Origin of the sequence: Candidatus Kosakonia sp. 282A-S69 (assembly GCF_029433855.1) — a bacterium.
Taxonomy (GTDB): domain Bacteria; phylum Pseudomonadota; class Gammaproteobacteria; order Enterobacterales; family Enterobacteriaceae; genus Kosakonia; species Kosakonia cowanii_A.
In genome coordinates this window covers 2,323,013-2,380,683 of the sequence record NZ_JAROAU010000003.1, presented here as the reverse complement: position 1 = coordinate 2,380,683, position 57,671 = coordinate 2,323,013, and the positions used below count along the sequence as shown (strand labels likewise).

44 protein-coding genes (2 of these 44 running past the window's edge) are annotated in these 57,671 nt (G+C 55.8%); 24 read left to right on the top strand and 20 right to left on the bottom strand.

What is annotated here, in order from left to right:
• Positions 1-315, bottom strand: the beginning of a protein-coding gene (artP, locus tag PU683_RS16950; protein ID WP_023481454.1) for an arginine ABC transporter ATP-binding protein ArtP. 414 nt of this gene lie to the left of the window's left edge; the window shows 315 of its 729 coding nt (coding positions 1-315); the start codon lies at positions 313-315; its stop codon lies off the left edge, out of view.
• 209 nt (positions 316-524) lie between these two features.
• Positions 525-1,040, bottom strand: a complete 516-nt coding sequence (locus PU683_RS16945) for a lipoprotein (RefSeq protein WP_277173508.1) — start codon at positions 1,038-1,040, stop codon at positions 525-527.
• Positions 1,041-1,140: 100 nt separating this feature from the next.
• Between PU683_RS16945 and PU683_RS16940 the strand changes: the two genes are divergently transcribed.
• Complete coding sequence (locus PU683_RS16940; RefSeq protein ID WP_277173506.1) at positions 1,141-1,986, top strand: N-acetylmuramoyl-L-alanine amidase; 846 nt, start codon at positions 1,141-1,143, stop codon at positions 1,984-1,986.
• Positions 1,987-2,021: 35 nt separating this feature from the next.
• Positions 2,022-2,582 carry a WG repeat-containing protein gene (locus PU683_RS16935; RefSeq protein WP_277173504.1) on the top strand — a complete coding sequence of 187 codons (561 nt, stop codon included), beginning with the start codon at positions 2,022-2,024 and terminating at the stop codon, positions 2,580-2,582.
• Between the two features lie 5 nt (positions 2,583-2,587).
• Here the strand turns inward: PU683_RS16935 and PU683_RS16930 are convergent, their stop codons facing one another.
• The 4 genes from PU683_RS16930 to poxB all read right to left on the bottom strand — a co-directional run bounded on the left by PU683_RS16930 (position 2,588) and on the right by poxB (position 7,892).
• Positions 2,588-3,601 (bottom strand): NAD-dependent epimerase/dehydratase family protein, encoded by a 1,014-nt coding sequence (locus PU683_RS16930; protein ID WP_277173502.1) that lies wholly within the window; start codon positions 3,599-3,601, stop codon positions 2,588-2,590.
• 89 nt (positions 3,602-3,690) lie between these two features.
• Complete coding sequence (locus PU683_RS16925) at positions 3,691-5,127, bottom strand: DUF2867 domain-containing protein (RefSeq protein ID WP_277173500.1); 1,437 nt, start codon at positions 5,125-5,127, stop codon at positions 3,691-3,693.
• Positions 5,128-5,136: 9 nt separating this feature from the next.
• Positions 5,137-6,135: a low-specificity L-threonine aldolase gene (gene ltaE, locus PU683_RS16920; protein WP_277173498.1), complete on the bottom strand. Its 999-nt coding sequence runs from the start codon at positions 6,133-6,135 to the stop codon at positions 5,137-5,139.
• Between the two features lie 38 nt (positions 6,136-6,173).
• Positions 6,174-7,892, bottom strand: coding sequence for a ubiquinone-dependent pyruvate dehydrogenase (gene poxB / locus PU683_RS16915; RefSeq protein ID WP_277173496.1), 1,719 nt, complete (start codon positions 7,890-7,892; stop codon positions 6,174-6,176).
• Between the two features lie 150 nt (positions 7,893-8,042).
• Between poxB and PU683_RS16910 the strand changes: the two genes are divergently transcribed.
• Positions 8,043-8,471, top strand: a complete 429-nt coding sequence (locus tag PU683_RS16910) for a DoxX family protein (protein ID WP_277173494.1) — start codon at positions 8,043-8,045, stop codon at positions 8,469-8,471.
• Positions 8,472-8,753: 282 nt separating this feature from the next.
• Here PU683_RS16910 and hcr read toward each other — a convergent pair whose 3' ends face one another.
• The 3 genes from hcr to PU683_RS16895 form a co-directional block, all read right to left on the bottom strand.
• The gene (gene hcr / locus PU683_RS16905) at positions 8,754-9,722 is read right to left on the bottom strand and encodes an NADH oxidoreductase (protein WP_277173492.1); all 969 of its coding nucleotides are present in this window, start codon (positions 9,720-9,722) and stop codon (positions 8,754-8,756) included.
• Positions 9,723-9,732: 10 nt separating this feature from the next.
• Positions 9,733-11,385 carry a hydroxylamine reductase gene (gene hcp, locus PU683_RS16900; RefSeq protein ID WP_277173490.1) on the bottom strand — a complete coding sequence of 551 codons (1,653 nt, stop codon included), beginning with the start codon at positions 11,383-11,385 and terminating at the stop codon, positions 9,733-9,735.
• A gap of 144 nt (positions 11,386-11,529) precedes the next feature.
• Positions 11,530-12,429: a LysO family transporter gene (locus PU683_RS16895; RefSeq protein ID WP_277173488.1), complete on the bottom strand. Its 900-nt coding sequence runs from the start codon at positions 12,427-12,429 to the stop codon at positions 11,530-11,532.
• Between the two features lie 171 nt (positions 12,430-12,600).
• Here PU683_RS16895 and PU683_RS16890 point away from each other — a divergent pair, with 171 nt between their 5' ends.
• Positions 12,601-14,259: an ATP-dependent endonuclease gene (locus tag PU683_RS16890; RefSeq protein WP_277173486.1), complete on the top strand. Its 1,659-nt coding sequence runs from the start codon at positions 12,601-12,603 to the stop codon at positions 14,257-14,259.
• Here PU683_RS16890 and PU683_RS16885 read toward each other — a convergent pair.
• Positions 14,256-15,212 carry a VirK/YbjX family protein gene (locus PU683_RS16885; RefSeq protein ID WP_277173484.1) on the bottom strand — a complete coding sequence of 319 codons (957 nt, stop codon included), beginning with the start codon at positions 15,210-15,212 and terminating at the stop codon, positions 14,256-14,258. The two genes, PU683_RS16890 and PU683_RS16885, sit on opposite strands and share 4 nt — an antisense overlap.
• A 159-nt stretch (positions 15,213-15,371) precedes the next feature.
• On the opposite strand from PU683_RS16885, the gene macA reads away from it, so the two are divergent.
• On the top strand, positions 15,372-16,487 hold the full coding sequence (gene macA / locus PU683_RS16880; protein WP_277173482.1) for a macrolide transporter subunit MacA: 1,116 nt from the start codon (positions 15,372-15,374) through the stop codon (positions 16,485-16,487).
• On the top strand, positions 16,484-18,430 hold the full coding sequence (gene macB, locus PU683_RS16875; protein ID WP_277173480.1) for a macrolide ABC transporter ATP-binding protein/permease MacB: 1,947 nt from the start codon (positions 16,484-16,486) through the stop codon (positions 18,428-18,430). The genes macA and macB overlap by 4 nt, the downstream gene beginning before the upstream one ends.
• 63 nt (positions 18,431-18,493) lie before the next feature.
• Here macB and cspD read toward each other — a convergent pair whose 3' ends face one another.
• Positions 18,494-18,715 (bottom strand): cold shock-like protein CspD, encoded by a 222-nt coding sequence (cspD, locus tag PU683_RS16870; RefSeq protein ID WP_277173478.1) that lies wholly within the window; start codon positions 18,713-18,715, stop codon positions 18,494-18,496.
• 470 nt (positions 18,716-19,185) lie between these two features.
• Between cspD and PU683_RS16865 the strand changes: the two genes are divergently transcribed.
• The 3 genes from PU683_RS16865 (at position 19,186) to clpA (ending at position 23,416) form a co-directional block, all read left to right on the top strand.
• Entirely contained in the window at positions 19,186-20,442 is a 1,257-nt protein-coding gene (locus PU683_RS16865; protein WP_431190949.1) for an esterase/lipase family protein, read from the top strand.
• A 333-nt stretch (positions 20,443-20,775) separates the two neighbouring features.
• A complete protein-coding gene (gene clpS / locus PU683_RS16860; protein ID WP_023481436.1) occupies positions 20,776-21,096 on the top strand; it encodes an ATP-dependent Clp protease adapter ClpS in 321 nt (106 codons plus the stop codon).
• A gap of 31 nt (positions 21,097-21,127) precedes the next feature.
• Complete coding sequence (gene clpA / locus PU683_RS16855; protein WP_277173473.1) at positions 21,128-23,416, top strand: ATP-dependent Clp protease ATP-binding subunit ClpA; 2,289 nt, start codon at positions 21,128-21,130, stop codon at positions 23,414-23,416.
• Positions 23,417-24,030: 614 nt separating this feature from the next.
• On the opposite strand, the gene infA is transcribed toward clpA, so the two are convergent.
• The 5 genes from infA to trxB all read right to left on the bottom strand — a co-directional run bounded on the left by infA (position 24,031) and on the right by trxB (position 29,912).
• The gene (gene infA, locus PU683_RS16850; RefSeq protein ID WP_001040187.1) at positions 24,031-24,249 is read right to left on the bottom strand and encodes a translation initiation factor IF-1; all 219 of its coding nucleotides are present in this window, start codon (positions 24,247-24,249) and stop codon (positions 24,031-24,033) included.
• A 289-nt stretch (positions 24,250-24,538) separates the two neighbouring features.
• Positions 24,539-25,240 (bottom strand): leucyl/phenylalanyl-tRNA--protein transferase, encoded by a 702-nt coding sequence (aat, locus tag PU683_RS16840; protein ID WP_277173471.1) that lies wholly within the window; start codon positions 25,238-25,240, stop codon positions 24,539-24,541.
• Positions 25,241-25,342: 102 nt separating this feature from the next.
• On the bottom strand, positions 25,343-27,064 hold the full coding sequence (gene cydC, locus PU683_RS16835) for a heme ABC transporter ATP-binding protein/permease CydC (RefSeq protein WP_277173469.1): 1,722 nt from the start codon (positions 27,062-27,064) through the stop codon (positions 25,343-25,345).
• Complete coding sequence (gene cydD / locus PU683_RS16830; protein WP_277173467.1) at positions 27,065-28,831, bottom strand: heme ABC transporter permease/ATP-binding protein CydD; 1,767 nt, start codon at positions 28,829-28,831, stop codon at positions 27,065-27,067.
• Positions 28,832-28,946: 115 nt separating this feature from the next.
• Entirely contained in the window at positions 28,947-29,912 is a 966-nt protein-coding gene (gene trxB / locus PU683_RS16825) for a thioredoxin-disulfide reductase (protein WP_277173465.1), read from the bottom strand.
• Positions 29,913-30,463: 551 nt separating this feature from the next.
• Between trxB and lrp the strand changes: the two genes are divergently transcribed.
• The 6 genes from lrp to PU683_RS16795 all read left to right on the top strand — a co-directional run bounded on the left by lrp (position 30,464) and on the right by PU683_RS16795 (position 39,950).
• The gene (gene lrp, locus PU683_RS16820) at positions 30,464-30,958 is read left to right on the top strand and encodes a leucine-responsive transcriptional regulator Lrp (protein WP_000228469.1); all 495 of its coding nucleotides are present in this window, start codon (positions 30,464-30,466) and stop codon (positions 30,956-30,958) included.
• 120 nt (positions 30,959-31,078) lie between these two features.
• Positions 31,079-35,035: a DNA translocase FtsK gene (gene ftsK, locus PU683_RS16815; protein WP_277173463.1), complete on the top strand. Its 3,957-nt coding sequence runs from the start codon at positions 31,079-31,081 to the stop codon at positions 35,033-35,035.
• A gap of 117 nt (positions 35,036-35,152) precedes the next feature.
• Positions 35,153-35,764: an outer membrane lipoprotein periplasmic chaperone LolA gene (gene lolA / locus PU683_RS16810; protein ID WP_277173461.1), complete on the top strand. Its 612-nt coding sequence runs from the start codon at positions 35,153-35,155 to the stop codon at positions 35,762-35,764.
• Between the two features lie 9 nt (positions 35,765-35,773).
• Positions 35,774-37,117, top strand: a complete 1,344-nt coding sequence (locus PU683_RS16805; RefSeq protein WP_277173459.1) for a replication-associated recombination protein A — start codon at positions 35,774-35,776, stop codon at positions 37,115-37,117.
• A 92-nt stretch (positions 37,118-37,209) separates the two neighbouring features.
• On the top strand, positions 37,210-38,502 hold the full coding sequence (gene serS / locus PU683_RS16800; RefSeq protein WP_277173457.1) for a serine--tRNA ligase: 1,293 nt from the start codon (positions 37,210-37,212) through the stop codon (positions 38,500-38,502).
• A 299-nt stretch (positions 38,503-38,801) separates the two neighbouring features.
• Positions 38,802-39,950, top strand: a complete 1,149-nt coding sequence (locus PU683_RS16795) for an MFS transporter (protein ID WP_277173455.1) — start codon at positions 38,802-38,804, stop codon at positions 39,948-39,950.
• A 71-nt stretch (positions 39,951-40,021) separates the two neighbouring features.
• Here the strand turns inward: PU683_RS16795 and pflA are convergent, their stop codons facing one another.
• The 4 genes from pflA to ycaO all read right to left on the bottom strand — a co-directional run bounded on the left by pflA (position 40,022) and on the right by ycaO (position 46,311).
• Entirely contained in the window at positions 40,022-40,762 is a 741-nt protein-coding gene (pflA, locus tag PU683_RS16790; protein WP_277173453.1) for a pyruvate formate lyase 1-activating protein, read from the bottom strand.
• 192 nt (positions 40,763-40,954) lie between these two features.
• Positions 40,955-43,237, bottom strand: a complete 2,283-nt coding sequence (gene pflB, locus PU683_RS16785) for a formate C-acetyltransferase (RefSeq protein ID WP_277173451.1) — start codon at positions 43,235-43,237, stop codon at positions 40,955-40,957.
• Positions 43,238-43,287: 50 nt separating this feature from the next.
• Complete coding sequence (focA, locus tag PU683_RS16780) at positions 43,288-44,145, bottom strand: formate transporter FocA (protein ID WP_277173449.1); 858 nt, start codon at positions 44,143-44,145, stop codon at positions 43,288-43,290.
• Between the two features lie 405 nt (positions 44,146-44,550).
• Positions 44,551-46,311 (bottom strand): 30S ribosomal protein S12 methylthiotransferase accessory factor YcaO, encoded by a 1,761-nt coding sequence (gene ycaO / locus PU683_RS16775; RefSeq protein WP_023481644.1) that lies wholly within the window; start codon positions 46,309-46,311, stop codon positions 44,551-44,553.
• A 136-nt stretch (positions 46,312-46,447) separates the two neighbouring features.
• On the opposite strand from ycaO, the gene PU683_RS16770 reads away from it, so the two are divergent.
• The 9 genes from PU683_RS16770 to msbA form a co-directional block, all read left to right on the top strand.
• Positions 46,448-47,140, top strand: coding sequence for a DUF421 domain-containing protein (locus PU683_RS16770; RefSeq protein WP_054803088.1), 693 nt, complete (start codon positions 46,448-46,450; stop codon positions 47,138-47,140).
• Between the two features lie 162 nt (positions 47,141-47,302).
• A complete protein-coding gene (serC, locus tag PU683_RS16765; protein WP_277173445.1) occupies positions 47,303-48,388 on the top strand; it encodes a 3-phosphoserine/phosphohydroxythreonine transaminase in 1,086 nt (361 codons plus the stop codon).
• Positions 48,389-48,455: 67 nt separating this feature from the next.
• Positions 48,456-49,739 (top strand): 3-phosphoshikimate 1-carboxyvinyltransferase, encoded by a 1,284-nt coding sequence (gene aroA, locus PU683_RS16760; protein WP_277173443.1) that lies wholly within the window; start codon positions 48,456-48,458, stop codon positions 49,737-49,739.
• Positions 49,740-49,873: 134 nt separating this feature from the next.
• Entirely contained in the window at positions 49,874-50,641 is a 768-nt protein-coding gene (loiP, locus tag PU683_RS16755; protein ID WP_023481474.1) for a metalloprotease LoiP, read from the top strand.
• Positions 50,642-50,804: 163 nt separating this feature from the next.
• Complete coding sequence (gene cmk / locus PU683_RS16750; protein WP_277173440.1) at positions 50,805-51,488, top strand: (d)CMP kinase; 684 nt, start codon at positions 50,805-50,807, stop codon at positions 51,486-51,488.
• Positions 51,489-51,604: 116 nt separating this feature from the next.
• Positions 51,605-53,278 carry a 30S ribosomal protein S1 gene (rpsA, locus tag PU683_RS16745; RefSeq protein ID WP_017456188.1) on the top strand — a complete coding sequence of 558 codons (1,674 nt, stop codon included), beginning with the start codon at positions 51,605-51,607 and terminating at the stop codon, positions 53,276-53,278.
• Between the two features lie 180 nt (positions 53,279-53,458).
• Positions 53,459-53,743, top strand: a complete 285-nt coding sequence (gene ihfB, locus PU683_RS16740) for an integration host factor subunit beta (protein ID WP_007374142.1) — start codon at positions 53,459-53,461, stop codon at positions 53,741-53,743.
• A 218-nt stretch (positions 53,744-53,961) separates the two neighbouring features.
• Positions 53,962-56,226, top strand: coding sequence for a ComEC family protein (locus PU683_RS16735; RefSeq protein WP_277173437.1), 2,265 nt, complete (start codon positions 53,962-53,964; stop codon positions 56,224-56,226).
• 36 nt (positions 56,227-56,262) lie between these two features.
• Positions 56,263-57,671: the 5' portion of a lipid A ABC transporter ATP-binding protein/permease MsbA gene (gene msbA / locus PU683_RS16730; RefSeq protein WP_277173435.1), read on the top strand. Its footprint extends 340 nt past the window's final position; only the first 1,409 of its 1,749 coding nucleotides appear in the window; it begins with the start codon at positions 56,263-56,265; its stop codon lies off the right edge, out of view.

Sequence of the window (57,671 nt, the reverse complement as noted above, 5' to 3'; positions counted from 1 at the left end):
TTCAATCAAATTCTGCTGCACGGTGAGATGCGGCCAAAGATTATATTGCTGAAATACCATGCCCACATTCTGGCGCAATTCGCGAATCGCTTTATCAGAAGGGGTTTTGGCGAAATCGAAATGATTGCCTGCGATGGTCAGCTGACCAGAGCGCGGCATTTCGAGCAGATTCAGCACGCGCAACAGCGAGCTTTTCCCTGCGCCGCTTGGACCGAGCAGCACCAGCGTTTCACCCTGCGGGCACTCCAGTGTGATATCGAACAGCGCCTGATGTGCGCCGTAGAAGCAATTGATGCTGTTTAATTTAATACTCATCGAAGCAGTCTGATAGCAATTGAGGCCGCAAATAGTAACGTTGACAGAATAGTTATGCAATATTTGTGCGTTAAAACTTAAAAATAAACCAAGTTACTACATAAAATTAGCACATAACACTGGTCGGCGTGGGAACCAGGCATAAATGTCGGCATTCCTCACAGAATGCCAGACATTTTACGGGGGTTATCGATAGGTTTACTCAATACTTAGCGGTGCTCGACCGACTGGCGCAGCGTACCGGCTGGGGCATGTACCGTACCGCCGAGATAGCGCACATCATCGACTGCCCAGCACTGACCTTCGCGGATCATTAGCACCTCATCCTGCCAGTGCTGATCGCCTTTGGTTAACGTCACGCGCAGCGGAATATTGCGCGCGTCACTGTTCGGGATGGTTGAGGCACTGGCGACATCGGCTTTCTCGGGTGCCAGATTGCGGCTGGAGAAGGGGTCGCCCTTCAGCAGCACGTTATTACGCGCGTCGCGGCTGGCGGCGGTGAGCATTTTGCTCAGATCATCGCTCAGGTATGGGCGCAGCGAAGACCAGTTAGCGCCCGGATGCTCAATGCGGTAGTCATAGAATTGCTGTGCCACACTGTCCGGGCCGCCTTCAACGCAGGCGCCGACGCGGGCGCCGGTATCTTTAAAAGCTGGCTCAACGGTGGTACAAGCGCTTAACAGCAGCGCGCACGGCATAACAAGAGTCAAAGCTGAATAGCGCATAATGATTTCCTTATTTCTGTTCAGAAGTCGCAACCTTTCAAGAATAGTGTATTGCTCCCATAATGTGTCTGGTAACGCATTGATGGTTAAAAGGAGAAGCATGAAAACGTGGGGAATAGTGCTACTGGCGCTGATACTGGCAGGGTGTGCCAGCGATAAAAAAGATGACAACAAAGGCGTGATTGAGAAACCTGGCTATCAACTGGTGACCCGTTATCAGGCGCAAGCGGCTTATCCCCGTATCAAGGTGCTGGTGATCCATTATACGGCAGATGATTTTGATGTCTCCTTGACCACACTGCTCGGCAAAGATGTCAGTTCGCACTACTTAATCCCGGCCAACCCGCCGCGGGAAAAGGGCAAACCGCGCATCTGGCAGCTGGTGCCGGAGCAGAAACTGGCGTGGCATGCAGGAGCCAGCTTCTGGCGCGGAGCGACGCGCATCAATGACACCTCTATTGGCATTGAGCTGGAAAACCGCGGCTGGCAGAAGACCGCGGGGGGGAAAACCTTCGTTCCTTTTGCGCAGGCACAAATCAATGCGTTGATTCCGCTGGTAAAAGATATTGTCGCGCGTTACAACATTCCGCCGCAGAATGTGGTGGCGCATGCGGATATCGCGCCGCAGCGCAAAGACGATCCTGGCCCGCAGTTTCCCTGGCAGGTGTTAGCCGCGCAGGGGATTGGCGCCTGGCCCGATCCGGCGCGCGTCGCGTTTTACCTCAATGGCCGCGCGGAGTATACGCGGGTCAGCAACGCGGCACTGCTTGATCTGCTGGCGCGTTATGGTTATGACGTCAAATCGTATATGACACCGCTGCAACAAAAGCGGGTCATCATGGCATTTCAGATGCATTTTCGCCCGGCGAAGTGGGACGGCGTAGCTGACGCCGAAAGCTTAGCGATCGCCGAGGCTTTACTGGAAAAATATGGTCAGGCAGAGTGATCCCTGCCGACTGACTGATGACGAGGTCAATGGAGATGGATTTACGCATCCTTACTGGCGCGCTGCTGATGGCGGCTTTTGCCGCTCACAGTGCGCCGACACCGCCCTTTAGCTGCGCTTACTGGGATAAAAAAACGGACAACGTCGAGACCCTTGCCAACTGCGCGACGCTGCAAGAGGGCAAACTGGTGTTTCTGCCGGAGTTGTTCGAGAAGAGTCAGGATGTGGATGGCATGTCGTGGGTTGGCTTATATGACTACACCCGCGAAGCCGGGCTGCCGGATGCCGATTACTATGTACGCGCACCGGATCGCTATCTGCCGGTGGTGCATTTCGATAACGGGCCGGACTGGTTTGTCGAAGGGCTGGTACGCGCCCGGCAGAATGGCAAAGTGGGCTACTGGGACGATTCGTTCCGCAACCATATTGCGCCACAGTTTGATTACGCCTGGCAGTTTCAGGAGGGTAAAGCGCTGGTCTGTAACGGCTGCAAACCGCAGCGCGAGGGTGAGCATACGGCGCTGGGTGGCGGCGAGTGGTTTTACATCAATAAAAACGGCCAGCGGGTTTCCGAGATCAGATCCGGGCCGTTTTGAGTCGCTTAGCGGTGCAGTTTGCCGTGATCTTTTAGCCAGAACGCCGTGCGTCTGATGCCCTCATCGAGCGTCACAATCGGCGTATAGCCCAGCTCCTGCTGCGCGCGTTTGATATCCAGCGTGAAATCAAAATTGAGCTTCGAGACGCCGTAGTGTGTAAAGGCGGGCTCTTTCGCACGCTTGTCGCCGAAGCGCTCCATGCTGCGCGCCACCATATCCAGCATGGTGTAGGGCACGGAGCGAATACGGCAATCGATGCCCAGTTCCTCAATCAGCGTCTGCACAATGGTGCGCAGTGAGCGCGGTTCGCCGTTGGTGATATTAAAGGCGCGCCCGGAGGGAAGGGCGTCGCACTCAGGCTGGCTCGCCAGCCACATCGCATGCACCGCATTTTCGTAATAGGTCATATCCACCAGCGCATCGCCGCCGCGCGGCAGCAGAACGCTGCGGTAGTGCTGCATCATCTGCGCCAGCCGCGGGATAAAGACCTTATCGTGCGGGCCAAACAGGCTCTGCGGGCGCAAAATGGTAAAGCGGGTTTGCGGGTTTGCCTGCGCCAGCAGATCGATAACCTGCTCACCGGCGGCTTTACTGCGGGCAAACTCGTTGGCGAAGCGCCGCGGTCGAAACGCTTCGTCAATGTCGCGGTGGTGGTGAAAATCGAAATAGAGCGACGGCGAGGAGATATGGATAAAGTTACGCACGCCCCAGGCGACCGCCCATTCACCAAGACGGCGCGTGGCGCGCACGTTAGCGAGATCAAACGCTTCCTGGGTGCCCCATGGCGAGGTAAAACTCGAGCAGTGCCACAATGTGTCGATACCCGCAAGCATCACTTTCGCCTGCGAAGAGACCAGCTGGGTTAAATCCGCCGGTACAAACTCAGCGCCCATCTTGCAGAGCAGCTTGCCCATTGCTTCGTTGCGGCCCGTCGCCCGGACTGCAATGCCTTTTTGCCGCAGATATTCGACCGCGTTTCGGCCTAAACCGCTGGTTGCGCCCGTGACCAGAACCTTCATAGCAATCCACTGTGTTAAGCGTTTATCGCGCGCATTCTTTCGTGAATCACGCCCTGATGCAATGGGATTGTTGAAAGAAAGGGATGGGCTCAGACTTTTTCACTGCCTTTTTCCGCAAGCCTGGCGATACGTTGCGCCATACCGCGAAAAATAAACAGATGCGCCGGAAACATCATCAGCCAGTAAAAAAGCCCCGGCATACCGTGCGGATGCCACCAGGCGCGCACATCCACCACGCGGCACTCACCCTTATCCGTTACCGTAAAGGTTAAACGCCCGAGCCCCGGCGCTTTCATGCCAAACAGCAGGGCAAGCTGCCGTTCCGGCTCAACGATAATCACCTTCCAGCTGTCTACCGCATCGCCGACCTGCAAATAGTCGCGTTGCGGTCGCCCGTGCGCCAGCTTATGGCCGATAAGCCTGTCGAGCGCGGCGCGGACCTGCCAGAGCAGATTGCCAAAAAAGTAGCGCTCTTTGCCGCCAATAGCGTTGATCACCTGCCATAACGCCTGCGTGCTGGCTGGCGTGGTGACGCTAAAACCGGCCTGCTTCGGGTAGTAGCCATATTGCGGACGCCAGCGGGAGAAAGCCTGCGGGTCGTAGCCCCAGTCGCTGGAGTTAACCAGCTTCTCCTCCTCTTTAAGGGTGCGGCGCACCGCCTCATCAAAGGGGATCAGCGTTTGCGGAATTAATGCGCGCAGGGCGCGGTCATCCGCCAGCAGATCGTGTTTCAGCCCCTGGATCAATGCTTTCGCGATGGAGGGCGGCACGGAGGTGATAAGGTGTAAAAACCATGCCGAGATAAGCCGCGTCGGCAGCGGCAGCGGGATGAGCGGCCGCTTGACGCCGCTCACCGCCATAAAGCGGATAAACTGCTGCTGATAAGTGAGCACCTGCGGCCCGGCGGCTTCAAACACCCGGTGCGTATCGGCCGGATGGTTGAGCAGCTCAAGCAGGTAATGCAGCAGATTCTCCAGCGCGATGGGGGTGGTGCGCGAGCGCACCCAGCGCGGCGGGGTCAGCACCGGCAGGTTAAAGACCATGTCGCGCATCACCTCAAACGCTGCCGAACCGGCACCGACAATAATCCCGGCGCGCAGCTCGGTCACCGGCACGCCCGCGGCACGCAGCAGATCGCCGGTATACTGGCGCGCCAGCAGGTGATCGGAGTCGCTTCTCTCATTCGCCTGCAAAGAGCTGAGATAGATCACCTGTTTCACGCCGGCGCTCTGTAGCGCGTCGCGCACATTCAGGGCGATCTGCCGCTCATGGGCGACAAAATCGCCGCTCTCGCCCATGCTGTGCACCAGATAGTAGAGGGTATCGACATCCGCCAGCAGCGCGGGCAGTGCCTGCGGCCAGAAGAGATCGATCTCATGCAGCGAGACATTCGCCAGCGCCAGCTTTTGCAGCCGCCCTAAGCGCCGCGCTACGGCTTTCACCTGATGACCCTGCTCGCTGAGGGCTTGCACCAACTGCTGTCCGATATAGCCGCTGGCACCCAGCACCGCTATCCGCTGCGCCACATCTGCTCCTTAGCGCTGCAAAAATGCCTGCCAGTGGCGAACCACCTCGCCAAGCTGCTGGCGGCTGACATCCAGATGCGTGACCAGCCGCACCACGCTGCCTGCGGTGATCGTCACCCCGCGCTCGCGCATAAACGCGCCCAGCGCCTGGGCGTTATCCCCCACGCGGATAAACACCATATTGGTATCGTGGCGCATTACGTCGACGCCCAGTTCGCGCAGCTGTGTCGCCAGCCAGGCGGCGTTGTCATGATCCTCTTTCAGCCGCTCAACGTTGTTTTTCAGCGCATAGAGCCCGGCTGCGGCAAGAAAACCCGCCTGGCGCATGCCGCCGCCGGTCATCTTGCGCCAGCGGTTAGCGCGGGCGATATAGGCGCTATCCCCGACCAGCAGCGAGCCGACCGGCGAGCCGAGACCTTTGGAGAGACAGATGGTGAAGGAGTCGCAATATTGCGCGATCGCTTTTAAGTCGCAGCCATACTCCACCAGCGCGTTAAAGATGCGCGCGCCGTCGACGTGCAGCGCCAGCCCGCGCTCGCGGGTAAATTCCCAGGCCTGTTGCAGGTAGTCGCGCGGCAGCACTTTGCCATTGTGGGTATTTTCAAGGCTCAGCAGTTTAGTGCGGGCGAAGTGAATATCATCGGCTTTGATCTTAGCCGCGACCTTATCCAGCGGCAGCGTGCCGTCGGCGGCTGCATCAATTGGCTGGGGCTGAATACTGCCGAGCACCGCCGCACCGCCTGCTTCATAGAGGTAGTTGTGCGCGCCCTGGCCGACAATGTACTCTTCGCCGCGCTCACAATGGCTGAGCAGGGCGACCAGGTTAGCTTGTGTTCCGGTGGGTAAAAAGAGGGCGGCCTCTTTGCCGCTCAGTTCAGCGGCCCAGGCCTGAAGTTCGTTAACGGTCGGGTCATCGCCATAGACATCATCCCCGACCGGGGCGGCCATCATTGCCTCCAGCATGGCGCGTCCAGGTCGGGTCACGGTGTCACTGCGTAAATCAATCACGGCATTTCCTTATCTTGCGATGGGTAATGCCCTCTGTTTTACCTGAGCCAGTTGGTTTTCGCCAGTTCAACCACCTCGTCGCCGCGCCCGTTAATGATCGCGCGCAGCATATAGAGGCTGAACCCTTTCGCCTGCTCAAGTTTAATTTGCGGCGGCATCGCCAGCTCCTCTTTGGCGACGGTGACATCAATCAGCACCGGGCCATCAATGGCGAAGGCACGCTGTAGCGCCTCGTCAACGTCGGAGGATTTCTCTACGCGAATGCCGGTGATGCCGCACGCTTCGGCGATGCGGGCAAAGTTTGTTGCCTGCAATTCGGTGCCATCGGTCAGATAACCGCCCGCTTTCATCTCCATCGCCACAAAGCCGAGCACGCTGTTGTTAAAGACGACAATCTTTAGCGGCAGTTTCATCTGCGCCACCGAGAGAAAATCGCCCATCAGCATGCTAAAGCCGCCATCGCCGCACATCGCAACCACCTGGCGCTGCGGAAAGGTGGCCTGAGCGCCAATCGCCTGCGGCATGGCGTTAGCCATTGAGCCGTGGTTAAAGGAGCCAACCAACCGGCGTTTGCCGTTCATCTTCAGATAGCGCGCCGCCCAGACGGTCGGCGTGCCGACATCGCAGGTGAAGATGGCGTCATCATCGGCGAAATCACTGATGCGCTGGGCCAGATATTGCGGGTGGATCGCCTTGTCGCTCGGCTTTGCCAGGTCGTCCAGCCCTTTGCGGGCATCGCGGTAGTTCGCCAGCGCTTTATCGAGGAAGGCGCGATCCGTTTTCTGCTCCAGCAGCGGCACCAGCGCCGCCAGCGTTGCTTTGATATCGCCGACCAGCGCCATATCCACTTTGCTGTGCGCGCCGAGGCTCGCCGGGTTGATATCAATCTGGATGATCTTCGCGTCATTCGGGTAGAAGGCGCGGTAGGGGAACTGGGTGCCGAGCAGCACCAGCGTGTCGGCATTCATCATGGCGTGGAAGCCGGAAGAGAAGCCAATCAGCCCGGTCATGCCAACATCGAAGGGGTTGTCATACTCAACGTGCTCTTTGCCGCGCAGGGCGTGAACAATCGGCGCATTCAGCTTGCCGGCGAAGGCCAGCAGCTCTTTATGCGCACCGGCGCAGCCACTGCCGCACATCAGTGCCACGTTGCTGGAGTAGCGCAGCAGCTGCGCCAGCTTTTGCAGCTCCTCCTCGGCGGGAACCACCACCGGTTGTGGCGCACGATACCAGTGGCTGCTGGCGTTTTCCGGTGCCGCCTGCAGGGCGACATCGCCGGGCAGCACCACGACGGAGACGCCACGGTTAAGGATCGCTTTGCGCATCGCAATCGCCAGCACCTGCGGGATCTGCTCCGGGTTAGAGACCAGCTCGCAGTAGTGGCTGCATTCGCGGAAGAGCTCCTGCGGGTGGGTCTCCTGAAAATAGCCGCTGCCAATTTCGCTCGACGGAATATGCGCGGCGATGGCCAGCACCGGGACGCGGTTACGGTGGCAATCAAACAGGCCGTTGATTAAGTGCAGGTTACCCGGCCCGCAGGAGCCTGCGCACACCGCCAGCTCGCCCGATACCTGCGCTTCGGCACCGGCTGCAAAAGCGGCGACCTCTTCATGGCGGGTGGGCATCCAGTCGATGGTGCCCATGCGATTCAGGCTGTCACTCAGCCCGTTGAGGGAGTCGCCGGTGACGCCCCAAATCCGTTTTACGCCAGCCTGTTCGAGGGTTTTGGCGATATACGCGGCCACTGTCTGTTTCATGTTGAGGCTCCTTTTTGTGATCACGCTTACAAGCTTAGACAATCGACGCTAACGAGGCGGGAATATTATATCCATGAGTAAAACAGAGGTTTATTTTGACGATGAAGAGGCTGGCCTGATGATAGTTCACAAAAAAAGGAATAATTTCATATGGTTAAATCATTGTTAAATTCAGTTAATAAGATGTTTGCGCATGAAGATTTGGGGCGCTTGCTGCTGCGTCTGGCGGTGGGCGGACTGATGCTGTTTCACGGCGTGCATAAGTTGATTGGCGGGATTGATGGCATCGCCGGGATGCTGGCGGCAAAAGGATTGCCGGGATTTATCGCCTACGGCGTGCTGGTGGGAGAAGTGCTCTGCCCGGTGTTAATTATCCTTGGTATTTTTACCCGTCCGGCGGCGCTGGTGCTGGCGTTTACGATGGTTGTCGCCTGGCTGATGGTGGGCATCGGCGAAACCGGTTCGCTGGACGTCACGGGCGCGTGGGCGATTGAGAGTATCGTCTACTTCTTCCTCGGCGCGCTGGCGGTGGCGTTGATGGGCGCAGGGCGTTATTCGGTGGCACCCGCGTGGAAATAACGGTGATGTAAAAAATGCCGGATGGCGGCTGCCGCCCTGTCCGGCCTACAGGTTCAGAGCATGTTCTGCATTGCCGGATGGCGGCTGCCGCCTTATCCGGCCTACAGGCTCAGAGCATGTTCTGCATTGCCGGATGGCGGCTGCCGTCTTATCCGGCCTACAGGTTCAGAACATGTTCTGCATTGCCGGATGGCGGCTAACGACTTATCCGGCCTACAAAGGCATATCACCTTTGTTGTAGGCCGGATAAGCGCAGCGCCATCCGGCATGTTGATTTGCACCTTACGCTAAAATCAAATCCCCCTGCGGGTGACAGGAGCAGGCGAGCACGAACCCCTCGGCAATCTCCTGCTCGGTCAGCGTCATGGTGCTGCTGACCGAATACTCCCCGGAAATCACCTGCGTTTTGCAACAGCCGCAGACACCTGCGCGACAGGCGGCGTTGACCGGCATGTTATTGCTCTCCAGCGCCTCCAGCAGCGTGCTGCCCACCGGCGCATAGAAGGTTTTCACCGGCGACAGTTTGCTGAATTTCAGCCCGCTGGTGGCGGCTTCGGCAACCGGCGTAAAGAACTGCTCTTTAAAGAAGCGGGTGACGCCCAGGGCTTTGACCTCCTGCTCAACCCACGCCATATAGGGCGCCGGGCCGCAGGTCATTACCGTGCGTGCAGTGAGATCCGGCACGGCGCTCAACAGCTCACGGCTTAAACGCCCCGGCACAAAGCCATCGGTAGCGTTATGTTCTGCCACCAGCGTTACCGGGTAATGTTGCCACTCGTCGGCAAAGATCACATCCTGCGGTGAGCGCACGCTGAAGATCACCCGCACATCTGCCTGCGGGCGGTACTTCGCCAGCCAGCGGCGCATAGAGATAATCGGCGTCACGCCGCAGCCGGCCGCCAGCAGCAACAGCTTATCGTTCGGTTCGTTATCGCAGGTAAATTCCCCCTGCGCGTCCGAGAGCCAGAGATAATCGCCGCGCTTAACCTCGCGCGTCAGCCACTGCGAGCCGGTACCCTCATCAATACGGCGAATGGTCAGCGTAATGTATTCGCTGACGCCCGGCGTCGAGGATAGCGTATAGGCACGCAGCGTGTCCGCGCTATTGCCAATGCTTACCAGCGCATACTGCCCGGCGCGGTAGGGGTAGTAATCATGGCACAGCAGCGAAAGCGTCCAGACATCCGGCGTCTCCTGGTGGAGATGGTGCACCTGCATCCGCCACGGGCATTGAGGGGTTGGCATGCTCATTTTTCGCTCCTTATGCGCTCAGTAACTGCTGCATATCCTGCTCAACGGTGGTCACCTGGCGCAGGCCGAACTTCTCGTTCAGCACCGCCAGCAGATCCGGCGTCAGGAAGCCTGGCGCGGTAGGGCCGGTGACGATGTTTTTCACACCCAGCGAGAGCAGGGTCAGCAAAATGACAATCGCTTTCTGTTCAAACCAGGAGAGCACCAGCGAGAGCGGCAGATCGTTAACACCGCAGCCGAGCTTATCGGCCAGCGTTACCGCCAGAATAATCGCCGAGTAGGCGTCATTACACTGCCCGGCATCAACCAGACGCGGCAGGCCTTCGATGTTGCCAAAGTCGAGCTTGTTAAAACGGTATTTGCCGCAGGCCAGCGTCAGGATCAGGCAGTCGTCCGGCACCTGGGTCGCAAAATCGGTAAAGTAGCTGCGCTCTCCGCGTGCGCCATCGCAGCCGCCGACCAGGAAGACGTGGCGCAATTTTTCGCGGCTCACCAGATCGATTAGCGTATCGACTGCGCCGAGCAGCGTCTGGCGACCAAAACCGACGGTGATCAGATGCTCGATTTCGCTGAACGGGAAGCCGGACATCTGCTGCGCCTGGCGGATCACCGGGGCAAAGTCATCGCCTTCAAGGTGGTTAACGCCCGGCCAGCCGACAATGCTGCGCGTCCAGATTCGGTCATCATAAGAGCCGACGGTCGGGTCGATAATGCAGTTGGAGGTCATCACGATCGGGCCCGGGAAGCGGGCAAACTCGACCTGTTGATTCTGCCAGCCACTGCCGTAATTACCGACGAGATGTTTGAATTTACGCAGCTCCGGGTAACCGTGCGCTGGCAGCATTTCGCCGTGGGTATAGACGTTTACGCCGGTGCCTTCGGTCTGTTGCAGCAGGTTATAGAGATCTTTCAGGTCGTGACCGGAAATGAGAATGCACTTGCCCGCCACCGCTTTGACGTTCACCTGGGTCGGCGTCGGGTGACCATAGAGGCCGGTTTCTCCGGCGTCGAGAATGCTCATCACGCTGAAGTTCATCTTGCCGATCTCCATCGCGCACTCCAGCAGAGCGTTCATATCCGCAGGCCAGGTGCCGAGCCACGCCATGATGTTGTGGTAGCGCGCGTAGAGATCGTTATCGTACTGGCCGAGCACGTGGGCATGTTCCATGTAGGCTGCTGCGCCTTTCAGGCCATAGAGGCAGAGCAGGCGCAGGCCAAGAATATTGTCGCCGATCGCCGCTTTGTCTTTGTTCGGGGTGAATTCTGCCGCCTGGCGCTGCAACGCGCCGGGATCGTCGCTCACCAGCTGCAATTCTGCCATCGGATTGTCTACGCGTGCCTGCGGGTCGATCGCCAGACACAGGGCTTTCAGCGCGTCGCGTTTGGCAATCGCTTCACGGGCATAACCGATAATGCGTAACGAATCGAAGTTGACGTTGGTGAGGGTGGAGAAGAAGGCGCGCGGCGCGAAGTTATCAATCTCATGGTCAATCAGATCGTAGTCGCGTGCTTTGCACGCCCAGGCGGAAAGGCCCTGCAGGGCAGCAATCAGCAGATCCTGGAGATCGGAGGTTTCAGCGGTTTTCCCGCACATCCCCTGCGCGTAAGAACAGCCATTTCCTGCCGGGGTACGGATGGTTTGTTCACATTGCACACAAAACATGGTCACACCTTTTTTAAAGTTATATTTAAAATACATGTTTAAGATTAATAGTGCAGACGAAGAGGTGAAAGGTCTTTTAGCGGCTATTTACGCAGAGATTGATTTAGCGCAAGTTTGGCGGCAGAAACCCACCGCCGAAGGCGATCAGGCAGAGAAGAGGGCCATTAATAGCGGCACCAACAGGCTGAGCACGAAGCCGTGGACAATCGCCGCGGGTACCATCTCCAGCCCGCCCGAGCGTTGCAACACTGGCAGGGTGAAATCCATCGACGTCGCGCCGCATAACCCCAGCGCGGCGGAGCGGCTGCGGCCAATAAGCCCGGGGATCAGCATAATGGCAATGAGTTCGCGCGCCAGATCGTTAAAGAATGCCGCGCTGCCAATCACCGGGCCAAAGGATTCGGTGAGTAAAATGCCGGAAAGGGAATACCAGCCAAAGCCGGAGGCCATCGCCAGACCGGTCTTCAGCGGCAAATCGAGAAGCAGGGCGTTGATCGCGCCGCCCACCAGCGAACTGGCGGCCACAACGACGGCAATGATCATGCCGCGGCGATTAAGCACAATCTGTTTCAGGGTCATGCCACTGTTACGCAGCTGAATACCGACCAGCAGCAGCAGGAAGATAAGCGTGTATTCGCTGGCTTCGGTCGCGTGCTGCAACAATTCAAGCCCGCTCAGGCCAATCACAAAGCCGAGCAGCACCACGCCGCACAGGCGTAACGACTCCAGCGCCATCGCCAGCCGCGACGGCAACACCTCCTGCCGGTGGTGATGATTCCACGGCAGGGAGCGCTCCAGCCAGAGCAGCGCGCAGGCGTTACAGAGTAAAATAATCACCACGCTGACCGCAGAATAATGCACTATCGACAGCAGGTTAGCGCTAAGGTTATCAAGGAAGGCGAGGCTGATACCCATAAAAAAGAGGATCACGTAGACAATCCAGCTGAGCAATTTATTGATCAGTTTGAGCGCGGCGGCGTGACGCAGCGGAATGAGGTAGCCCGCCACCAGCGGCAGAAGAATAATTAACAATCCTGAAAACATGTACAGCTCAAATCCTTGCGTAAATTTATATGCACTGCAACACACTACAGAAAGGCTTGAAGTGAGTAAAGCTGCAAAAAGTGAGCGATTTTATGCAATTGCAGATTTCGATGGCGCTCCCCCCATGTCGTGATGCTGTTGGGAGAGGGCGAGAGACCAGGAGGAAGAGAGATGATTCTGGAGCGAGTTGAGGTTGTGGGATTTCGGGGTATTAATCGCCTCTCATTGCAGCTTGAACAGAACAACGTGTTGATTGGTGAGAATGCGTGGGGCAAATCGAGCCTGCTGGACGCGCTTACCCTGCTGCTGTCGCCGCAAAACGATCTCTACCACTTTGTGCGCGATGACTTCTGGTTCCCGCCGGGGGATATCAACGGCCGCGAGCACCACCTGCACATTATTCTCACCTTTCGTGAATCGGAACCTGGGCGGCACAAAACGCGGCGCTATCGCCCGCTGGCCGACTGCTGGGTGCCCAGTGATGATGGTTATCACCGTCTCTTTTACCGCCACGAGGGGGAGCTCTCTGCCGGGGGCGAGGTGAGGACGTTGCGCGGTTTTCTCGACACCAGAGGTGAACTGCTGCCGTTAGGTGACAGTGATGAGATGGCGCGCCACCTGATTCGCCTCTCACCGGTGTTACGCCTGCGCGATGCGCGTTTTATGCGGCGGTTGCGCAGCGGTGGCGAGCCACAGGTGCCGCTGCTGGAGAGCACCGCGCGTCAGCTCGATTTTCTCTCCCGCGAGCTGGTCTCGCGTCCGCAAAACCTGACCGATGCGCAGATCCGCCACGGGTTGTCAGCGATGGTGCAACTGCTGGAGCACTACTTTGCCGAGCAGGGCAGCGGCACGTCGCTTCCGCGTTTGATGCGGCGTCGCTCCCATGATGAGCAGCGCAGCTGGCGCTACCTCGATACCATCAACCGCATGATTGATAAGCCCGGCGGGCGCATGTACCGGGTGATCCTGCTGGGCTTCTTCTCCACGCTGCTACAGGCTAAAGGCTCTGTGCACCTTGACCGTGATGCGCGTCCGCTACTGTTGGTGGAGGATCCCGAAACGCGGCTGCATCCGATTATGCTCTCTGTTGCCTGGCAGTTGCTAAACCTGCTGCCGCTGCAGCGTATTACCACGACTAACTCCGGCGAACTGCTGTCGCTGACGCCCGTTGAGCATGTCTGCCGGCTGGTGCGTGAATCCTCCCGCGTCGCGGCCTGGCGTCTCGGGCCGGGCGGGCTTAGCGCAGAGGATGGGCGGCGCATCGCGTTTCATATTCGTGTCAACCGCCCTTCGGCGCTCTTTGCCCGCTGCTGGCTGCTGGTCGAGGGAGAAACGGAAACGTGGGTGATTAGCGATCTTGCGCGCCAGTGTGGGCACCATTTCGATGCCGAAGGGATAAAGGTGATTGAGTTCGCCCAGTCCGGCCTGAAGCCGCTGATCAAATTCGCCCGGCGGATGGGCATTGAGTGGCATGTGCTGGTTGATGGTGACGAAGCGGGGAAAAAATATGCCGCTACCGTGCGTGGCGTACTCGATAACCATCCCGATCAGGTGCGGGTCCATTTAACCGAACTGCCGGCGCGCGACATGGAGCATTTTATGTACCGGGAAGGGTTTCATGATGTCTATCACCGCGTGGCGCAGCTGCCGGCAAATGTGCCGATGAATGCGCACCGGGTGATCACCAAGGCGATCCACCGTGCGTCAAAACCGGATCTGGCGATTGAGGTGGCGATGGAAGCGGGCAGGCGCGGCGTGGAGGCGATCCCGCCGCTGCTGCGTAAAATGTTCTCCCGCGTGCTGTGGCTGGCGCGCGGGAGAGCCGATTAGCGCTGGCAGCGTTCGGCAGTCTGGCTTTGCAGGCTGTCGAGCAACTCATAACGGCGACGATACTCTGCGCGTTTTTTGCTGGCGATCTCCTCAATCGGTTTACGCTGCATCATTAATGGCAGCACAAAGTCTCTCTGCCCATCGACAACGCCACCCAGTGACGCCCAGAAGCTGTTGTAATCTGCATGCAGTTGACGCAGCTTTTTCTTACGGTAGCGCAGGCTCTGGTAGATGTGCGTTTCATTGCTCACCGCGCGGATAGCTTCCACTTCGAGGAACTGCGCCAGCATCATGGCCGCTTCAACCAGCAGCCGTTTGGGAAACAGCCCGTGGCAGGCTTTGGTCGCGCCCTGGATCGCTTCGTGCGGCACATGGGATTTTGGCCCTTGCAGCCCGCCAATATAGAGCGTGGTCATGCCGTTAAAGGGGCAGATGGTGAAGGTGAGGCGCGCCAGCGGCGTCTCCAGCGCGTCATAGAAGGTGAGCGTTGCTTCACCCTCTTTATCCAGCGCGGCGTCTGACCAGAGACGGATGGTGTAACTCTGCTCATCTCTCCCGGTCAGCCGGGCCAGCGTGCAGCCCGCCGTAGTGAGATAGCTGTTGACCATCCCTTCGGGCAGCAGACGATGAAACGCGTCGTAATGCCAGCAGATCGCCTCGCTGGTCTGTTGACGCGTCAGATTGACGGAGAGCCACGGGCGATGTAACCGGCACGGCAGACCCGGCTGCATATGCAGCTTGCGGGCAAGGTGTGGCTGGTCAACAAGGCGTGACAAAAAGTGCGCGGTGGCAAAGGGCATCGCCAGCGAGCGCAGCAGGAATTTACGCCGATGGGAGCCTTTCTCCCAGGCGGGACCCGGCACCAAGTTACCGGTAATCAGCGAAGCGAATAGCTGCCAGGCCGTTTTCGGTAGCGGCCGTTGAGGTTGGAAAACAGTAGCGATAACGGACATGGTGCAACTCACATTTCACAAAGAGAAGGCAATTTCATCAGATGCTGACTCAACGCCTGTTCAATGAATAAGGGAGAAAATGCGAAGATGTGGTTTCGTTGAGCCGCTGTTTAGTTAAAATTGTCTTCCTCATCGCATGTCCTATTATCTGGAAATTTTATGAAACTGAAGGGAAAACGCAGGACAGGGTTGTTAGTGCTGATCGCCATCATTGTGTTGGCGGCCTTCTGGCTCTGGAGCAAGTTAAATGCGCCGGTGGTGCAGTATCAGACGCTGATTGTTAAGCCAGGCGAGCTGCAACAAATGGTGCTGGCGACCGGTAAGCTTGACGCGCTTCGCAAAGTGGACGTCGGCGCGCAGGTCAACGGTGAGTTACAACGCCTGACGGTCAATATCGGCGATAAGGTGAAGAAGGATCAGCTGCTGGGGATCATCGACCCGGCGCAGGCGGAAAACCAGATTAAGGAAGTGGAAGCGACGCTGATGGAGCTGCGCGCGCAGCGCCGCCAGGCGCAGGCCGAGCTAAAGCTCGCGCAGGTGACCTATGGACGTCAGCAGCAACTGGTGCAGAGCCACCTGGTGTCGCGCCAGGATCTCGATACCTCGGCAACGGATGTTGCCGTGAAACAGGCGCAGATCGGCACCATCGATGCGCAGATCAAACGTAACCAGGCGACGCTCGATACCGCAAAAACCAACCTCGATTACACCCGCATCCTGGCACCGATGGATGGTGAAGTAACGCAAATTACCACCCTCGAGGGGCAGACGGTGATTGCCATGCAGCAGGCGCCGAACATTCTGACGGTCGCGGACATGAGCACGATGCTGGTGAAAGCGCAGGTCTCTGAAGCAGATGTTATTCACCTCAAACCGGGGCAAAAAGCGTGGTTTACCGTGCTGGGCGATCCGGGCACCCGCTATGAAGGGGTATTGAAAGATATTCTGCCGACGCCGGAGAAGGTGAACGATGCCATCTTCTACTACGCGCGTTTTGAAGTACCCAACCCACAGGGCGTGTTGCGCCTGGAGATGACCGCGCAGGTGCAGATCCAGCTCACCGGGCAGAAAAACGTGTTGACCATTCCGCTGGCGGCGCTTGGCGATCCGGTTGGCGATAACCGCTATAAAGTCAAAGTGCTGCGCAATGGCGAAACGCGCGAGCGCGAGGTGATTCTCGGCGCGCGTAACGATACCGATGTGGTGGTGGTCAAAGGGCTGGACGCGGGCGATGAAGTGGTGATCGGCGAGCGGAAAGAGGGCGCGGCGCAATGACCGCCCTCCTTGAACTGAATGATATCCGCCGCAGTTACCCCTCCGGTGACGGCATGGTTGAAGTGCTGAAAGGGATTACGCTCACCATTAATGCAGGCGAGATGGTGGCGATTGTGGGCGCTTCCGGCTCCGGTAAATCGACGCTGATGAACATCCTCGGCTGTCTCGATAAACCGACCCGCGGCACCTACCGCGTGGCGGGAACGGATGTCTCGACACTCAGCGGCGATGCGCTGGCGCAGCTGCGCCGTGAGCACTTTGGTTTTATCTTTCAGCGTTACCACCTGCTTTCTCATCTCACCGCCGCGCAGAATGTCGAAGTCCCGGCGGTCTATGCCGGGACGGAGCGCAAAGCGCGGCTGGCGCGCGCTAAAGAACTGCTGACGCGCCTCGGGCTTGGTGAACGCAGCGAGTATCAACCCTCTCAGCTCTCGGGGGGCCAGCAGCAGCGCGTCAGTATTGCCCGCGCCTTGATGAACGGCGGGCAGGTGATCCTCGCCGATGAGCCGACCGGCGCGCTCGACAGCCACTCCGGCGAAGAGGTGATGGCGATCCTACATCAGCTACGCGATCGCGGCCACACGGTGATTATCGTCACCCACGATCCGCAAGTGGCCGCGCAGGCAGAGCGGATCATTGAGATCCGCGATGGCGAAATTATTGCTAACCCGCCGGCAAAAACCGCCGCGCCCTCTGCGGCGAAACATGAAGGCATTGTCGCGTCCGTGGGGGGCTGGCGGCAGTTCACCAGCCGTTTTCAGGAGGCGCTGACCATGGCCTGGCGGGCGATGGCCGCCAACAAGATGCGTACTCTGCTCACCATGCTCGGCATTATTATCGGTATCGCTTCGGTCGTGTCGATTGTGGTGGTGGGCGATGCGGCCAAGCAGCTGGTACTGGCCGATATCCGCTCTATCGGTACTAACACCATTGATGTCTATCCCGGTAAAGATTTCGGTGATGATGAGCCGCAAAACCAGCAGGCGCTGAAGTATGACGATCTGCTTGCCATTCAAAAGCAGCCGTGGGTGCGTTCAGCCACGCCATCGGTGTCGCAAAACCTGCGTCTGCGTTACGGCAATATCGACGTGGCGGCAAGCGCCAACGGCGTGAGCGGGCAATATTTTAACGTCTACGGCATGACGTTTAGCGAAGGCACCGCCTTTAACGCCGAGCAGCAGGGCAGGCGAGCGCAGGTCGTGGTGCTCGACAGCAATACCCGGCGGCAGCTCTTCCCCGATAAGGCCAGCGTGGTGGGCGAAGTGATTCTGGTTGGTAACATGCCAGCGACGGTGATTGGTGTGGCGGAGGAGAAGCAGTCGATGTTTGGCAGCAGCAAGATCCTGCGCGTCTGGCTGCCTTACAGCACTATCGCCGGGCGAATTATGGGCCAGTCATGGCTCAACTCCATTACCGTGCGCGTAAATGAGGGCTACAGCAGCGAACAAGCCGAGCAGCAGCTGACGCAGCTGTTAAACCTTCGCCACGGTAAAAAGGATTTCTTCGTCTGGAACATGGACGGGGTACTGAAAACGGCCGAGAAAACCACCCGCACGCTGCAGCTCTTTTTAACGCTGGTGGCGGTGATCTCGCTGCTGGTAGGCGGGATTGGTGTGATGAACATTATGCTGGTGTCGGTCACCGAGCGTACCCGGGAGATCGGTATCAGGATGGCGGTGGGCGCACGGGCGGGCGATGTGCTGTCGCAGTTTCTGATCGAGGCTGTGTTTGTCTGCCTGGTGGGCGGTGCGCTGGGGGTGATGCTGTCAATGCTGATCGCCTTTACTCTCCAGCTCTTTCTCCCCGGCTGGGAAATTGGCTTCTCACCGGTTGCGCTGTTAACAGCGTTTTTGTGCTCCACCTTTACCGGCGTGCTTTTTGGCTGGCTTCCTGCCCGCAATGCCGCCCGGCTCGATCCGGTCGATGCCCTGGCGCGGGAGTAATAAAAATGCCAGCCCACCGGGCTGGCATTTCACTGCACTCTGTACACGACGAAGCCACAGGCGTCAGGCTATCGCTTCCATTTCTACTGGCACGATAAGACTGGCATGATTGCCTTTAGGGCCCTGGTGTACATCAAACCGGACCGTCTGCCCGGCTTTTAACGTTCTGTAACCATCCATCTGGATGGTGGAGTAATGGGCGAAGATATCTTCACCACCGCCTTCCGGGCAGATGAAGCCAAACCCTTTGGCATTGTTGAACCACTTAACAGTACCCATTTCCATGCTTCGACATCCTTCGTAAAACTTATTTAAGTAAGATGGAATGAACCGGTGGTGGAGCGGCGGGCTGTTCAAAACCTCGCCAACTCACGACTCTACAATTTAGATAATTCGTATAATGCGTCAAGCATTTGGCAAGCATTCTGGGAGATAGCGCATCAATTTTTTGAAGCAGTTAACGCTATGGTAAAAAATGTGATGCAGATCTCGAATATAGCTATTCCAGAGCAATGCGTTGCGCAATACAAACCTTAATTACGCTTAATTTAAAATGTAATTTAATAAGTTATTAATTCACGTGAATTATCCTAAAGCAATTAAATTAATTGTCCTTGCCGGGTAATACGATTTTTCAAAAATTATCCGAGAGCATTCTTGTGTATTAATCCAGTTTGAGGGCTGAAAAGAAAAGTATGGCTAAAGGTACTATTAGCGACGCAACGTTGGTTTAAATAAAAAAGGATGAAGTTACATTGAAAACTTTAACGAAATTATCTTTAGCGCTATTAGTATCAGCTTCGCTTATCAATTCCTCCTCCGTTTCGGCTGAATCCGTTGACACTACTCCGCTTAATACGGCGCAAAAAGGCAATCATTATCCCCTCATTTTTGTCCATGGCTTAGGGGGTTGGGGACCGGATGAGTTATTGGGCTTCAAATATTGGGGCGGGTTTGATGACACTATTGCCTATTTAAATAGCAATGGTATGGAGTCTTATGCCGCCGTGGTCGGCCCGGTTTCCAGTAACTGGGATCGCGCGGTTGAACTCTATTACTACATTAAAGGTGGCACCGTTGATTATGGGGCTGCCCATTCGCTGAAAGCGAATCATGCACGCTTTGGGAAAACCTATCCCGGCATCTATCCGCACTGGGACGAGCACCACAAAATCCACCTGGTTGGGCACAGTATGGGCGGATTAACCAGCCGCCAGCTGGTGGATATGCTGCAGGATGGCAGCGAAGAGGAGCGCGCTTACCATGAGTCGCACCCGGAAACGGAGCTCTCCCCGCTTTTTGAAGGGGGGAAAGACTTTGTTTTCAGCGTCTCAACCGTTGCTACGCCAAATAACGGCACGTCGTTTGCGCAGAATAAAAACCTGATGGTTGGTCTGATTGAAGATATGGTCCGCAAAGCGGCAAGTATTGCCGGCGTATCGTCCCTCTCTTCATTTGTTTATGATTTCAAACTCGATCAGTTTGGGCTGCGCCGCGATCCGGACGAGAGTCTCGTTGACTATATTCAGGATGTTTTCAGCAGTAGTATCTGGAATTCAAAGGATATTGCTTCTTACGATCTCTCGGTGGTTGGCGTCAGCGCGAATAAGCAGTATCTGGAGACTAAGCCCAACGTCTATTATTTCGCGCATACCGGTAAAACCACCGTTGGCGTGCCGTTCACCTCTTTCCAGATCCCTGGCGTCTATACCAACCCGCTGCTTATACCTTCGGCAACCTATATGGGAAAAACCATTACCGATCCGGAAACGTCGTTAATTAATGCCACCTGGACGGCGAATGATGGCCTGGTAAACGTGGTATCGAGTTATTACCCCTTTGGGGTCGATGCGAAGCCCTATGATGGTCAACCGAAAAAAGGGCAGTGGAGCTATTACCCGGTAATGCAAGATTGGGATCACTTCGATTTTATGGGATTTGATGTCATACCGCAGGCTTACGTTAATGCCTTTTATGCCGATGTTGCGAAGTCATTACTGGAGCTGGATTAATAGCTTTAATATTAATGAAAAAGACGAACCCTCAGCGGTTCGTTTTTTATTTGGTTAGATATTTAAAAATTAAGAACAAGAAAAATAAGATACTTTGAGATCTTTTTACACAGGTGAAATGGCAAGGATCGCCAAAAAAACCTATAATCGAGCCATATAATGTGCACTAGCAGGACGTCTTCAGATAACCATCCACTTAATGTTGTTATTCAAACGCAGGGCGATCCATTATAGTTGCCTGACATCTGATGCTGATTGAAAATGCATCTAAACTCATGTAATCGGCCGATTAGACGTGCGCCGGAACCTGTAACCTAAGATGAAGCGCTAACGATGGGCAAGAGCAATAGCTGGCTGGATTTTGAGCAATTGGCGGAAGATAAACTGCGCGACGCGCTCAAACCGCCATCGATGTACAAAGTGATGATCATGAACGATGACTACACGCCAATGGAATTTGTTATTGACGTGCTACAAAAGTTCTTTTCTTATGATGTTGAACGTGCAACGCAACTGATGCTAACGGTTCACTATCACGGTAAGGCTATCTGCGGTGTCTTCACCGCCGAGGTCGCGGAGACGAAAGTTGCCATGGTGAACAAATATGCAAGGGAGAACGAGCATCCGTTGCTGTGTACGCTGGAAAAAGCCTGACGTCAGGCAATAAAACTTGGGGGAGGTGCCTATGCTCAATCAAGAACTGGAACTCAGTTTAAACATGGCTTTCGCCAGAGCGCGCGAGCACCGACATGAGTTTATGACCGTCGAGCACTTGTTACTGGCTCTGCTCAGTAACCCATCTGCCCGTGATGCGCTGGAGGCGTGTTCCGTGGATCTGGTGGCGCTGCGGCAGGAACTCGAGGCCTTCATCGAACAAACCACACCCGTTCTGCCGATGAGCGAAGAGGAGCGAGACACGCAACCGACGCTCAGCTTCCAGCGCGTTCTGCAGCGCGCGGTGTTTCACGTTCAGTCGTCCGGGCGCAGCGAAGTCTCCGGGGCGAACGTGCTGGTTGCCATCTTTAGCGAGCAGGAGTCGCAGGCGGCTTACCTGCTGCGCAAACACGAAGTCAGCCGCCTTGACGTGGTGAACTTTATCTCTCACGGCACGCGCAAAGACGAGCCGGGTCCATCCTCTGACGCGGGCAGCAGCAGTAGCAGCCAGGCGAGCAGCGAAGAGCAAGCAGGCGGGGAGGAACGTATGGAAAACTTCACCACCAATCTCAATCAGCTTGCTCGCGTGGGCGGAATCGATCCGCTGATTGGTCGCGGCAAAGAGCTTGAGCGCGCCATTCAGGTGCTGTGCCGCCGCCGCAAAAACAACCCGCTGCTGGTCGGGGAGTCGGGTGTCGGTAAAACGGCGATTGCCGAAGGGCTGGCATGGCGAATTGTGCAGGGCGATGTGCCGGAAATTATGGCCGACTGCACCATCTACTCGCTGGATATCGGCTCGCTGCTTGCGGGTACTAAATACCGCGGCGATTTCGAAAAACGCTTTAAGGCGCTGCTGAAACAGCTTGAGCAGGACAGTAACAGCATTCTTTTTATCGATGAGATCCACACCATCATCGGTGCGGGCGCTGCGTCCGGCGGGCAGGTTGATGCTGCGAACCTGATTAAACCGCTGCTCTCCAGCGGTAAGATCCGTGTGATGGGCTCCACGACCTATCAGGAGTTCAGCAACATCTTTGAAAAAGATCGCGCGCTGGCGCGCCGCTTCCAGAAAATTGATATCACTGAACCTTCCGTTGAGGAGACGGTACAGATTATCAACGGCCTGAAGCCGAAATATGAAGCGCACCACGATGTGCGTTACACGGCGAAAGCGGTACGTGCCGCGGTTGAGCTGGCGGTGAAATATATTAATGACCGTCACTTGCCGGACAAAGCGATTGATGTGATCGATGAGGCTGGCGCTCGGGCGCGGCTGATGCCGGTCAGCAAACGCAAGAAAACGGTCAACGTGGCGGATATTGAATCCGTGGTTGCCCGCATCGCGCGTATTCCTGAGAAGAGCGTCTCGCAGAGCGATCGCGATACGCTGAAAAACCTCGGCGACCGTCTGAAAATGCTGGTGTTTGGTCAGGATAAAGCCATTGAGGCCTTAACCGAAGCGATCAAAATGAGCCGCGCAGGGCTGGGTCAGGAGCATAAACCGGTCGGCTCCTTCCTGTTTGCTGGCCCAACCGGTGTCGGTAAAACAGAAGTGACGGTGCAGCTGTCGAAAGCGCTTGGCATTGAGCTGCTGCGTTTTGATATGTCCGAGTATATGGAGCGCCACACCGTGAGCCGTTTGATCGGTGCGCCTCCGGGCTATGTCGGTTTTGATCAGGGCGGCCTGTTGACCGACGCGGTGATCAAACATCCGCATGCGGTTCTGCTGCTTGATGAGATTGAAAAAGCGCATCCTGATGTCTTTAACATCCTGCTGCAGGTGATGGATAACGGGACGCTGACCGATAACAATGGGCGCAAGGCCGATTTCCGCAACGTCGTGCTGGTGATGACCACCAACGCCGGGGTGCGTGAAACCGAGCGTAAATCTATCGGCCTGATCCACCAGGATAACAGCACCGATGCGATGGAAGAGATCAAAAAGATCTTTACGCCGGAGTTCCGCAACCGTCTGGACAACATCATCTGGTTCGATCATTTGTCTACCGAGGTGATTCACCAGGTGGTCGACAAATTCATCGTCGAGCTTCAGGTGCAGCTGGATCAGAAGGGTGTTTCGCTGGAAGTCAGCCAGGAAGCGCGCGACTGGCTGGCAGAGAAAGGCTATGACCGTGCAATGGGGGCCCGACCGATGGCGCGCGTAATTCAGGACAACCTGAAGAAACCGCTCGCCAACGAATTGCTGTTCGGATCGCTGGTTGATGGCGGGCAGGTCATCGTCACGCTGAATAAAGAGAAGAATGAGCTGGAGTATGGTTTCCACAGTGCGCAGAAGCACAAACCGGAAGCGGCACACTAATCTCTGCTTAACTCATCAAACCGGGCTCTCATGGCCCGGTTTTTTTATGCCTGCTTAATAAGCGCACGAGAAAAACCGGCATTCCCCCTCCCTGTGATCAACCTGCGAACATGATGCTGTGCCGCATTAAAACCGTGTCACAACCGGGATCGGCAGAGCTAACTGCGGCAGGTAGTGCAAATGTTCTTAATTTAAATTATTGATATTAATGAAAATATTGCCAATAAGGTTGATTTTTTGTAGGTTGTTTTACGCGCAATAGCGCTGAGATGGGTTATTGCCATGTTGTGCAAAGGATTCACAAGTTGGTCAAAAAGGAGGAGATTAAATGAGGCATTTTCTTACACCCGTTTTGCTGAGTTTCTTACTGCTTGCTCCGCTTACAGGTCAGGCAGACATCTGCAACGTGCAGAGCAAATGGTGGCCAATTTGTCGCGATCCGGCATCCGGCCCGGATGTCGGTACAGGCGAATGGGCCCTCTGTCGCGCGCGGGGGGGCTGTCACTATCCCTGATCGTTATAAACGATTTTTAAATAGCCCCTGAAGCAGAAACAGAAAAGGCCGGGATTTCCCGGCCTTTCAATTAGGTGCGCAGTTGCGCTAGCGGAAGATCTTAGCGGCTACGGAAGACAATGCGGCCTTTGCTCAGGTCGTACGGGGTCAGTTCCACAGTCACTTTATCGCCCGTCAGGATACGGATGTAGTTTTTACGCATCTTACCAGAGATATGCGCAGTGACCACGTGACCGTTTTCCAGTTCTACGCGGAACATCGTATTAGGTAACGTTTCAAGAACGGTACCCTGCATCTCAATATTGTCTTCTTTGGCCATCTAATCCTCGGGGGTATCACTACCATAATTTTTTGAATCGGCAAGATAATGCCGAAGTTCATGTGTTAAGTAAAGATTTGTGCTGATAAAACGCAGCAAAACAGCTTTTGCCGATTCCCCGCACGCCGCAGCCAGAGCGCCAGTAAAGCGCAACCGTAAAGGGGAGCGGTAGAAGTAAACGAAGGGCATCCCTGATACGAACGACTCCCGGATGGGGCGGGGCAACAGGCAAAAGCTGCTACGAGCGACCATTATAACACTCTGAATACAATTGTGCCGAAAACATTCTTCAACGAGCCGGAAAGAGCCGGCGGGGCACCCAAAAATGCGAAGGCAGCGGCACCTGACGGAGTTCCGCAAGATGTTGCAGATAGTCGCGACGGGGTATCTCCACCGCGCCAAGGGATGCGGTATGGCTATTAAGCACCTGGCAATCAATCAATTTACCACCGAGTCTCGCAAACTCTTCGCTAAAGACCAGCAGGGCAGTTTTCGAGGCATTTACGCGTCGGCTGAACATCGACTCCCCGCAGAAAAGTGAACCCTGCGCGACGCCATACATTCCACCCACCAGCGCATCCCCTTCCCACACTTCAATCGAGTGCGCATGACCCAGCTCATGCAAACGATGGTAGGCCATAACGATATCGGGCGTGATCCAGGTACCTTCGTCACGATCGTCCGAACAGCCATCAATGACCTGGCCGAAAGCATGATTCAGCGTCACCCGATAAGGGGAGGTTTTATGAAAACGCTTCATACTGCGGCTGACGTGAAAGTTTTCCGGCCACAAGACGGCGCGCGGATCGGGCGACCACCAGAGGATAGGATCGCCAGGCGAGAACCACGGGAAAATCCCGCGCTGATAGGCCATCAGCAAGCGCGCCGGGCTTAAGTCGCCACCCAGCGCCAGCAGGCCGTTAGGTTCGCGCAGCGCCGCTTCCGGCGAAGGGAATGCAATAGAGTGACGAGAAAGCTGAACCAGGCGCATGACCACAACGCTCCACAATGCGACAAGTGACTTCTGTTAATATCGTCATTTTTCGCTCTCGCTTCAGTGTCGGCAAGGCGAGAGCGAAAATGAGTCAAACTGCTACAGACGCTGCTTAAACTGGTAGTACCGCCCCTGTTTCGCCATTAACGCTGCGTGATTACCTTGCTCAATTATTTGCGCGTTGTCCATTACAATTATTCGATCGTAATCCGCCAGCCCACGCAGACGATGTGTGACCATTAACAGGGTTTTGCCTTTCATCACTTCATCAAGAAGATCAAGTACTTGGCTCTCGGTAGAAGCATCAAGTCCCTCGGTCGGCTCATCCAGTAACACCAGCGGAGCATCATGCAGCAGTGCGCGCGCAATCGCCAGGCGGCGCAGTTCGCCGCCGGAGAGCTGACGCCCACCCTCACCAAGCCAGGCGTTAAGGCCATTCTCATCGAGTAGCTTCTCCAGCCCCACGCGTTCCAGCGTCGCGCTTAGCCTCTCATCGCTTGCCTGCGGCGAAGCCAGCAATAAGTTATCGCGCAGCGTGGCGCTGAAGAGATGAACGCGCTGCGGCACCATCGTGATAAGGGAGCGCAGATCGGCCTCGGCATAAGAGCGCAACGGGCGATCCTGTAAACAAATCTCACCCTGCCGCGGGTCCCATGCTCGCGTCAACAGCTGCAAAAGGGTCGATTTACCACAGCCCGTGCGGCCTAAAATAGCGACATGTTCGCCTGCAGCAATCGATAGGCTGAGAGAGTCCAGTGCCCGCTGTGGTTGTCCAGGATAGCTGAACGACACGTCGGTCAGCGCCACGCTAACCTGCTGCGGCACGGCCGTGCGCGTTGCGGGAAAAGTGACTTCAGGCTGACAGTCGGTAAGCTGCGTCACCCGCGTGGCTGAGGCGATAACTTGCCCAAGATGCTGGAAAGCGCCGGTCACCGGGGCGAGCGCTTCAAACGCTGCCAGCGCACAGAAGACAAACAGTGCGATCAGCGCGCCGGGCTCGGTATTACCGCCGACATCACCGGAGGCGAACCACAGCATAATAATTACCGCCGCGCCGCTAATCGCAAGCATCAGGGCCTGCGACACTGCGCTCAGATCGGACTGGCGGCGCTGCGCCTCGTGCCAGCTTACTTCGGTATTTTCCAGCTGCTCGCGGTAACGCTGGCTGGCACCAAAAATGGTGAGCTCCGCCTGACCCTGCAGCCAGCTGGTCAACTGTTGACGATACTGGCCGCGCAGCGCGGTGAGGTTTTCCCCTGTTGCTTTGCCGACGCGATAAAAGAGAGGCGGCAGAATAAGTAGTGTTGCCAGCATAATGCCGCTCAACGTCAGCGCCAGTGAGAAATCGAGCACGCTCAGCCCGACCAGCACCACAATAATTACCACCAGCGCACCCACCAGCGGCGACATCACGCGCAGATAGAGGTGATCGAGCGTATCGACATCGGCAACCACGCGGTTAAGCACATCGCCCTGACGAAAACGCGCCAGCCCGGCGGGGGAGAGAGGTAACAGTTTGCTGAAGGTAGTGACACGCAGATGTTCCAGCACGCGGAACGTCGCATCGTGGCTGACCAGCCGCTCGAAATAGCGCCCGGCGGTACGGGTGATCGCCGCGCCACGCACACCGGCGGCGGGCAACATATAGTTGAAACTATAGAGCCCGGCGACACCGACTACCGCTGATGCCGAGAGGAACCAGCCGGAAAGCGTTAACAGGCCAATACTGGCCAGCAGCGTGACGACCGCCAGCACCACGCCCAGTGTTAGCATCCATTTATGGCGTTTATATAATGCGAGATAAGGCAGCAAGGCGCGCATTTAAATCTCCTCCTGACGGTGTGCCAGTAGCGCGGCAAAAGCGCCCCTGGCGGCGGCAAGCTCGCCATAGCTGCCCTGTTCAACAATACGCCCCTCCTGCATCACCCAAACGGCGTCCCACTCGGCGAGATTTTCCAGCTGGTGAGTCACCATCAGCGTCGTCTGCTGATGCGAAGCGGTGGTCAACGCCTGCATCACACGCTGCTCGCTGTGCGCATCAAGGCTGGCGGAGGGCTCATCCAGCAGAAGTAACTGGCAGGAGGAGAGCAGAGCGCGGGCAACGGCAATACGCTGCGCCTGGCCTACGGAGAGACGGATGGCCTGATCGCCAGGCTGCGTTTCCAGTCCTTCCGGTAACAGCGGCAGAAACTCGCTGACCCACGCCTTATCCAGCGCAGCCTGTAACTTCGTTTCGCTGGCATCCGGGCATGATAACAGCACATTCTCGCGCAGCGTGGCGGCGGGCAATTGAGGGTTTTGACCGACCCAGCTAATCGCGTTGCGCCAGCAGTCGGGATCGAGCGCGCTCAGTTCAATACCGTTAACGCGCAGTGAGCCTTCATAAGGCAGGAAACCTAACAGCGCGTTAATCAGCGAACTTTTTCCCGATCCGCTGCGCCCGACTATCACCACCCGCTCTTTAGAGGAGAGGGTAAAGGTGAGCGGCCCGGCCAGCACTGCGCCTTCAGGCGATTTGACGATCAGATCTTCTGCCGTCAGGGTGACGGGTTCACCCGTGTTGAGCGTGATATCGCCCCGTTGTGCATGGGCGAGCGGCGCTTCCATAAAGGTTTTCAGGCTATCCGCCGCGCCGACTGCCTGCGCTTTCGCGTGGTAAAAGGTGCCCAGATCGCGCAGCGGCTGGAAAAACTCCGGCGCCAGCACCAGTGCGAGGAAGCCAGCAAACAGCGTTACGCCGGTACCGTAATGACCAAAATTGAGTTCGCCAAGATAGGAGAAGCCAAAGTAAACGGCGACCAGTGCGATAGAGAGCGAGGCGAAAAATTCCAGTACGCCGGAGGAGAGAAATGCCAGGCGCAGCACTTCCATAGTGCGGCTGCGAAAATCCTGCGACGCACGGCGGATGCTTTCCGTTTCCGCTTCGCCACGGCCAAAAATGCGCAGCGTCTCCATGCCGCGCAAGCGGTCGAGGAAGTGGCCGCTCAGGCGTGCCAGCGCTTTAAAGTTGCGGCGGTTGGCATCGGCTGCGCCCATCCCGACCATCGCCATAAACAGCGGGATCAGCGGCGCGGTGCCAAGCAGGATCAGCGCCGCAGCCCAGTTAATCGGAAAAAGGGTGATAACAATCAGTAGCGGTACGCTCGCCGCCAGCGCCATTTGCGGCAAATAACGGGCGTAAAAGTCATGCATATCGTCGATTTGCTCAAGGATAAGCGTCGCCCAGCTGCCGGCGGGTTTCCCCTGAATCCATGCCGGGCCAGCCTGCTGCAGACGATCCAGCACGCGGCGGCGTATCGCGAAGCGGATCTGCGCGCCAGCATGAAACCCTACCCGCTCGCGCAGCCAGACCACCCAGCTGCGCAGAATAAAGACCAGCACCAGCAGCGCGAAGGGCAGCAGCAGTGCCTCGCGTGGAATATGCTCGATAATCATATGGTTGAGAATTCTGGCAAGCAGCCATGCTTGCGCAATGATCAGGACGCCACTTACCATGCCAAGCAGGCGGGAGAGCGTCAACCAACGACGGGAGATAATGCTTTGCTGTTTTAACCAGCGAGTGAGTTCTTGCTGACGGGTTTTATTCATTGCGCGCTTTGCAGGTGAAGTTATCGGATTTTTTAGCCTGCGCAATGTTACAACGGTGCAAAAATAAAGGCGACTTAATGTCGCCTTATTTACCTTTGTTACTGACTTGTAAAGATTATTTCAGATCCGCCAGCCCATCAAGGTAGCGCTCAGCATCCAGCGCCGCCATACAGCCGGTGCCCGCGGAGGTGATCGCCTGACGATAGATGTGATCCATCACGTCACCTGCGGCAAAGACGCCGGGAATGCTGGTTTGCGTCGCGTTGCCGTGGATACCGGACTGCACCTTGATGTAGCCGTTTTCCAGCTCAAGCTGACCGTCGAAAATCGCGGTGTTTGGGCTGTGGCCGATGGCGACAAACAGACCGGCAACCTCCAGCGATTCGATATTATCTGCGTTCTGTGTGTCGCGCAGGCGCAGACCGCTAACGCCCATCTGATCGCCCGTCACCTCTTCCAGCGTACGGTGCGTATGCAGCACAATATTGCCGCTTTCCACTTTATCCATCAGACGTTTGATCAGGATCTTCTCCGCGCGGAAGGTATCGCGGCGGTGGATCAGGTGCACTTCAGAGGCGATATTCGCCAGATAGAGCGCTTCTTCAACTGCAGTGTTGCCGCCACCGATGACCGCGACTTTCTGGTTGCGGTAGAAGAAACCGTCGCAGGTGGCGCAGGCGGAAACACCGCGCCCTTTATAGGCCTCTTCAGAGGCGAGACCTAAATAGCGCGCGGAGGCACCGGTGGCGATGATCAGCGCATCGCAGGTGTACTCGGCGCTATCGCCAACCAGGCGGAACGGACGCTTCTGTAAATCGACGCTGTTGATATGGTCAAAAATGATTTCAGTATCAAATTTTGTCGCATGTTCATGCATGCGCTCCATCAGACCCGGGCCAGTCAGATCGTGCGGGTCGCCCGGCCAGTTTTCCACTTCAGTGGTGGTGGTGAGCTGACCGCCTTTTTCCATACCGGTGATCAGCACCGGCTGCAGGTTTGCACGCGCAGCATAGACCGCTGCGGTATAACCGGCAGGGCCTGAACCAAGGATAAGCAGCTTACTGTGTTTGGCCGTCCCCATGAGATCCTCATTATTGTTTGGCAGACATTGGGCTGGATTGTAGGGAATTTGCGGGCGTAAAAAAAGGGCGTAGCGATTTTGTTAACGATGTGTGTGATAGAAAAGACCGATGGCGGGGCAATGCTTTATGCCAAAAACATAACAATCTCTGCTGATAAAAAGATAGTTATAAGATGAATAAATGAGGATAAGGAATCGACCTTGATGAATATCTGGCATGTTGTACTAAAAAAAGATGTTTTGCTTTGACAATCCCCTGCGCTTTTGCGAAAACATCAAAGGAAGAAAAAAAGCAGTATTTCGCGCGTAACGCACGTTTACGCATGTAAATGCCATTTTTACCGGGCTAGTGAAATCTACGCATGGCGTGGACAGACGCCATCCGTGATATCGATAGCTGCCGCAGGCACCGGTCTTCTCAACACAGCCCCTGGGATTATGCAACGGTCAGCATACTGGCGCGCGGCATAATACGATGGGCAAAGATCCTGAACAGTGAAGTGCGCAGGGTCAAGACAGGAGTAGGGAAGGAATACAGAGAGACAATAATAATGGTAGATAGCAAGAAGCGCCCTGGCAAAGATCTCGACCGCATTGATCGCAATATTTTAAATGAACTGCAAAAAGATGGGCGTATTTCCAACGTCGAGCTTTCTAAACGAGTAGGCCTTTCCCCTACGCCGTGCCTTGAGCGCGTGCGCAGGCTGGAAAGACAGGGGTTTATTCAGGGCTATACAGCGCTGCTTAACCCACACTATCTGGATGCATCACTGCTGGTCTTCGTTGAGATTACTCTGAATCGTGGTGCGCCGGATGTATTCGAACAATTCAACGCTGCAGTGCAAAAACTTGAAGAAATTCAGGAGTGTCATCTGGTTTCTGGTGATTTTGACTACTTGCTGAAAACGCGCGTACCGGATATGTCGGCCTACCGCAAACTGCTGGGCGAAACGCTGTTACGCCTGCCAGGCGTAAACGACACCCGCACCTACGTGGTGATGGAAGAGGTCAAACAGAGTAATCGTCTGGTTATTAAGACGCGCTAATACGGAACAGGTGCACAATCGCTGTTTTTTGATTACACTCCTGTTAATCCATACAGCAACAGTGCCGGGGAGACCCGGCGCTGTTGTCCGTTTTAGCATCAAGGACCTGGAGAGCCTGTCTTGAGCCAGGAATACACCGAAGACAAAGAAGTCACTTTTAACAAGCTAAGCAGTGGACGCCGACTCCTCGAAGCGTTGCTGATCCTCGTTTCTCTTTCTGCTATCTGGCTGATGGCGGCGCTTCTCAGCTTTAACCCTTCCGATCCAAGCTGGTCGCAGACCGCCTGGCACGAGCCGATCCACAATCTTGGTGGCGTGCCCGGTGCGTGGCTGGCCGATACCCTGTTTTTCATCTTTGGCATTATGGCCTACACCATTCCGATCATTATTATCGGTGGCTGTTGGTTTGCCTGGCGTCATCGCGCCACTGAAGATTACATCGACTACTTCGCCGTCTCGCTACGCCTGATTGGCGCGCTGGCGCTAATCCTGACCTCCTGCGGTCTGGCGGCGATCAACGCGGATGATATCTGGTATTTTGCCTCGGGTGGCGTGATCGGCAGCCTGCTCAGCACAACGCTGCAACCGCTGCTGCGCAGCAGCGGTGGAACGCTCGCACTGCTCTGCATCTGGGCCGCTGGGCTGACGCTCTTTACCGGTTGGTCATGGGTCACCATTGCCGAAAAAATTGGCAGCGTGGTCCTCAATATTCTCACCTTCGCCACCAACCGCACCCGTCGCGATGACACATGGGTTGATGATGAAGAGTATGAAGAAGAGGATGAGTATGACGAAGACGAGGTAAACGACGCGCCTCGCGAATCCCGCCGGGCCCGCATTCTGCGCGGTGCGCTGGCACGCCGTAAACGCATTGCCGAAAAGTTCGTCAACCCGATGGGCCGCAAAACCGACGAAGCGCTCTTCTCCGGCAAGCGGATGGATGACGATGAAGATGAGATCGCCTACAGCGCGCGCGGTGTGCCTGCGCAGCCAGATGATGTGCTCTTCTCGGGACATCGCGCAACGGAAGTAGAGCAGGAGTACGATCCGCTGCTTCATGGGCGCAGCGTAACGGAACCCGTTGCAGCGGCTGCTGTCGCGACAACTGTTGCCGCCCAAAGCTTCGCTGCGCCAACGGAACCGGTGATGCAAACGCCTCAGCCTGCTGAATGGCAGCATGCTCAGCAGGCACCTGGTTATCCGGATCAACAAGCCGTTTACCAGCCGCCGGCGCATGACGATGCGCATGCCGCTTACCCGCAACCAGTACAACCCGATCCGCATGCCGCTTACCAGCAGCTAACGAATTATGATGAAACGGCTGCTTATCAGCCGCCTGCCGCGCAGGCCGTGCCAGAGTGGCAGCAGCCGATCGCGGAAGAGCCGTGGACGCCGGATGCGCCGGTAACGCCGCATCCGCAGCAGGAAGAGGTCTACTGGCAGCCGCAGCCCGCTGCTCAGCAGTGGCAGCCTGAACCGCAAATCGCCCCCCCGCCGGAGCCGGTTATTGAACCTGAACCTGTCGCGGAAGAGGCGAAGCATACCCGTCCGCCGCTCTACTACTTTGAAGAAGTTGAAGAGAAACGTGCCCGCGAGCGAGAGCAGCTTGCCGCCTGGTATCAGCCGATTCCGGAGCCTGCCGAGCCCGAACCCGTAACCCGGCCAGCCCCGTCGTCGATGCCTGTTCCACCGGCAGTGGAGCCGACTACCGCGCCTGCAGCTGAGAGCGTTCTGCCCGCTGCAGCACAGGCAGCTTCAACTGCCGGAACTGCTGCCGCAGCCAGCGCGCCGATGTTTGGTCTCGCTGGTGGTGCGCCGCGTCCGCAGGTAAAAGAGGGGATTGGCCCGCAGCTTCCTCGCCCTAACCGCGTGCGTGTACCGACGCGTCGCGAACTGGCCTCTTATGGCATTAAACTGCCTTCGCAGCGTATGGCTGAAGAGCGCGCACGCGAAGACGAGGTGCGTCAACCAGATCAACATCTCTCTGATGACGATGCCGATATGTTCCAGCAGAACGAGCTGGCGCGTCAGTTTGCCGCGACACAGCACGATCGCTACGGTGAAGAGTATCAGCATGAAACGCCGCAGTTTGCTGCACCTCATCCTGACAATAATGAAGACGAAGCGGAAGAGGCGGAACTGGCTCGCCAGTTTGCCGCGTCCCAGCAGCAGCGCTACGGAGGCGAACAGCAGACGCAGGCCTTTATGCCGGAAGATGCCGACCTGTCAGCGATGAGAACCGTTCATGAGGAGCGTACCAACGCGCCGCTCTTCACGCCGCAACCGCAAGCCACGGCACAGCCTCAGTACCAGCCGCCTGTCCAGCAGCCGCACTATCAGCAGCCTGGTGCGCAGCCTGCTCAGCCGCCCCATTATCAGCAGCCCGCTGCGCAGCCAGTTCAGCCGCCAGCGTATGGTCAGCCTGTCCAGCAGCCGCCACATTATCAGCAGCCCGCTGCGCAGCCGGTTCAGCCGCCAGCATATGGTCAGCCCGCTCAGCCAGCGCAACAGCAATCCGCTCCGCAGCCGCAGGAGAGCCTGATTCATCCGCTGCTAATGCGTAATGGCGACAGCCGCCCGGTGCAGAAACCGACCACACCATTGCCGTCGCTCGATCTCTTAACGCAGCCGCCAGCGGAAGTGGAGCCGGTAGATACTTTTGCGCTAGAGCAGATGGCGCGGCTGGTCGAAGCTCGCCTGGCAGACTTCCGTATTAAAGCGGACGTGGTGAACTACTCGCCGGGTCCGGTGATCACCCGCTTTGAGCTCAACCTCGCGCCTGGCGTGAAAGCGGCACGAATCTCTAACCTGTCGCGCGATCTGGCGCGTTCGCTCTCAACTGTCGCTGTGCGCGTGGTGGAAGTGATCCCCGGGAAACCTTATGTTGGCCTTGAGCTGCCAAATAAGAAGCGCCAGACCGTCTATCTGCGTGAAGTGCTGGACTGCGTGAAATTCCGCGAAAGTCCGTCGCCCCTTACCGTGGTGCTGGGTAAAGACATCGCTGGCGATCCGGTGATTGCTGACTTGGCGAAGATGCCGCACCTGCTGGTCGCTGGTACCACCGGTTCCGGTAAGTCGGTCGGTGTGAACGCCATGATCCTCAGTATGCTCTACAAAGCGACGCCGGAAGATGTGCGTTTCATTATGATTGACCCGAAAATGCTTGAGCTGTCGGTCTATGAAGGCATTCCGCATCTGTTGACCGAAGTGGTCACCGACATGAAAGACGCAGCGAATGCGCTGCGCTGGAGCGTCAATGAGATGGAGCGGCGCTATAAGCTGATGTCGGCGCTGGGCGTACGTAACCTTGCAGGCTACAACGAGAAGATCGCCGAAGCTGCGCGGATGGGGCGTCCCATCCCGGACCCTTACTGGAAGCCGGGCGATAGCATGGCAACCGAACATCCGGTGCTGGAAAAACTGCCCTACATCGTGGTGATGGTCGATGAGTTTGCCGATCTGATGATGACGGTCGGGAAAAAGGTGGAAGAGCTGATTGCCCGCCTGGCGCAGAAAGCGCGCGCCGCCGGTATTCACCTGGTGCTGGCCACCCAGCGCCCCTCTGTGGATGTCATCACCGGGCTGATTAAAGCCAACATCCCGACGCGTATTGCTTTTACCGTATCGAGCAAGATTGACTCCCGTACTATCCTCGATCAGGGCGGTGCAGAATCGCTGCTTGGCATGGGGGATATGCTCTACTCCGGCCCGAACTCAACCTCGGCCCCGGTGCGTGTGCATGGCGCGTTTGTTCGCGATCAGGAAGTTCACGCCGTGGTGCAGGACTGGAAAGCGCGCGGACGCCCGCAATACGTTGATGGCATCACTTCCGACAGCGAAAGCGAAGGCGGTGGCGGTAGTTTTGACGGCGGTGAAGAGCTGGATCCGCTCTTCGACCAGGCCGTTAACTTTGTCACCGAAAAGCGCAAAGCCTCGATCTCCGGTGTACAGCGCCAGTTCCGCATTGGCTACAACCGTGCGGCGCGCATTATCGAACAGATGGAAGCACAGGGGATCGTCAGCGAGCAGGGGCACAACGGTAACCGTGAAGTGCTGGCTCCACCGCCCTTCGAATGATGCAAAGTTAGGTAAATACTACAAATTCAGTTTTTTCTTCTGTCACTCTGGCGTTTCGCTTTCTAGAGTGACAGAAGGATTCTCCCACATCGGGAGTGACGTATCAGAGGAATGACAATGAAAAAAATCGCCATGGTTTGTGCGCTAATGGGCTCGTTAGTGGTCAGCAATGTCTGGGCAGATGCAGCAAGCGATCTGAAAAGCCGCCTCGATAAAGTGAACAGCTTCCACGCCAGCTTCACGCAGAAAGTGACCGACGGCAGCGGCGCTGCGGTACAAGAGGGCCAGGGTGATTTATGGGTTAAACGTCCAAATCTGTTTAACTGGCATATGACCCAGCCGGATGAGAGCGTGCTGGTTTCCGACGGCAAAACGCTGTGGTTCTACAACCCGTTTGTTGAACAGGCGACGGCAACCTGGCTGAAAGACGCCACCAGCAACACTCCGTTTATGCTGATTGCCCGTAACCAGAGCAGCGACTGGCAGCAGTACAATATTGCACAGAAGGGTGATGATTTTGTTCTGACGCCAAAAAGCAGCAATGGTAATCTGAAACAGTTCACCATCAACGTCGGCCGCGATGGCACCATCCACCAGTTCAGCGCCATCGAACAGGATGACCAGCGCAGCAGCTACCAGCTGAAAGCGCAGCAGAACGGCTCGGTTGACGCATCGAAATTCACCTTTACCCCGCCGCAGGGCGTAACGGTTGACGATCAACGCAAGTAAGAGGCGTGCATGAGTAACATGTCGCTCGATTTTTCTGAGAATACGTTTCAACCTCTGGCCGCGCGTATGCGGCCAGAAAATTTAGCGCAGTACATTGGTCAGCAACACCTGCTGGCGCCGGGCAAACCTCTGCCACGCGCCATCGAAGCGGGTCATCTGCACTCGATGATCCTCTGGGGGCCGCCGGGCACTGGCAAAACTACGCTGGCGGAAGTGATTGCGCGCTATGCTAATGCGGATGTCGAGCGCATCTCGGCGGTCACTTCCGGCGTGAAAGAGATCCGTGAAGCCATAGAGCGCGCCCGTCAGAACCGTAACGCCGGCCGCCGCACCATTCTGTTTGTCGATGAGGTCCACCGCTTCAACAAAAGCCAGCAGGATGCCTTTTTGCCGCATATTGAAGATGGCACCATCACCTTCATCGGTGCGACCACCGAAAACCCCTCCTTTGAACTCAACTCCGCACTGCTCTCCCGCGCGCGCGTTTACCTGCTCAAATCCCTCACCACCGACGATATTGAACAGGTATTGACGCAGGCGATGGATGATAAAGCCCGCGGTTACGGCGGGCAGGATATCGTTCTGCCGGACGAAACCCGGCTGGCAATTGCCGAGCTGGTAGGTGGCGATGCGCGCCGTGCGCTCAACACCCTTGAGATGATGGCGGATATGGCCGAGCTTGATAAGAGCGGCAAGCGTGTGCTCAACCCGGAGCTGCTTACTGAAATCGCAGGTGAGCGCAGCGCGCGCTTCGATAATAAAGGCGACCGTTTTTACGACCTGATCTCCGCTCTGCATAAATCGGTGCGCGGGAGTGCGCCAGACGCCGCCCTCTACTGGTATGCACGTATTATCTCCGCAGGTGGCGATCCGCTCTATGTTGCGCGCCGCTGTCTTGCTATTGCTTCTGAAGATGTCGGCAATGCCGATCCGCGCGCTATGCAGGTGGCTATCTCCGCGTGGGATTGCTTTACCCGCGTTGGTCCGGCCGAAGGCGAGCGCGCCATTGCACAGGCGATTGTCTACCTGGCCTGCGCGCCAAAAAGCAACGCCGTCTATAAAGCCTTCAAAGCTGCGATGGCCGATGCGCGACAGCGCCCCGATTATGATGTGCCACCGCACCTGCGCAACGCGCCGACCAAACTGATGAAGGAGATGGGGTACGGGCAGGAGTATCGCTATGCCCACGATGAACCCAACGCCTTTGCCGCCGGAGAGGAGTATTTCCCGCAGGAAATGGCAGAAACGCGCTACTATCAGCCGACAAATAGAGGCCTTGAAGGGAAGATTGGCGAAAAGCTCGCCTGGCTCGCTGAACAGGATCATAAAAGCCCTATAAAACGCTACCGCTAGTGCGGGCGTTGCGGTAAGGTTACGGTTCATACCCTCGATCGCACTCTGCGGTCGGGTTCCTTTTATTTCAATTCGATAAGCACAGGAAAAGCATGCTCGATCCCAATCTGCTGCGTACCGAGCCAGACGCAGTCGCTGAAAAACTGGCACGCCGGGGCTTTAAGCTGGACGTAGAGAAATTACGCGCGCTCGAAGAGCGTCGTAAAGTCCTGCAGGTCAACACTGAAAATCTGCAGGCAGAGCGTAACTCACGATCGAAATCCATCGGCCAGGCGAAAGCACGCGGGGAAGATATCGAGCCATTACGCCTGGAAGTGAACAAGCTGGGTGAAGAGCTGGACGCGGCAAAAGCCGAGCTGGAAACGCTGCTGGCTGAGATCCGCGATATTGCGCTGACCATTCCGAACCTGCCTGATGACAGCGTTCCGGTTGGGCGTGACGAGAATGACAACGTTGAAGTCAGCCGCTGGGGCACGCCGCGCCAGTTTGATTTCGAGATCCGCGATCACGTCACCCTCGGTGAAATGCACAGCGGCCTGGATTTCGCCGCTGCGGTGAAGCTGACCGGCTCCCGTTTCGTGGTGATGAAAGGGCAGATCGCCCGTATGCACCGCGCGCTGGCGCAGTTCATGCTGGATCTGCACACTGAGCAGCACGGCTACGCGGAAAACTATGTGCCGTACCTGGTCAACCACGACACCCTGTATGGTACCGGCCAGCTGCCGAAATTCGCCGGCGACCTGTTCCATACTCGTCCGCTGGAAGAGGAGTCCGACAGCAGCAACTACGCGCTGATCCCGACCGCGGAAGTGCCGCTGACCAACCTTGTGCGCGATGAAATTATCGATGAAGAGAGTCTGCCGATCAAAATGACCGCGCATACGCCGTGCTTCCGCTCTGAAGCGGGATCTTACGGTCGCGACACGCGTGGTCTGATCCGTATGCACCAGTTCGATAAAGTCGAAATGGTGCAGGTGGTACGCCCGGAAGAGTCGATGGCGGCGCTGGAAGAGATGACCGGTCACGCCGAGAAAGTGCTGCAGCTGCTCGGTCTGCCTTATCGCAAAGTGCTGCTTTGTACCGGTGATATGGGCTTCGGTGCCTGCAAAACCTACGATCTTGAAGTGTGGGTTCCGGCGCAGGATACCTATCGCGAAATCTCCTCCTGCTCTAACGTCTGGGATTTTCAGGCGCGTCGCATGCAGGCACGCTGCCGCAGCAAGTCCGATAAGAAAACCCGTCTGGTGCACACCCTGAACGGCTCGGGTCTGGCAGTGGGGCGTACGCTGGTTGCGGTGCTGGAAAACTACCAGCAGGCCGATGGCCGCATTGAGGTGCCGGAAGTGCTGCGTCCTTATATGAACGGGCTGGAGTACATCGGTTAATCTTGCCGATACAATACGTTTTGATAAGCGCCTGCGGGCGCTTTTTTTATGGCCTTTTACGTCCGTCTCAGCTATTAATCTTCATGAATTTTTTCAACTGAAAAATAGTTGCTGATTATCGATTATCGACGCTTTATCAAAGAGATATAACGCGACGGTGGGCAGTAACTGGAAACGAGGATAAGTTTTATAAATCGTCGCCGATAAAAAGCGCACTCTGGCGAAAAAGAGTGGATTGACAATGTTTTTGCCGGTGGCATGATGCGCACGCAATCTGAACTTCCTCACGGTTTTAACCCATGACCACCTATACCCGGCCAGTGCTTTTATTGCTCTGTGGCCTGATGCTGTTGACCCTGGCTATCGCGACGCTGAACACGCTCGTGCCACTCTGGCTCGCCCATGAAAATCTGCCTACCTGGCAGGTTGGCATGGTTGGCTCCTCCTATTTCACCGGCAACCTGCTGGGAACGTTACTGACCGGGCGACTGATCCGCCAGATGGGCTTTAACCGCAGCTACTATATCGCGTCGCTGATTTTCGCCGCAGGCTGCGTCGGGTTAGGACTGATGGTTGGTTTCTGGAGCTGGATGATTTGGCGCTTTATCGCCGGTGTCGGTTGCGCCATGATTTGGGTGGTGGTGGAGAGTGCGCTGATGTCCAGCGGTACCTCACGCAACCGCGGTCGTCTGCTGGCGGCTTATATGATGGTCTACTACATCGGCACCGTGCTTGGCCAGCTGATGGTCAGCAAACTGCCAACAGAACTGATGAGCGTGCTGCCGTGGGTAACCGGTATGGTGCTGGCGGCAATGCTGCCGCTGCTCTTTACGCGCATTGTTAATCAACAGAGTGAAGAGCAGGTGGCTTCCTCAATCTGGCCGATGCTGCGTCTGCGTCAGGCTCGTCTTGGCGTCAACGGCTGCATTATCTCCGGGATTATCCTCGGCTCGCTCTATGGCCTGATGCCGCTCTATCTGTCGCACCAGGGCGTCAGCGACTCCGGCATTGGTTTCTGGATGGCGTTAATGGTCAGCGCCGGGATCATCGGTCAGTGGCCGATTGGCCGCATCGCCGATCGCTTTGGTCGTCTGCTGGTGCTGCGCGTGCAGGTTTTTGTGGTGATCATTGGTTGCTTTGGCATGCTGAGTAACGCAGCGATGGCACCTGCGCTGTTTGTACTTGGTACCGCAGGTTTTACTCTCTACCCGGTGGCGATGGCCTGGGCCTGTGAAAAAGTTGAACATCACCAGCTGGTGGCGATGAATCAGGCGCTGCTGCTGAGCTATACCATCGGTAGCCTGCTGGGGCCAACGCTCACCTCCATGCTGATGCAGAGTTACTCTGACAGCCTGCTGTTTGTGATGATTGCCGGCGTATCGCTGGTCTATCTGGTGATGCTGATGCGTAAAGCGGGCCATCACCCGACACCGGTCGCACACGCCTGACGTCGGCGGTTCATCCGGCAGACAAAAAAGCCACAACGCTGCGTTGTGGCTTTTTTTATTCTCTGTGCAGCTCAGTACATCACTTTATGACCGTACTGCTCGAGGATCCCTTTCACACGCTCCATGGTCTCTTTTTTCGGCGGGTGAATGCCATCCAGCTTGTACTCTTCGCCCATTGCCACCCATTTGTGTTTGCCCAGCTCATGGTAGGGCAGCAGCTCGATTTTTTCGACGTTGCCCATATCGCGGGTGAACTCGCCGAGGCGGTGCGCAGAGTCATCATCATCTGACCAGCCTGGAACGACGACGTAGCGGATCCAAACCTTAACCCCTTTCTTCGCCAGGTACTGGGCGAACTCCAGCGTGCGGTGGTTGGAGACACCCACCAGGTTCTGGTGGATCTCATCATTCATCTGTTTCAGATCGAGCATGACCAGATCGGTAACCTCCAGCAGTTCGTCGATCACCGGATCGTAGCGGCGAACAAAGCCGTTGGTATCAAGGCAGGTATGGATACCCTCTTTTTTACAGGCGCGGAACCAGTCGCGGACAAACTCCGCCTGCAAAATCGCTTCGCCACCTGAGGCGGTAACGCCGCCGCCAGAGGCATTCATAAAGTGGCGATAAGCCACCACATCTTTCATCAGCTCTTCAACGGTGATCTCTTTACCGCCATGCGTATCCCAGGTATCACGGTTATGGCAGTAGAGGCAGCGCATCAGGCAGCCCTGAAAGAAGGTGATAAAGCGGATGCCCGGCCCGTCGACCGTACCGCAGGATTCGAAGGAGTGTATGCGACCAATAACTGACATTGCGGTGTTTTCTCCAGATGTGGCCCGTCCGGGGCCTGTGTCTGTACAGTTTCATTCCGTCTGCACTAAGTCTGTTTTGGCAGGCATCCGGTTAACAGATGGCTGACGAAGCAGGCTATGGTTGTGAAAAAGGCCCCACAGACGTGGAGCCTTTAGTGTACGCTTTTTACAAGCTTCTTTCAGCCAATACCATTACATGGTCTGGGTGAAAGTACGGGTAATCACGTCCTGCTGCTGCTCTTTAGTCAGAGAGTTAAAGCGTACAGCGTAACCGGAAACGCGGATGGTCAGTTGCGGATATTTCTCCGGGTTTTCCATCGCGTCGAGCAGCATTTCGCGGTTCATGACGTTCACGTTGAGGTGCTGACCACCTTCGATAGAGGCTTCATGGTGGAAGTAACCATCCATCAGGCCTGCAAGGTTGGTTTTACGCACTTCATCATCTTTACCCAGCGCGTTCGGTACGATAGAGAAGGTGTAAGAGATACCATCTTTCGCGTAGGCAAACGGCAGTTTGGCAACGGAAGTCAGAGAGGCTACAGCACCTTTCTGGTCACGACCGTGCATCGGGTTAGCACCCGGCCCAAACGGTGCACCTGCGCGGCGGCCATCCGGGGTGTTACCGGTTTTCTTACCATACACAACGTTAGAAGTGATGGTCAGAACCGACTGGGTCGGGATCGCATTGCGGTAGGTGGTCAGCTTCTGAATTTTCTTCATGAAACGTTCTACCAGGTCAACCGCCATGTCATCGACGCGTGCGTCGTTGTTACCAAACTGCGGGTATTCGCCTTCGATTTCGAAGTCGATAGCCAGACCGTCTTCGTCACGAATCGGTTTTACTTTCGCATATTTGATAGCAGACAGGGAGTCCGCTGCAACCGACAGGCCAGCGATACCGCAAGCCATGGTACGTACTACGTCACGATCGTGCAGCGCCATCAGAGAGGCTTCGTAGCTGTACTTGTCATGCATGTAGTGGATCACGTTCAGTGCGGTGACATACTGTTTAGCCAGCCAGTCCATAAAGTGATCCATACGTTCCATCACTTCGTCGTACTTCAGCACATCGCCTTTGATAGGTTCAGATTTCGGACCTACCTGCATTTTCAGTTTTTCATCCACGCCGCCGTTGATCGCATACAGCATGGTTTTCGCCAGGTTTGCACGCGCACCGAAGAACTGCATCTGTTTGCCGACAACCATCGGGCTTACGCAGCAGGCAATCGCGTAGTCATCATTGTTAAAGTCCGGACGCATCAGGTCATCGTTCTCATACTGCAGAGAAGAGGTGTCGATGGAGACTTTAGCCGCGAATTTTTTGAAGTTCAGCGGCAGTTTTTCAGACCACAGAACGGTGATGTTCGGCTCCGGAGACGGCCCCATGGTGTAGAGGGTGTTCAGGAAACGGAAGCTGTTTTTAGACACCAGCGTACGGCCGTCAACGCCCATACCGCCGATAGATTCGGTTGCCCAAATCGGGTCGCCAGAGAAGAGCTCATCATACTCAGGGGTACGCAGGAAGCGGACCATACGCAGTTTCATGACCAGGTGGTCAATCATTTCCTGAGCGTCTTGTTCGGTGATTTTGCCCGCTTTCAGGTCACGTTCAATGTAGACGTCCAGGAAGGTGGAGACGCGACCGAAGGACATTGCAGCGCCGTTCTGAGACTTAACCGCGGCCAGGTAGCCGAAGTAGGTCCACTGAATCGCTTCCTGAGCGGTGGTAGCCGGACCGGAGATATCGCAGCCATATTTTGCTGCCATCTCTTTGATTTGACCCAGCGCGCGGTGCTGTTCAGCAATCTCTTCGCGCAGACGGATAGTCGCTTCCAGGTTTACGCCGTTTTCCAGGTCAGACTGCAGAGACTGGAACTGGGCATATTTGTCTTTCATCAGGAAGTCGATGCCATACAGCGCAACGCGACGGTAGTCACCGATGATACGACCACGGCCGTAGGCGTCCGGCAGACCGGTCAGCACGCCAGATTTACGGCAGTTCAGGATATCTTTGGTGTAGACATCGAATACGCCCTGGTTATGGGTTTTACGGTATTCGGTGAAGATTTTTTTCAGCTGCGGATCCAGTTCGCGGTTGTACGCTTTGCAGGAGCCTTCAACCATTTTGATCCCGCCAAACGGGATAATGGCGCGTTTCAGCGGTGCTTCGGTCTGCAGACCAACGATCTTCTCAAGCTGCTTGTTGATGTAGCCCGCATCGTGAGAGGTGATAGTGGAAGCAACGGAGGTGTCGAAATCAACTGGCGCATGCGTGCGGTTTTCCAGCTTCACGCCTTCCATGACTTTGTCCCACAGCTGGGTGGTTGCGTCGGTTGCGCCAGCCAGGAAGGACTCGTCACCTTCATACGGAGTGTAGTTTTTCTGGATAAAATCACGTACGTTTACAGCGTTTTGCCATTCACCTTGAGTAAAACCTTCCCAGGCTGCGGCTAATTTTTCGTTAAGTTCGGACATGTAACACCTACCTTCTTAAGTGGATTTTTTATTTACTGCCTGAAACGGTCTTAGTGTTGATCGTTGCCACGCAGGTAAATGACCCAGTATGTCAACCCGACCAGTAGGCCTCCACCGATGATGTTCCCGATGGTGACTGGGATCAGATTATCGGTAATAAAGTTCATTACGGTCAGGTGAGAAAAACTTTCCGGGCTGGAACCAACTGCGGTCCAGAACTCCGGGCTTGCAAAGTTGCGAATGACGATGCCCATCGGGATCATAAACATGTTCGCAATACTGTGCTCAAAACCGCTGGCGACAAACATCGCGACCGGCAGCACCATAATCATTGCTTTATCCATCAAGCTGCGGCCGGAGTAACTCATCCATACCGCCATGCAGACCATCAGATTCGCGAGGATACCTAACGCTACCGCTTCAACGAAGGTGTGGTGCACTTTGTGATCGGCGGTCTGCAATACGTTTAAGCCCCAGCCGCCGTTGGCGACCATATATTCGCCGGACAGCCACATTAGTAAGACGAAGAGCAGCGCACCAACCAGGTTGCCAACGTAAACGTTGATCCAGTTTCGAGCCAGTTGCCCCCAGGTGATGCGTCCGCTGGCTTTCGCTACAACAATCAGCACCGTGGAGGTAAAGAGGTCGGCGCCGCAGATAATGCAGAGAATCAACCCAAGTGAGAAACAGATGCCGCCGATAAGTTTCGCAATGCCGTACGGCATAGTTCCTGTACCGGTGGTAGCCGTTATATAGAAAACGAACGCAATGGAGATAAACACACCGGCGGTGATCGCCAGGTAGAAGGTCTTAAGCGGATGTTTAGTCGCTTTATAGACACCAGCTTCTTCGGCCACTTTGGCCATCTCTGCTGGAAGTATTAGATCAAAAGGGTTGTCAGCTTTCACACTAACTCTCTCTTTATTAAGTCGGCGACGAGATACTAACAAAGCATTATAGAAGACAATTTGATATGGATCATATCTCGCCTGGCTTATAGGACCGCAAAGCGTATGGTTTTTCTGCTGATGCGGGTTAACGTGTTGATTATCAAAATAAAAATAAATTTTAAAATTTATAAGAAGCGTTGAATTTTTTTGTGCCATCCTCCGTTAACGGTTAATTAATATGGAGTAATTGCTATTACACGTAACAATATTCGCGTTGTGAATGTAATTATATTTACCCACGATTAACTTAAATATTACATTTAAGATTCATCACCAAAATATAATAAAAAAGGGGCAATAAAATTGCCCCGTAATATAGCGTAGACTTGCGAATAAGCCTACCTGTTGTGGTGTTATTTGTCGTTACTTAGACCAGTAAGCAACTTTCGCACGTTGTAATTTTTCGTAAGCGGCTAACAGCGACTGATGAGCCGGGAACGCCTGTAGCGTGCCGTCAGCAGGCTGCAGGTCGTAGAACGGCGCTTCACCGCTGAGTGCGGCGCTGGCAGCTTCAACGGCCTGAGCGCCATACATACGTACAAAGGCGTTGAGGTATTGCAGCGGTTGACGCTCCTCTTCCTGCGCCAGCAGCAACAGAGTCTGCAGGCAACGGTAGTAGTTGGCGCGTTCAGGGCTGAAGATCGAGGCGTTAAACTCAATCGTCCACTCGGTCCAGGCCAGGGCCTGATCGAGATCGCCGCCCGCCAGCGCCAGCATCGCTTTCAGCTCACCGATACGCAGGGTATACCAGCCGTTATCTTTGCCCGTTGCCAGGCCCAGCAGTTCGCGTACGCGGGTAAAGTCATCGTGACCTTCATCATCCAACTGCGCAATAAGATCGAGATAGGCCTCTTTATCCCACTCGCTACCAGGCAGGGAGAGGATGGTTTCGCGCAGGTGGGTACCCATGGTGTTATTCGCCAGCCACAGATCTTCCGCAGGGTAGATATCAGACATACCTGGCACCAGAATACGGCAGGCGTAGACGCCCAGGTGCTCGTAATCCGCGATATAAACCTCTTTATCCTCCTTCTGGAAGATGCTCATCAGCGTCGCGAACTCCTCTTCCGTGGTGCCGGCAAAGCTCCAGTCGACAAACGGATAATCGGCATCCTGTTTGAACAGATCCCAGGAGATGAGGCCGCTCGAGTCGATAAAGTGCGTCTCGAGGTTAGCGTGCTCTGCCACTTCTTCATCATCAAAGGTCGGCGGGGTAAAGACATCCAGATCCTTCAGACCGCGGCCCTGCAGCAGCTCCGTAACCGTACGCTCCAGCGCCACGCCGAAGTCCGGGTGCGCGCCAAACGAGGCGAAGCAGGTGCCATTCGCCGGGTTGAACAATACCACGCAGATAACCGGGTAGTTACCGCCCAGCGAGCCATCGTAGGCAAAGATCGGGAAACCTTCCGCTTCCAGTTTCGCAATCGCTTCGACAACGCCCGGATAGCGCGCCAGCACCTCCTGCGGGATCTCCGGCAGGCTGATGCTCTCGGCAATAATGCGGTTTTTAATATGACGTTCGAACACTTCAGACAGACCCTGCACACGCGCTTCGTTACGAGTGTTGCCCGCCGACATGCCGTTGGAGACATAGAGGTTGCCAACGATGTTCATCGGAATATAGACCGTCTGCTCATCCGACTGGCGGGTAAAGGGCAGGGCGCAGATGCCACGCTCTTCATTACCGGACTGCAGATCGATGAGCATACCGGCGGCCAGTTCGTTTTCCGGATCGTAGTACGCGCGCAGGCGCGCATCCAGAATGCCTTCCGGCAGCGAGTCATCTTCCGGCAACGGGAACCACTTCTCATTCGGGTAGTGGACAAACGGCCCCTGGGCAATCGCGTCGCCGAGCCAGAAGTCAGCAAAGAAGTAGTTGGTGGAGAGACGTTCGAAATATTCGCCGAGCGCGGAGGCTAATGCCGCTTTCTTTGTAGCGCCTTTACCATTGGTAAAGCACAGCGCGCACTCTTTATCGCGGATATGCACCGACCAGACGTTTGGCACGGGGTTGAGCCAGGAGGCCTCTTCAATATTGAAACCGAGATCGGTCAGTTTCTGCTGAAAGCGGGCGATGGAGTCTTCCAGCGCGGCGTCTTTACCGGGGATAAATGTTTGGGTCATGGCGGTCACTTTTTTCGTACGTAAAGCGCGCAATGATACGGGTTTTACGTGGCAGGCGCTATCGTCCTTCGTGGTGCGGCGAAAATAAAAGTTCTGGCTATGCTTATCAGGAGTTGCTCCTGTTAAGGCATTAAAAATGAAAGCGTTTGACCTACATCGCATGGCGCTCGACAAGGTTCCCCTCGAATTTTTGGGCGAAGTGGCGCTGCGCAGTCTCTACACCTTTGTGCTGGTCTTTCTTTTTCTGAAAATCACTGGCCGACGCGGCGTACGGCAGATGTCGCTGTTTGAGGTGTTGATCATTTTGACGCTTGGATCGGCGGCAGGTGACGTCGCTTTCTATGATGATGTTCCCATGCTGCCGGTGCTGGTGGTCTTTATTACTCTCGCGCTGCTCTACCGCCTGGTGATGTGGCTGATGTCACACAGCGAAAAGCTGGAAGATCTGCTGGAGGGTAAGCCGATCGTCATTATTAAAGAGGGCGAGCTGGAGTGGGAGAGGCTGCATAAGGAGAACATGACAGAGTTCGAGTTCTTTATGGAGCTGCGCAACAACGGTGTCGAACAGCTCGGGCAGGTACGGCTGGCGATCATGGAGACCAACGGGCAGCTCAGTGTCTATTACTATATCGATGAAGAGGTAAAACCCGGGCTCTGTATTCTGCCAGAGGGGTGCAGCGAGCGTTTTATCACCGTGCCGGAAGCCGGCGATTATGTTTGCGTCCGCTGCAGTAAAATTTCTGCCCTGCAGGCGGGTGAAAAAAAAGCCTGCCCACGCTGCGCAAATCCGGAATGGTCGAAGGCCAGCAGGGCGATTCGCGTCACATAACAGGGTTTTTATCGGATCTGCTTTCGACTGGCAAAACATTCTGCTATGTGACGGGACGCACAACTTTACCCTGCCTCTGATTACTCGTTGCGGCCTGTGGCGGTGAATGATAAAACCGATGTCACAGGAAAAACGTTTTGCTTTATAGGGTGGTAAGGGGAAATGACGCAGGTTTTCAATTTTAGTTCTGGCCCGGCCGTATTACCGGCGGATGTGCTCAAGCAGGCTCAGCAGGAGTTGTGCGACTGGCAAGGTCTCGGCACGTCGGTGATGGAAATTAGCCACCGTGGCAAAGAGTTTATCCAGATGGCGGAAGAGGCAGAAAAGGATTTTCGCGATCTGCTCACTATCCCGTCCAACTATAAAGTACTGTTTTGTCACGGCGGCGGCCGCGGTCAGTTCGCTGGCGTACCGCTGAATCTGCTGGGCGATAAAACCACCGCAGATTACGTGGATGCCGGTTACTGGGCGGCAAGCGCCGTCAAAGAGGCGAAGAAGTACTGCACGCCGAACGTAATTGATGCCAAAACTACCCTTGACGGCCTGCGCGCGGTTAAACCGATGCGCGACTGGCAGCTCAGCGACAACGCAGCTTATCTGCACTACTGCCCGAATGAAACTATCGACGGTATTGCCATTGACGAAACGCCGGACTTTGGCGATGTGGTAGTGGCAGCGGATTTCTCCTCAACCATTCTTTCTGCCCCCCTCGATGTCAGCCGCTTTGGTGTGATCTACGCCGGTGCGCAGAAAAACATTGGCCCGGCCGGATTAACGCTGGTGATTGTGCGTGAAGATCTGCTCGGTAAGGCGCACCAGGCCTGCCCGTCGATTCTTGATTACACCGTGCTTAATGATAACGACTCGATGTTCAACACTCCGCCGACCTTTGCCTGGTACCTCTCCGGTCTGGTGTTCAAATGGCTGAAGCAGCAGGGTGGCGTTGCGGCGATGGATCGCATCAACCAGCAAAAAGCCGATCTGCTGTATGGCGTGATTGACGGCAGTGATTTCTACCGCAACGATGTGGCAAAAGCGAACCGCTCGCGGATGAACGTGCCTTTCCAGCTGGCTGACAGCGCGCTCGATAAACTCTTCCTCGAAGAGTCCTTCGCAGCCGGCCTGCACGCGCTGAAAGGTCATCGGGTGGTAGGTGGCATGCGTGCCTCTATCTATAACGCCATGCCGTTGGCGGGCGTGCAGGCGTTGACGGACTTTATGGTTGAGTTCGAACGCCGTCACGGTTAATGCAGTAATAACGATCCCCGCAGCCCGCCTGCGGGGTTTTTATTTTGTTCGTAGAGAGTGAAGTTTCATGGAATCCCTGACGTTACAACCCATCGCGCGCGTGGATGGCACCATCAATCTGCCTGGTTCAAAGAGTGTTTCAAACCGCGCCTTGCTGCTTGCCGCATTTGCCCGTGGCACCACCGTGCTGACCAACCTGCTGGACAGCGACGATGTTCGCCATATGCTCAATGCCCTGACTACGCTGGGGGTTCATTACACGCTGTCAGCCGATCGTACCCGCTGTGAAGTGGTCGGCGTGGGCGGCCCGCTGAGGGCGGCAGAAAAAGTCGAGCTATTCCTCGGTAATGCCGGCACGGCGATGCGCCCGCTGGCCGCCGCGCTCTGTCTGGGCGACGGCGATGTTGTGTTGACCGGCGAGCCGCGCATGAAAGAGCGCCCGATTGGCCATCTCGTCGACGCGCTACGTCAGGGCGGGGCGAAGATTGACTACCTTGAGCAGGAGCACTATCCGCCCCTGCGTCTGCGCGGCGGGTTTAACGGTGGCGAAGTGAGCGTTGATGGCAGCGTCTCCAGCCAGTTCTTAACCGCGCTGCTGATGACCGCGCCGCTGGCACCGCAGGATACGGTAATTACCATTAAAGGCGATCTGGTGTCGAAACCCTATATCGATATTACTCTCCACCTGATGAAGACCTTTGGCGTTGAAGTTGATAATCAGCAGTACCAGCGTTTTGTCGTGCGTGGCGGGCAGCACTACCAGTCGCCGGGACACTACCTTGTTGAGGGCGATGCCTCTTCCGCTTCTTACTTCCTTGCGGCTGCGGCCATTAAAGGCGGGACGGTCAAGGTGACCGGTATTGGTCGTAATAGCGTGCAGGGCGATATTCGTTTCGCCGACGTACTGGAAAAAATGGGCGCGGCCGTGGTCTGGGGCGAGGATTATATTGCCTGTTCGCGCGGCGAGCTGAACGCCATCGATATGGACATGAACCATATTCCCGATGCAGCAATGACTATTGCCACCACGGCGCTCTTCGCGAAGGGGACCACCACGCTGCGTAATATCTACAACTGGCGCGTGAAGGAGACGGATCGTCTCTTCGCCATGGCGACGGAACTGCGCAAAGTGGGCGCAACGGTGGAGGAGGGCGAGGACTTTATTCGCGTGACCCCGCCAGCCGCGCTACAGGTTGCAGAGATCTGCACCTATAACGACCACCGCATGGCGATGTGCTTCTCGCTGGTGGCGCTGTCGGATACGCCCGTTACCATTCTCGACCCGAAATGCACGGCGAAAACCTTCCCGGATTACTTCGAGCAGTTAGGGAGTATCAGCACGCTTGCCTGAAGTTCTTATCGCCCCGCATCCTCGCGGGGCGCAATGACCCGCCATTGTTGAGAGGATGAAAAGCCGCTGCGCTGTGCTACCATTCTCGCGGGACTCTTTCCCCTCAATTCAGTTAGTTAATACATGGACTGTCAATGAAAAAAACAATGATTTTTAGCTGCCTCGTAGCAGCAACGCTGGTCTCTGGTTGTAAAAACATGGGTGGTATTGATACGGATGCGCTTACCAAATCCGGTATGTCTGCTTATAAAGCGGCGACGCTGAGCGACGCGGATGTGAAAACGCTTTCTGAGCAGTCATGTGCTGAGATGGACAAACAAAACACCATCGCGCCTGCATCAAGCACCTACGCGAAGCGTCTGAACAAGATTGCTAAAGCGCTGGGCAACAACATCGATGGCACGCCGGTCACTTACAAAGTCTATATGACCAAAGAGGTGAATGCGTGGGCGATGGCGAACGGCTGTATTCGTGTCTATAGCGGTCTGATGGACATGATGACCAACAACGAAGTTGAAGCGGTTCTGGGCCATGAAATGGGCCACGTTGCACTGGGTCATAGCCGTAAAGCGATGCAAACTGCGTACGCCACCCTGGCCGCGCGTGATGCCATCTCCGCCAGCAGCGCGGCAGGTGCACAGCTTTCTCAGTCTCAGCTGGGCGATCTGGGCGAGAACCTGATCAACTCTGCCTTCTCCCGTAGCCAGGAGTCCGCAGCGGATGATTTCTCCTACGATCTGCTGAAAAAACGCAACATCAGCCGTCAGGGGCTGGTGACCAGCTTCGACAAGCTGGCGAAGCTTGACGCTGGCTCTGAGAAATCGATGTTTGATTCTCACCCGCCGTCAGCTGAGCGTGCGAAGCATATCCGCGACCGTATCGCCGCAGATAGCAAGAAGTAAGTTTTATTCCGGGCTGGTGCAAATCAGCCCGTACTCCCGCGCAATTAATCTACACTCAGCCTCATACTCTTCTGTTATTCGCACGCAGCAGTAACTTTCGTGCGCGTTGGCGCGTATAATGCGCGGCGTTATATAACGATATGCCTTGATTAAGGAGAAAAAGATGACGGCAATTGCCCCGGTAATCACCATTGATGGGCCAAGCGGTGCGGGAAAAGGCACGCTTTGCAAGGCAATGGCGGAAGCGTTGCAATGGCATCTGTTAGATTCAGGCGCAATTTATCGTGTGCTGGCGCTGGCCGCACTGCATCATCACGTTGATGTCTCTTCGGAAGATGTACTGGTGCCGCTCGCCGTGCACCTGGATGTGCGTTTTGTCTCCACCGGCGGTCACCTGGAAGTGATCCTTGAAGGTGAAGATGTCAGCGGCGAAATTCGTACCCAGGAAGTGGCCAATGCCGCGTCGCAGATTGCTGCGTTCCCGCGCGTGCGCGAGGCGCTGTTGCGTCGTCAGCGCGCCTTCCGCGAAGCGCCCGGTCTTATTGCCGATGGGCGCGATATGGGCACCGTGGTTTTTCCCGATGCCCCGGTAAAAATCTTCCTCGACGCCTCGGCAGAGGAGCGTGCTCATCGCCGCATGCTACAGTTGCAGGAGAAGGGCTTTAGTGTTAACTTTGAACGCCTTTTGGCTGAGATAAAGGAACGAGACGACCGCGATCGTAATCGTCCTGTTGCACCGCTGGTTCCCGCTGCAGATGCTTTAGTGCTGGATTCTACCCGCTTAAGCATTGAGCAAGTGATTGAAAAAGCGCTACAATACGCCCGCCAAAAGTTGGCTCTCGCATAAGCGACCGAATTCGTAGTACCCCCTGCTGCAACGGAGTGTGAGCAGGCATGTGAAACAACCCCATCCGGCATGAAGCCAGGTGGACGTTAAATTGAAGAATCCTGAAGATTATCAATATGACTGAATCTTTTGCTCAACTCTTTGAAGAGTCCCTGAAAGAAATCGAAACCCGCCCGGGTTCCATTGTCCGCGGTGTTGTTGTTGCTATCGACAAAGACGTAGTACTGGTTGACGCCGGTCTGAAATCTGAGTCCGCCATTCCGGCTGAGCAGTTCAAAAACGCCCAGGGCGAGCTGGAAATCCAGGTTGGTGACGAAGTTGACGTTGCTCTGGATGCAGTAGAAGACGGCTTCGGTGAAACCCTGCTGTCCCGTGAGAAAGCGAAACGTCACGAAGCTTGGATCACGCTGGAAAAAGCTTACGAAGACGCAGAAACTGTTACCGGTGTTATCAACGGCAAAGTCAAGGGCGGCTTCACTGTTGAGCTCAACGGTATTCGCGCGTTCCTGCCGGGTTCCCTGGTAGACGTTCGTCCGGTCCGTGACACTCTGCACCTGGAAGGCAAAGAGCTTGAATTCAAAGTAATCAAGCTTGACCAGAAGCGTAACAACGTTGTTGTTTCCCGTCGTGCGGTTATCGAATCCGAAAACAGCGCAGAGCGCGATCAGCTGCTGGAAAACCTGCAGGAAGGCATGGAAGTTAAAGGTATCGTTAAGAACCTCACTGACTACGGTGCATTCGTTGATCTGGGCGGCGTTGACGGCCTGCTGCATATCACTGATATGGCATGGAAACGCGTTAAGCATCCGAGCGAAATCGTAAACGTTGGCGACGAAATCACTGTTAAAGTGCTGAAGTTCGATCGCGAGCGTACCCGTGTGTCCCTGGGCCTGAAACAGCTGGGCGAAGATCCGTGGGTTGCTATCGCTAAACGCTACCCGGAAGGCACTAAGCTGACTGGTCGCGTGACCAATCTGACCGACTACGGCTGCTTCGTTGAAATCGAAGAAGGCGTTGAAGGCCTGGTTCACGTTTCCGAAATGGATTGGACCAACAAAAACATCCACCCGTCCAAAGTTGTTAACGTTGGCGACGTAGTGGAAGTGATGGTTCTGGATATCGACGAAGAACGTCGTCGTATCTCCCTGGGCCTGAAGCAGTGCAAATCCAACCCGTGGCAGCAGTTCGCTGAAACCCACAACAAGGGCGACCGCGTTGAAGGTAAAATCAAGTCTATCACTGACTTTGGTATCTTCATCGGCCTGGACGGCGGTATCGACGGCCTGGTTCACCTGTCTGACATCTCCTGGAACGTTGCAGGCGAAGAAGCAGTTCGTGAATACAAAAAAGGCGACGAAATCGCAGCCGTTGTTCTGCAGGTTGACGCAGAGCGTGAGCGTATCTCCCTGGGCGTTAAACAGCTCGCAGAAGATCCGTTCAACAACTATGTTGCACTGAACAAGAAAGGCGCAATCGTAAACGGTAAAGTCACTGCAGTTGACGCGAAAGGCGCAACTGTAGAACTGGCTGACGGCGTTGAAGGTTACCTGCGCGCTTCTGAAGCTTCCCGTGACCGCGTTGAAGACGCAACTCTGGTTCTGAATGTTGGCGACGATGTTGAAGCTAAGTTCACCGGTGTTGACCGTAAAAACCGCGTAGTTAGCCTGTCTGTTCGTGCGAAAGACGAAGCTGACGAGAAAGATGCAATCGCTTCTGTTAACAACAAACAGGAAGAAGGCAACTTCTCTAACGCTATGGCTGAAGCTTTCAAAGCAGCTAAAGGCGAGTAATTCAGGTACGCTGTCTCATTTGCGCTGTCGTGCGACGTAAGTTGACCGTTACAGCGCAATTGATGATGAGCAACTTGACAGATTACAAGATTCGTCCTGTAATCAATGACAAAGGGCGGCTACGGCCGCCCTTGTTCAAGCTACTAAGCTAACCTTGCGTTGAAGGAGACCGGAGCAATCATGACCAAGTCAGAATTGATCGAAAGACTTGCAAGCCAGCAATCGCATATTCCGGCTAAAGCTGTTGAAGATGCAGTGAAAGAGATGCTGGAGCATATGGCCTCTACTCTTGCCCAGGGCGAGCGCATTGAGATCCGCGGTTTCGGCAGTTTCTCCCTGCACTATCGTGCACCACGCACCGGGCGTAACCCAAAAACAGGCGACAAAGTGGATCTGGAAGGTAAATACGTTCCGCACTTCAAGCCGGGTAAAGAATTACGTGACCGCGCCAATATTTATGAATAAGCCTTAGCCAACGCTAACGTTTAGTCGTCGAAAGAGCACCCCAAGGGGTGCTCTTTTCGTTTCTTGTGCCGTTAGCTTTTCCACGCTGTCTCGCAAAAATCAGTCGCTGTGACGTAACTTTTTAAAGAAGCTCCCGACACACGCCGCAAACCGCGAAAAACGCCCCTGACATCGCTATCGCTGCGTCTCATACTGCGCCACACAACATGGAGGTGGGGATGAGACTGACTGCGCTGGCCGCCTGTACTACGCTTGGGATTTTGCCGCTTGCATGGCTACCTGCGTTGCCGGGCATGGGAACAGTCTGGTGCGTCATCGTCGCAGGTTGCCTGCTGGCTTACCAACAAAGCCTCGCGTTGCGCTACGCTGGCATAACGCTGATTGTTTTTGCGTGGGGGATCCTTACCGCAATGCAGGCGATCTGGCCAGCTAACCAACTGCCAGCAGTGCATCGCCAGGTTGAGATCGAAATTACCCACACTGATAACGCGACCCGTCATCAGGGAAACATCCTTCGTCTTGATGGCAAGCGGCTTCTTGCAGCTCCTGGTATTACGCTCTACGGGCAATATCTTCCCGCTCCGGTTTGCGCTGGCCAGCGCTGGATAATGACCCTTCGTGCGCGGGCCGTTCACGGGCAACTGAACGAGGGAGGATTTGATGCACAGCGTTATGCGCTGGCCTCACATCAACCGCTCACCGGGCGCTTTATCGATGCCACATTACTGGCACCACGCTGCAGCTGGCGCGCAAACTATCTTCATTCGCTGGGCGAAGCACTGGCTGAAAGGCAGTGGAAAGCCGTGATCCTCGCGCTCGGTATGGGGGAGCGTGCAGCGCTTAGCCGGGAGGAGAAGGAGACCTTCCGCCAGACTGGCACCGCGCACTTAATGGCGATTTCTGGTTTACACATCGCGCTGGCCGCTATGCTTGGCTGGCTTTTTGCCAGAGCCGCACAACTTCTTTTACCTGCGCACTGGATTAACTGGCGTTTGCCACTCTTGACCGGGTTACTCTGCGCGGTCTGCTACGCCTGGCTCACGGGGTTACAACCTCCAGCGCTGCGCACAGCGATATCACTTTGCGTCTGGGCGCTTCTGCGTCTTTCCGGCAGGCAGTGGTCGCCCTGGCAGGTGTGGCTATGCTGCGTGGCTGCGATCCTCTTTATCGATCCGCTCGCTGTGCTATCCGATAGCTTCTGGCTCTCGGCCTTCGCCGTCGCAGCCTTGCTCTTCTGGTTTCAGTGGTTTCCTGTGCCATGGAAGGCGCGCACGTGGCTTGGGCGGAGTGCGCTTAACCTGCTACATCTGCAGGTCGGAATGCTGTTTCTTTTGCTGCCAATGCAGCTTGCTATCTTTCATGGTGTGAGCCTGAGCGCGCTGGTAGCTAATCTAATTGCTGTCCCGCTGGTGACTTTTGTAACGGTACCACTCATTCTGGCCGGGATGATCTTGCATCTTGCCGGCTCCACATTTTTACAACCGCTCTGCTGGACGCTGGCGGATATGAGCCTGGAGACGCTGTTTACGTTTTTACGCGGGCTGCCGTCCGGCTGGGTCAGTATTGATACGCGCTGGCAATGGTTCTCCTGGGTGCCATGGCTGTTACTGGTTGCGCTACGTTTTCGCCTGTGGCGCAGGCTCCCTGCCATCTGTCTGGCTTGCCTGACGCTGCTTGCTTTTCCCGTCTGGCACACCGCACGGCCTGATAACTGGTCAGTGCATATGCTGGATGTTGGCCAGGGGCTGGCGATAGTCATAGAGCGCAAGGGAAAAGCGCTGTTATATGACACCGGTACTGCATGGCCCGGCGGCGACAGCGGAGCGCAGCTGATTGGCCCCTGGCTGCGCTGGCATGGCCTGCAGCCGGAAGGGATTATTCTCAGTCACGATCACCTCGATCATCGCGGTGGACTCGATTCGCTGCTGAAGATCTGGCCGCAGTTGTGGATCAGAAGCCCTCTTGGCTGGGCAGGACATGCGCCCTGTTTTCGCGGCGAGCGCTGGCACTGGCAGGGATTATCGTTTACCGCGCACTGGCCACTGAAGGAAACGCGTACGCAAGGGAATAACCGCTCCTGCGTGGTGAAGGTTGAGGATGGCCGTTACAGCGTTTTGCTCACCGGCGATATCGAAGGGCAGGGAGAGATGGCAATGCTCAGTCATTACTGGGCGCATTTGCAGGCTACACTCATGCAGGTGCCGCACCACGGGAGCCAGACCTCTTCAACGTTGCCCTTTATACAGCGTGTTGGTGGTGCGGCGGCGCTGGCGTCAGCCTCGCGTTATAACGCCTGGCGCTTGCCCTCGGCAAAGATCAAAAGACGCTACCAGCAGCAGGGCTACCAGTGGTACGACACTCCTCACCAGGGGCAAATCACCATTTCATTTTCGCCTCAGGGCTGGGAAATCCACAGCTTACGCGATCAACTTTTACCACGTTGGTATCATCAGTGGTTTGGCGTCCCCCAAGATAACGGGTAGAATATGCGGCTATTTCAACAAGTGCTGGTTTTTTGAATGCATAACGACAAAGATCTCTCTACATGGCAGACATTCCGCCGTCTATGGCCGACTATTGCGCCTTTTAAAGCGGGGCTGATCGTGTCGGCGATAGCGCTAATCCTCAACGCAGCCAGCGATACCTTTATGTTATCGCTCCTCAAACCGTTACTGGACGATGGTTTTGGTAAAACGGATCGCTCAGTGCTGCTATGGATGCCGCTGGTGGTAATTGGCCTGATGATCCTGCGCGGTATCACCAGCTACATTTCGAGTTACTGCATCTCCTGGGTTTCCGGCAAAGTGGTGATGACCATCCGCCGTCGCCTGTTCAGCCATATGATGGGTATGCCGGTCTCCTTCTTCGACAAACAGTCCACTGGCACCCTGCTGTCACGTATTACCTACGACTCAGAGCAGGTGGCGTCATCTTCGTCCGGTGCGTTGATCACCGTAGTGCGCGAAGGTGCCTCCATCATCGGGCTGTTTATCATGATGTTCTGGTACAGCTGGCAGCTGTCGCTGATTCTGATCGTGCTGGCACCTATTGTGTCGATCGCCATTCGCGTCGTCTCTAAACGTTTTCGCAATATCAGTAAGAATATGCAAAACACCATGGGGCAGGTGACCACCAGCGCAGAGCAGATGCTGAAAGGGCACAAAGAGGTGCTGATGTTCGGCGGTCAGGAAGTGGAAACAAGCCGCTTTGACAAAGTCAGCAACAAAATGCGCCTGCAGGGTATGAAAATGGTTTCGGCCTCCTCCATCTCCGATCCGATTATTCAGCTTATCGCCTCTCTGGCGCTGGCCTTCGTGCTGTATGCCGCGAGCTTCCCAAGCGTTATGGAGACGCTGACCGCCGGTACTATCACCGTCGTCTTCTCATCGATGATTGCGCTGATGCGTCCGTTAAAATCGCTGACCAACGTCAATGCGCAGTTCCAGCGCGGAATGGCGGCCTGCCAGACGCTGTTTGCGATCCTCGATAGCGAGCAGGAGAAAGATGAAGGCACACGCAAAATCGAACGCGCGCGTGGCGATCTTGAGTTTCGCAATGTGACCTTTACCTATCCGGGGCGCGAAACGCCGGCGCTGCGTAATATCAATCTCACCATTCCGGCCGGTAAGACCGTCGCGCTGGTAGGGCGCTCAGGCTCAGGTAAAACGACTATGGCCAGCCTGATCACGCGCTTCTACGATATTGATGAGGGTGAAATCCTGCTGGATGGTCACGATCTGCGCGAGTACACGCTCTCTTCATTGCGTAATCAGGTCGCGCTGGTTTCACAAAACGTCCACCTCTTCAACGATACCGTGGCGAACAACATTGCCTATGCGCGTACGGAAGAGTACAGCCGTGAAGAGATAGAACGTGCGGCTGAGATGGCCTACGCCCTCGACTTTATCAATAAGATGGATAACGGTCT

What these genes read in the sequence shown, in the direction of transcription:
- PU683_RS16945 (WP_277173508.1), bottom strand. Translation starts at nt 1,040, where the DNA reads ATGCGCTATTCAGCTTTGACTCTTGTTATGCCGTGCGCGCTGCTGTTA.
- PU683_RS16940 (WP_277173506.1), top strand. Translation starts at nt 1,141, where the DNA reads ATGAAAACGTGGGGAATAGTGCTACTGGCGCTGATACTGGCAGGGTGT.
- PU683_RS16935 (WP_277173504.1), top strand. Translation starts at nt 2,022, where the DNA reads ATGGATTTACGCATCCTTACTGGCGCGCTGCTGATGGCGGCTTTTGCC.
- PU683_RS16930 (WP_277173502.1), bottom strand. Translation starts at nt 3,601, where the DNA reads ATGAAGGTTCTGGTCACGGGCGCAACCAGCGGTTTAGGCCGAAACGCG.
- poxB (WP_277173496.1), bottom strand. Translation starts at nt 7,892, where the DNA reads ATGAAACAGACAGTGGCCGCGTATATCGCCAAAACCCTCGAACAGGCT.
- PU683_RS16910 (WP_277173494.1), top strand. Translation starts at nt 8,043, where the DNA reads ATGGTTAAATCATTGTTAAATTCAGTTAATAAGATGTTTGCGCATGAA.
- hcr (WP_277173492.1), bottom strand. Translation starts at nt 9,722, where the DNA reads ATGAGCATGCCAACCCCTCAATGCCCGTGGCGGATGCAGGTGCACCAT.
- hcp (WP_277173490.1), bottom strand. Translation starts at nt 11,385, where the DNA reads ATGTTTTGTGTGCAATGTGAACAAACCATCCGTACCCCGGCAGGAAAT.
- PU683_RS16895 (WP_277173488.1), bottom strand. Translation starts at nt 12,429, where the DNA reads ATGTTTTCAGGATTGTTAATTATTCTTCTGCCGCTGGTGGCGGGCTAC.
- PU683_RS16890 (WP_277173486.1), top strand. Translation starts at nt 12,601, where the DNA reads ATGATTCTGGAGCGAGTTGAGGTTGTGGGATTTCGGGGTATTAATCGC.
- PU683_RS16885 (WP_277173484.1), bottom strand. Translation starts at nt 15,212, where the DNA reads ATGTCCGTTATCGCTACTGTTTTCCAACCTCAACGGCCGCTACCGAAA.
- macA (WP_277173482.1), top strand. Translation starts at nt 15,372, where the DNA reads ATGAAACTGAAGGGAAAACGCAGGACAGGGTTGTTAGTGCTGATCGCC.
- macB (WP_277173480.1), top strand. Translation starts at nt 16,484, where the DNA reads ATGACCGCCCTCCTTGAACTGAATGATATCCGCCGCAGTTACCCCTCC.
- cspD (WP_277173478.1), bottom strand. Translation starts at nt 18,715, where the DNA reads ATGGAAATGGGTACTGTTAAGTGGTTCAACAATGCCAAAGGGTTTGGC.
- clpS (WP_023481436.1), top strand. Translation starts at nt 20,776, where the DNA reads ATGGGCAAGAGCAATAGCTGGCTGGATTTTGAGCAATTGGCGGAAGAT.
- clpA (WP_277173473.1), top strand. Translation starts at nt 21,128, where the DNA reads ATGCTCAATCAAGAACTGGAACTCAGTTTAAACATGGCTTTCGCCAGA.
- infA (WP_001040187.1), bottom strand. Translation starts at nt 24,249, where the DNA reads ATGGCCAAAGAAGACAATATTGAGATGCAGGGTACCGTTCTTGAAACG.
- aat (WP_277173471.1), bottom strand. Translation starts at nt 25,240, where the DNA reads ATGCGCCTGGTTCAGCTTTCTCGTCACTCTATTGCATTCCCTTCGCCG.
- cydC (WP_277173469.1), bottom strand. Translation starts at nt 27,064, where the DNA reads ATGCGCGCCTTGCTGCCTTATCTCGCATTATATAAACGCCATAAATGG.
- cydD (WP_277173467.1), bottom strand. Translation starts at nt 28,831, where the DNA reads ATGAATAAAACCCGTCAGCAAGAACTCACTCGCTGGTTAAAACAGCAA.
- trxB (WP_277173465.1), bottom strand. Translation starts at nt 29,912, where the DNA reads ATGGGGACGGCCAAACACAGTAAGCTGCTTATCCTTGGTTCAGGCCCT.
- lrp (WP_000228469.1), top strand. Translation starts at nt 30,464, where the DNA reads ATGGTAGATAGCAAGAAGCGCCCTGGCAAAGATCTCGACCGCATTGAT.
- lolA (WP_277173461.1), top strand. Translation starts at nt 35,153, where the DNA reads ATGAAAAAAATCGCCATGGTTTGTGCGCTAATGGGCTCGTTAGTGGTC.
- PU683_RS16805 (WP_277173459.1), top strand. Translation starts at nt 35,774, where the DNA reads ATGAGTAACATGTCGCTCGATTTTTCTGAGAATACGTTTCAACCTCTG.
- serS (WP_277173457.1), top strand. Translation starts at nt 37,210, where the DNA reads ATGCTCGATCCCAATCTGCTGCGTACCGAGCCAGACGCAGTCGCTGAA.
- PU683_RS16795 (WP_277173455.1), top strand. Translation starts at nt 38,802, where the DNA reads ATGACCACCTATACCCGGCCAGTGCTTTTATTGCTCTGTGGCCTGATG.
- pflA (WP_277173453.1), bottom strand. Translation starts at nt 40,762, where the DNA reads ATGTCAGTTATTGGTCGCATACACTCCTTCGAATCCTGCGGTACGGTC.
- pflB (WP_277173451.1), bottom strand. Translation starts at nt 43,237, where the DNA reads ATGTCCGAACTTAACGAAAAATTAGCCGCAGCCTGGGAAGGTTTTACT.
- ycaO (WP_023481644.1), bottom strand. Translation starts at nt 46,311, where the DNA reads ATGACCCAAACATTTATCCCCGGTAAAGACGCCGCGCTGGAAGACTCC.
- PU683_RS16770 (WP_054803088.1), top strand. Translation starts at nt 46,448, where the DNA reads ATGAAAGCGTTTGACCTACATCGCATGGCGCTCGACAAGGTTCCCCTC.
- serC (WP_277173445.1), top strand. Translation starts at nt 47,303, where the DNA reads ATGACGCAGGTTTTCAATTTTAGTTCTGGCCCGGCCGTATTACCGGCG.
- aroA (WP_277173443.1), top strand. Translation starts at nt 48,456, where the DNA reads ATGGAATCCCTGACGTTACAACCCATCGCGCGCGTGGATGGCACCATC.
- loiP (WP_023481474.1), top strand. Translation starts at nt 49,874, where the DNA reads ATGAAAAAAACAATGATTTTTAGCTGCCTCGTAGCAGCAACGCTGGTC.
- cmk (WP_277173440.1), top strand. Translation starts at nt 50,805, where the DNA reads ATGACGGCAATTGCCCCGGTAATCACCATTGATGGGCCAAGCGGTGCG.
- rpsA (WP_017456188.1), top strand. Translation starts at nt 51,605, where the DNA reads ATGACTGAATCTTTTGCTCAACTCTTTGAAGAGTCCCTGAAAGAAATC.
- ihfB (WP_007374142.1), top strand. Translation starts at nt 53,459, where the DNA reads ATGACCAAGTCAGAATTGATCGAAAGACTTGCAAGCCAGCAATCGCAT.
- PU683_RS16735 (WP_277173437.1), top strand. Translation starts at nt 53,962, where the DNA reads ATGAGACTGACTGCGCTGGCCGCCTGTACTACGCTTGGGATTTTGCCG.